Origin of the sequence: Algoriphagus sp. PAP.12, assembly GCF_026652115.1 — a bacterium.
Lineage (GTDB): Bacteria > Bacteroidota > Bacteroidia > Cytophagales > Cyclobacteriaceae > Algoriphagus.
Window position 1 is genome coordinate 173,015 of record NZ_JAPPSQ010000007.1, and the last position, 57,671, is coordinate 230,685.

General features: G+C 36.4%; 47 protein-coding genes (1 of these 47 cut by a window edge). All 47 read left to right on the forward strand.

Annotated features, from left to right (window positions below; translation table 11 throughout):
* The first annotated feature begins 39 nt into the window (after positions 1–39).
* Positions 40–558, forward strand: coding sequence for an ArsR family transcriptional regulator (locus O0V13_RS10780; RefSeq protein ID WP_268034973.1), 519 nt, complete (start codon positions 40–42; stop codon positions 556–558).
* Between the two features lie 179 nt (positions 559–737).
* Positions 738–3,308, forward strand: a complete 2,571-nt coding sequence (locus O0V13_RS10785; RefSeq protein ID WP_268035025.1) for a polysaccharide biosynthesis/export family protein — start codon at positions 738–740, stop codon at positions 3,306–3,308.
* An 18-nt stretch (positions 3,309–3,326) separates the two neighbouring features.
* On the forward strand, positions 3,327–4,646 hold the full coding sequence (locus tag O0V13_RS10790) for a UDP-glucose dehydrogenase family protein (RefSeq protein ID WP_268034974.1): 1,320 nt from the start codon (positions 3,327–3,329) through the stop codon (positions 4,644–4,646).
* Between the two features lie 294 nt (positions 4,647–4,940).
* Positions 4,941–6,047 carry a UDP-N-acetylglucosamine 4,6-dehydratase gene (locus O0V13_RS10795; protein ID WP_268034975.1) on the forward strand — a complete coding sequence of 369 codons (1,107 nt, stop codon included), beginning with the start codon at positions 4,941–4,943 and terminating at the stop codon, positions 6,045–6,047.
* Positions 6,048–6,049: 2 nt separating this feature from the next.
* On the forward strand, positions 6,050–7,216 hold the full coding sequence (locus O0V13_RS10800; RefSeq protein WP_268034976.1) for a LegC family aminotransferase: 1,167 nt from the start codon (positions 6,050–6,052) through the stop codon (positions 7,214–7,216).
* Positions 7,217–7,247: 31 nt separating this feature from the next.
* Positions 7,248–8,273 (forward strand): N-acetylneuraminate synthase, encoded by a 1,026-nt coding sequence (gene neuB, locus O0V13_RS10805; protein WP_268034977.1) that lies wholly within the window; start codon positions 7,248–7,250, stop codon positions 8,271–8,273.
* Positions 8,270–9,394, forward strand: coding sequence for a UDP-N-acetylglucosamine 2-epimerase (gene neuC / locus O0V13_RS10810; protein WP_268034978.1), 1,125 nt, complete (start codon positions 8,270–8,272; stop codon positions 9,392–9,394). The genes neuB and neuC (O0V13_RS10810) overlap by 4 nt, the downstream gene beginning before the upstream one ends.
* Positions 9,378–10,424, forward strand: coding sequence for a nucleotidyltransferase family protein (locus tag O0V13_RS10815; protein ID WP_268034979.1), 1,047 nt, complete (start codon positions 9,378–9,380; stop codon positions 10,422–10,424). The genes neuC (O0V13_RS10810) and O0V13_RS10815 overlap by 17 nt, the downstream gene beginning before the upstream one ends.
* Positions 10,421–11,119 carry an acylneuraminate cytidylyltransferase family protein gene (locus O0V13_RS10820; protein WP_268034980.1) on the forward strand — a complete coding sequence of 233 codons (699 nt, stop codon included), beginning with the start codon at positions 10,421–10,423 and terminating at the stop codon, positions 11,117–11,119. Before O0V13_RS10815 ends, O0V13_RS10820 begins: the two co-directional genes overlap by 4 nt.
* A complete protein-coding gene (locus O0V13_RS10825; RefSeq protein WP_268034981.1) occupies positions 11,116–11,640 on the forward strand; it encodes an acyltransferase in 525 nt (174 codons plus the stop codon). The genes O0V13_RS10820 and O0V13_RS10825 overlap by 4 nt, the downstream gene beginning before the upstream one ends.
* A gap of 23 nt (positions 11,641–11,663) precedes the next feature.
* A complete protein-coding gene (locus tag O0V13_RS10830) occupies positions 11,664–13,070 on the forward strand; it encodes a lipopolysaccharide biosynthesis protein (protein ID WP_268034982.1) in 1,407 nt (468 codons plus the stop codon).
* A gap of 650 nt (positions 13,071–13,720) precedes the next feature.
* The gene (locus O0V13_RS10835; protein ID WP_268034983.1) at positions 13,721–14,476 is read left to right on the forward strand and encodes a hypothetical protein; all 756 of its coding nucleotides are present in this window, start codon (positions 13,721–13,723) and stop codon (positions 14,474–14,476) included.
* 22 nt (positions 14,477–14,498) lie between these two features.
* Positions 14,499–15,119: a DapH/DapD/GlmU-related protein gene (locus tag O0V13_RS10840; protein ID WP_268034984.1), complete on the forward strand. Its 621-nt coding sequence runs from the start codon at positions 14,499–14,501 to the stop codon at positions 15,117–15,119.
* A 36-nt stretch (positions 15,120–15,155) separates the two neighbouring features.
* Entirely contained in the window at positions 15,156–16,022 is an 867-nt protein-coding gene (locus O0V13_RS10845; RefSeq protein ID WP_268034985.1) for a glycosyltransferase, read from the forward strand.
* A gap of 22 nt (positions 16,023–16,044) precedes the next feature.
* Positions 16,045–17,139 carry a hypothetical protein gene (locus tag O0V13_RS10850; protein ID WP_268034986.1) on the forward strand — a complete coding sequence of 365 codons (1,095 nt, stop codon included), beginning with the start codon at positions 16,045–16,047 and terminating at the stop codon, positions 17,137–17,139.
* Positions 17,084–18,100: a glycosyltransferase family 2 protein gene (locus O0V13_RS10855; RefSeq protein ID WP_268034987.1), complete on the forward strand. Its 1,017-nt coding sequence runs from the start codon at positions 17,084–17,086 to the stop codon at positions 18,098–18,100. The genes O0V13_RS10850 and O0V13_RS10855 overlap by 56 nt, the downstream gene beginning before the upstream one ends.
* Positions 18,101–18,102: 2 nt before the next feature.
* Positions 18,103–19,305 carry a hypothetical protein gene (locus tag O0V13_RS10860; protein WP_268034988.1) on the forward strand — a complete coding sequence of 401 codons (1,203 nt, stop codon included), beginning with the start codon at positions 18,103–18,105 and terminating at the stop codon, positions 19,303–19,305.
* Positions 19,287–20,051, forward strand: coding sequence for a glycosyltransferase family 2 protein (locus tag O0V13_RS10865; RefSeq protein ID WP_268034989.1), 765 nt, complete (start codon positions 19,287–19,289; stop codon positions 20,049–20,051). Before O0V13_RS10860 ends, O0V13_RS10865 begins: the two co-directional genes overlap by 19 nt.
* A complete protein-coding gene (locus tag O0V13_RS10870) occupies positions 20,051–20,806 on the forward strand; it encodes a glycosyltransferase family 2 protein (protein WP_268034990.1) in 756 nt (251 codons plus the stop codon). The genes O0V13_RS10865 and O0V13_RS10870 overlap by 1 nt, the downstream gene beginning before the upstream one ends.
* Before the next feature lie 6 nt (positions 20,807–20,812).
* Complete coding sequence (locus O0V13_RS10875) at positions 20,813–21,667, forward strand: glycosyltransferase family 2 protein (RefSeq protein ID WP_268034991.1); 855 nt, start codon at positions 20,813–20,815, stop codon at positions 21,665–21,667.
* Positions 21,664–23,364: a capsule assembly Wzi family protein gene (locus O0V13_RS10880; RefSeq protein ID WP_268034992.1), complete on the forward strand. Its 1,701-nt coding sequence runs from the start codon at positions 21,664–21,666 to the stop codon at positions 23,362–23,364. The genes O0V13_RS10875 and O0V13_RS10880 overlap by 4 nt, the downstream gene beginning before the upstream one ends.
* Positions 23,365–23,615: 251 nt before the next feature.
* Positions 23,616–24,917 (forward strand): nucleotide sugar dehydrogenase, encoded by a 1,302-nt coding sequence (locus O0V13_RS10885; RefSeq protein ID WP_268034993.1) that lies wholly within the window; start codon positions 23,616–23,618, stop codon positions 24,915–24,917.
* A gap of 88 nt (positions 24,918–25,005) precedes the next feature.
* Positions 25,006–25,830, forward strand: coding sequence for a polysaccharide biosynthesis/export family protein (locus O0V13_RS10890; RefSeq protein WP_268034994.1), 825 nt, complete (start codon positions 25,006–25,008; stop codon positions 25,828–25,830).
* Between the two features lie 9 nt (positions 25,831–25,839).
* Positions 25,840–28,200: a GumC family protein gene (locus O0V13_RS10895; RefSeq protein ID WP_268034995.1), complete on the forward strand. Its 2,361-nt coding sequence runs from the start codon at positions 25,840–25,842 to the stop codon at positions 28,198–28,200.
* A 23-nt stretch (positions 28,201–28,223) separates the two neighbouring features.
* Entirely contained in the window at positions 28,224–30,020 is a 1,797-nt protein-coding gene (locus O0V13_RS10900; protein ID WP_268034996.1) for an ABC transporter ATP-binding protein, read from the forward strand.
* 21 nt (positions 30,021–30,041) lie between these two features.
* Entirely contained in the window at positions 30,042–31,154 is a 1,113-nt protein-coding gene (locus tag O0V13_RS10905) for a DegT/DnrJ/EryC1/StrS family aminotransferase (protein ID WP_268034997.1), read from the forward strand.
* Between the two features lie 3 nt (positions 31,155–31,157).
* Positions 31,158–32,039, forward strand: a complete 882-nt coding sequence (locus O0V13_RS10910; RefSeq protein ID WP_268034998.1) for a glycosyltransferase family 2 protein — start codon at positions 31,158–31,160, stop codon at positions 32,037–32,039.
* 3 nt (positions 32,040–32,042) lie between these two features.
* Positions 32,043–33,233 carry a glycosyltransferase family 4 protein gene (locus O0V13_RS10915; RefSeq protein WP_268034999.1) on the forward strand — a complete coding sequence of 397 codons (1,191 nt, stop codon included), beginning with the start codon at positions 32,043–32,045 and terminating at the stop codon, positions 33,231–33,233.
* 59 nt (positions 33,234–33,292) lie between these two features.
* Positions 33,293–34,717: a hypothetical protein gene (locus O0V13_RS10920; RefSeq protein WP_268035000.1), complete on the forward strand. Its 1,425-nt coding sequence runs from the start codon at positions 33,293–33,295 to the stop codon at positions 34,715–34,717.
* 14 nt (positions 34,718–34,731) lie between these two features.
* Entirely contained in the window at positions 34,732–35,877 is a 1,146-nt protein-coding gene (locus O0V13_RS10925; protein WP_268035001.1) for a glycosyltransferase family 4 protein, read from the forward strand.
* A complete protein-coding gene (locus tag O0V13_RS10930; protein ID WP_268035002.1) occupies positions 35,874–37,004 on the forward strand; it encodes a glycosyltransferase in 1,131 nt (376 codons plus the stop codon). The genes O0V13_RS10925 and O0V13_RS10930 overlap by 4 nt, the downstream gene beginning before the upstream one ends.
* On the forward strand, positions 36,997–37,698 hold the full coding sequence (locus O0V13_RS10935) for a class I SAM-dependent methyltransferase (RefSeq protein ID WP_268035003.1): 702 nt from the start codon (positions 36,997–36,999) through the stop codon (positions 37,696–37,698). Before O0V13_RS10930 ends, O0V13_RS10935 begins: the two co-directional genes overlap by 8 nt.
* Positions 37,695–38,822, forward strand: a complete 1,128-nt coding sequence (locus O0V13_RS10940; RefSeq protein ID WP_268035004.1) for a glycosyltransferase — start codon at positions 37,695–37,697, stop codon at positions 38,820–38,822. Before O0V13_RS10935 ends, O0V13_RS10940 begins: the two co-directional genes overlap by 4 nt.
* Entirely contained in the window at positions 38,819–40,234 is a 1,416-nt protein-coding gene (locus tag O0V13_RS10945) for a hypothetical protein (protein WP_268035005.1), read from the forward strand. Before O0V13_RS10940 ends, O0V13_RS10945 begins: the two co-directional genes overlap by 4 nt.
* Position 40,235: 1 nt before the next feature.
* The gene (locus O0V13_RS10950) at positions 40,236–41,549 is read left to right on the forward strand and encodes a phenylacetate--CoA ligase family protein (RefSeq protein ID WP_268035006.1); all 1,314 of its coding nucleotides are present in this window, start codon (positions 40,236–40,238) and stop codon (positions 41,547–41,549) included.
* A gap of 5 nt (positions 41,550–41,554) precedes the next feature.
* Positions 41,555–42,751 carry a glycosyltransferase family 4 protein gene (locus tag O0V13_RS10955; RefSeq protein ID WP_268035007.1) on the forward strand — a complete coding sequence of 399 codons (1,197 nt, stop codon included), beginning with the start codon at positions 41,555–41,557 and terminating at the stop codon, positions 42,749–42,751.
* Positions 42,748–43,782 (forward strand): glycosyltransferase family 4 protein, encoded by a 1,035-nt coding sequence (locus tag O0V13_RS10960; protein ID WP_268035008.1) that lies wholly within the window; start codon positions 42,748–42,750, stop codon positions 43,780–43,782. Before O0V13_RS10955 ends, O0V13_RS10960 begins: the two co-directional genes overlap by 4 nt.
* A gap of 10 nt (positions 43,783–43,792) precedes the next feature.
* Positions 43,793–45,652: an asparagine synthase (glutamine-hydrolyzing) gene (asnB, locus tag O0V13_RS10965; protein WP_268035009.1), complete on the forward strand. Its 1,860-nt coding sequence runs from the start codon at positions 43,793–43,795 to the stop codon at positions 45,650–45,652.
* 14 nt (positions 45,653–45,666) lie between these two features.
* On the forward strand, positions 45,667–46,077 hold the full coding sequence (locus tag O0V13_RS10970; protein WP_268035010.1) for a sugar 3,4-ketoisomerase: 411 nt from the start codon (positions 45,667–45,669) through the stop codon (positions 46,075–46,077).
* Positions 46,070–46,501, forward strand: a complete 432-nt coding sequence (locus tag O0V13_RS10975) for a sugar 3,4-ketoisomerase (RefSeq protein ID WP_268035011.1) — start codon at positions 46,070–46,072, stop codon at positions 46,499–46,501. Before O0V13_RS10970 ends, O0V13_RS10975 begins: the two co-directional genes overlap by 8 nt.
* Positions 46,482–46,946 carry an acyltransferase gene (locus O0V13_RS10980; RefSeq protein ID WP_268035012.1) on the forward strand — a complete coding sequence of 155 codons (465 nt, stop codon included), beginning with the start codon at positions 46,482–46,484 and terminating at the stop codon, positions 46,944–46,946. Before O0V13_RS10975 ends, O0V13_RS10980 begins: the two co-directional genes overlap by 20 nt.
* Before the next feature lie 49 nt (positions 46,947–46,995).
* On the forward strand, positions 46,996–48,000 hold the full coding sequence (locus O0V13_RS10985) for a glycosyltransferase family A protein (protein ID WP_268035013.1): 1,005 nt from the start codon (positions 46,996–46,998) through the stop codon (positions 47,998–48,000).
* A gap of 252 nt (positions 48,001–48,252) precedes the next feature.
* On the forward strand, positions 48,253–54,459 hold the full coding sequence (locus O0V13_RS10990; protein ID WP_268035014.1) for a PKD domain-containing protein: 6,207 nt from the start codon (positions 48,253–48,255) through the stop codon (positions 54,457–54,459).
* Positions 54,460–55,458: an N-acetylneuraminate synthase family protein gene (locus tag O0V13_RS10995; protein WP_268035015.1), complete on the forward strand. Its 999-nt coding sequence runs from the start codon at positions 54,460–54,462 to the stop codon at positions 55,456–55,458.
* Positions 55,455–56,612 (forward strand): UDP-N-acetylglucosamine 2-epimerase, encoded by a 1,158-nt coding sequence (gene neuC, locus O0V13_RS11000; RefSeq protein ID WP_268035016.1) that lies wholly within the window; start codon positions 55,455–55,457, stop codon positions 56,610–56,612. Before O0V13_RS10995 ends, neuC (O0V13_RS11000) begins: the two co-directional genes overlap by 4 nt.
* Positions 56,612–57,313 carry an acylneuraminate cytidylyltransferase family protein gene (locus tag O0V13_RS11005; RefSeq protein ID WP_268035026.1) on the forward strand — a complete coding sequence of 234 codons (702 nt, stop codon included), beginning with the start codon at positions 56,612–56,614 and terminating at the stop codon, positions 57,311–57,313. The genes neuC (O0V13_RS11000) and O0V13_RS11005 overlap by 1 nt, the downstream gene beginning before the upstream one ends.
* 3 nt (positions 57,314–57,316) lie before the next feature.
* Positions 57,317–57,671, forward strand: partial view of an asparagine synthase (glutamine-hydrolyzing) gene (gene asnB, locus O0V13_RS11010; protein ID WP_268035017.1) — the beginning only. 1,337 nt of this gene lie beyond the right edge of the window; only the first 355 of its 1,692 coding nucleotides appear in the window; its start codon is at positions 57,317–57,319; its stop codon lies beyond the right edge, outside the window.

Sequence of the window (57,671 nt, forward strand, 5' to 3'; positions counted from 1 at the left end):
AATGAGTACCTTTGTTACTCACTTATTCAGTGTTTTTTAATGTTAGAATCGTTAATCACCTCTAAGACTCGATTGAGGCTTCTTGTGAAGTTTTTTGTCAATGACAGAAATCAAAGTCATTTGAGGGGACTGGCAGATGAATTTGGTGAATCCACCAATGCTATTCGAAAGGAGCTGAATAATTTGACACAGGCAGGGATATTGCTGAAACATTCAGAGAAGAATAAAATTTCCTATCAGGCCAACACCCAACACCCTTTCTATATAAACATTAGAGATATTATTCGAAAATATTTAGGTCTAGACATGTTGCTAGAACAGATTTTGGAACGTATGGGTGAAGTTGGTCAAGTTGTACTGGTAGGAGATATTTCGAAAGGAATTGATTCTGGTAAAATTGATGTGGTCGTGACAGGTGAAAACTTGAACAAGGATTATATCAATTCACTGACAAAAAGAATAGAGGAGATGATTGAAAGAAAGGTTGTTTTTATGCTTAAAAATGACCGGTATGAAAGCAATGGTCTCGTGCTATTTGATACAAAAATAGGAGCTTAAAAAGCTTCAATATATTAATTGCCCTCTAAGCACAAATGTGACTGAAAGGGCGAAGCTGTACCCAATTACGAATTATGTGTAAAATGTTCGAAATTGAATTATCATCAAACCAACAGGATTTGAAAAGCACATTGAAAAATAACTTAGCTTTTGGATTCAAGAGTCTTTTGGGGATTCTTATGGCATTTTTGGTAGCTTTCCAAGTAGAAGCCCAGAGTCTGTCAGACATTCAAAACATCAAAGTTGATAACCTATCTGATGCTCAAATAGAACAGTTGATCAAAAGAGCGGAAGCTAGTGGGCTTACCACCAATCAGCTAGTTGGAATGGCAAGAGAAAGAGGGATGCCTGCAACTGAAGCAATGAAGTTAAGTCAAAGGATTTCTCAATTGCAATCAGCTGTTAGTCCAGCGGGAACTGGGATGGAAAACTTAGGTGGAAGAACATTGGTTGGAGATCAAGGGGTAGATATGTTCGATTCTCTTCGAAGATCTGATCCATATTATGATCTTACTCCAACCCAAAAAAAGATTTTCGGTTACAAACTTTTTCATAATAGGAATTTGGATTTTAGTCCTAGTTTAAATCTACCTACTCCTCTTTCCTATGTGATTGGTACAGGAGATCAATTATTGATTGATGTTTATGGGGCATCTCAACAATCATTAGATTTGACAGTAACTCCCGAAGGTAGAGTGTTATTGCCAAATATAGGTCCCGTTCAAGTAGGAGGATCTACTATTGAAGCAGCAAGCTCAAGAATAAAAACTAGTTTAGGAAGAATCTACTCTGGACTTTTGGGGTCCAATCCCAATACCTTTATTCAAATTCGCTTAGGAAATATAAGATCTATCAAAGTTTCGATGGTCGGTGAATTAACCAAACCGGGAACTTACACTTTACCTTCCTTTGCCTCAGTTTTTAATGCGCTATATGCTGCCGGAGGTCCTAATGAAAACGGAGCTTTTAGAAACATTCAGGTTTACAGGAACTCAAAGCTTGTAGCCACTGTGGATATTTATGAATTTTTATCAAAGGGTGACCAAAACGCCAATATAATCCTTCAAGATAATGACGTAGTAATAGTACCACCCTTACAGGCCAGAGTGGAAGTGATAGGTCCAGTTAGGCGTGAAGGGTTATTCGAGGTGAAGCCAGCTGAAACCCTAAATGATCTTTACATTTATACAGGAGGTTTTCAGAGTTTAGCTTACAAGGATAGAGTTACTGTCAGAAGGATTGAAAACAATCAAAGAAAAGTTTTTGATGTTCCTCAATCTGAATTTGGAACATTCCAGCCGAAAGATGGAGATGAGATTTTGATTGGAGAGGCATTAGAACGATTTACCAATCGAGTTCAAATTACAGGTTCGGTATATAGGCCTGGAGAATTTGCGTTAGAATCCGACGGTTTGACAGTGAAGCAACTAGTTGAGAAAGCGGAAGGCGTAAGACCTGAGGCATTTACTACGCGAGCTACCTTGTATCGTACAAGTGATGATTTGACTTTAGCTGCAGTACCATTAGATCTAAAAGGGATTTTGGATGGGTCAAGTTCTGACGTTTCCCTCAAGAATGAAGATTTACTTTTTATTCCTAGTAGGTATGACATTCAAGAAGAATATTATGTGAAGGTCTCAGGGGAGGTAAATTTCCCTGGGACTTATCCATATGCATCTGAAATGACAGTTGGAGATTTGGTTTTACGTGCAGGAGGCTTTTTGGAATCAGCCAGCAATTCATCCATTGAAATAGCAAGAAGAGTGAGGGATGTTAGCTCAGGTAAGATTGCTGATGTAATCAGTCTGTCGATAGATGCTGATATGAGACTCTCAAATGAAGAGGCAAATACCCCTTTGAGTCCATTCGACCATATTTTTATTAGAAGGCGTCCAGGATTTGAACAAGAGCAGTTGGTGACGGTCAAAGGTGAGGTGAAATTCCCTGGTAATTATGCAATCACATCTGCAAATGAGCGAATATCTGATGTTGTCAAAAGGTCAGGAGGGCTTTCCCAGTTTGCTTATCCAAAAGGAGCAAGTTTGATCAGACGGACAATTTATTTTGAAGGGCCTACTGAGGAGGAGATTAGAGAAGAAAGACTAAAAGAACTTCGGGACAATTTAGATCCTATTAAAAATAGGAACACCAATGAAGCTGAACAAATTTTATTCGAAAGAATAGAGAGGAAATTAGAACAGATAGAAGAGGTAAAAGCGCAAGAAAAAAGAAATAAATTCCAAGATAAAATATTTGAAGTTTCCAATCCTCTGGATAGTCTTTCAATAGATTCGACATTGAACGCTTCAAGGTATAAAGAGGAGGATTTAGTAGGGATTGACTTGGAGTATATAATGCAAAATCCAGGGTCAGACGCTGATTTAATTTTGTTTGAAGGAGACGTTTTGCAAATTCCAAAACAATTACAGACTGTAAGGATGGTTGGCGAAGTACTATTGCCAACTACCACGAGATTTGAAAAAAATCAGCAACTTAAATACTATATTTCAAAAGCTGGGGGTTTTACCGAAAATGCAAGGAAATCTAAGGCTTTTGTAATATATGCCAACGGTGATGCAGCCCAGACCAAGAGTTTTTTGGGACTGAAAAATTATCCTAAGTTGGAGCCAGGGGCTGAAATCGTTGTTCCCAAAAAGCCTAATAGGACTAGAATGAGTGCTGCAGGATGGATAGGCATAGCATCCAGCTTGGCGACTTTGGGAATCCTGGTAGAAAGAATAATAAATTAACTATTCACTAATTACTATATGAAAATTGCAGTTGTAGGTACTGGTTATGTAGGGCTTGTATCAGGCGCTTGTTTTGCTGACGTAGGAATTGAAGTTACCTGCGTAGATATCGATCAAAAAAAGATTGAAAAGCTTAAAAATGGCATCATGCCTATTTATGAGCCCGGTTTGGAAGAAATTGTAACTCGTAATTATAAAAGCGGAAGATTACATTTCAGTACGGATCTGGGTGAAGCAATCCAGGGGGCTGAAGTAGCTTTTATCGCAGTAGGAACACCTCCAGGCGAAGATGGTTCTGCTGATTTGAAATATGTACTAGCTGTTGCTGATGAAATCGGTCGAAAAATGACAGATTACATCGTAGTGGCCACTAAAAGTACTGTACCTGTGACCACAGGTGAAAAAGTTAGATCTGCTATTAAATCTGCTTTGGATAAAAGAGGTTCTGATTTGCCTTTTGCAGTCGCATCAAATCCAGAGTTTTTGAAAGAAGGTGCTGCTGTAGAAGATTTTTTGAAGCCGGATAGAATTGTAATTGGAGTGGATGATGAAAGAGCTGAAAAAATCATGCAGCGCTTGTATAAGCCATTCCAGTTAAGCGGGGAGCGCATCATTTACATGGATATCCCATCGGCAGAAATGACTAAGTATGCTGCAAATGCGATGTTAGCAACAAAGATTTCATTCATGAATGATATTGCTAATCTTTGCGAAAAAGTAGGCGCCAACGCAAACATGGTTAGAAAAGGAATCGGATCTGATCCAAGAATTGGGAATAAGTTCATTTATCCAGGTGTTGGATACGGTGGTTCCTGCTTTCCAAAGGATGTAAAAGCTATTATTCGGACAGGTAGAGAATATGGCCATGAGCTTCGTGTATTACAATCTGTAGAGGATGTCAATGAAGATCAAAAGCATGTATTGGCTAACAAAGTAAAATCCCATTTTGGAGAGGATCTTTCAGGGATGACATTTGCGATGTGGGGATTGAGCTTTAAGCCCAATACAGATGATATGAGAGAAGCTCCTGCCGCTGTAATCATTGATGAATTGAGAGCTGCTGGTGCAACTGTAAAAGCATATGATCCAGTTGCTATGGAAGAAGCAAAAGAGCATTACATCTTTGATAAGGTGACTTATTGCAAAGATGCTTATGATGCTCTTGTTGATGCAGATGCTTTGTTACTAGTAACAGAGTGGTCAGAATTTAGAATTCCTAGCTGGGAAGTAGTTTCCAAGTTGTTGAAGAATAAAGTGATTTTTGATGGTAGAAATATCTATGACAAAAATTACCTTGGCACTCTAGGATACACGCATTACGGTATCGGGTCGAAGTAATTATAAAATATGAGCCCCCTGATTTTTAGTTAGGGGGTTTATTTTGTTTTAAGATTTAATTCTTTCTCAATTTTTTAAAGAAATGATTTCTAAAGTGGTTTGGGAAAAATAAATTTTAGTAAAGAAAATTTTCCAATACCATTTTGAAAAAATCAATTTGATCGCTAATCAAAATCAAAGAATAATTCCCTTTATTTAATGAATTACTTACACCTTATCGGTCGAAATAAACCTCTGTTTTCAAAAGAAATAAAAACTTTTGAATCCGATTTTTCTGATATAATTTCAGGATCTATGTTTTTAGTTCTTGGGGGAGCTGGATCTATTGGTCAGGCTGTAACTAAAGAAATTTTTAAACGAAACCCAAAGAAACTTCATGTAGTCGATATTAGTGAGAACAATCTAGTGGAGTTAGTGAGAGATGTTAGAAGTTCTTTTGGCTATATCGATGGTGATTTTAAAACCTTTGCATTGGATATTGGTTCTAAGCAATATGATGCCTTCTGGAATTCTGATGGTAATTATGATTTCGTACTCAATCTATCCGCTCTGAAACATGTAAGAAGTGAAAAGGATCCATTCACATTAATGAGGATGGTAGAAGTTAATATTTTAAATACCTTAAAGACCGTTCGACAAGCAAAAGCAAAAGGAATAAATAAATATTTCTGCGTCTCTACCGACAAAGCAGCAAACCCTGTTAATATGATGGGGGCTTCTAAACGTATCATGGAATTATTTTTAATGCGGGAGAGTGATGATATTTCTATCTCCATGGCTAGGTTTGCAAATGTTGCGTTTTCAGATGGGTCTCTTTTGCATGGATTCAATCAGAGAATTCAGAAGAAGCAACCAATAGTAGCGCCCAATGATATTAAGCGGTATTTTGTTACTCCTCAGGAATCTGGCGAACTTTGTCTTATGTCTTGTCTCCTTGGTGAAAACAAGGATATTTTTTTTCCAAAATTAAGTGAAGAGCTACATTTAATTACTTTTTCGGAGATAGCCGAAAATTACTTAAAGGCATTAGATTATACTCCTTTTATCTGTGATTCTGAAGAGCAGGCTCGTCAGTTTTTTAATGGAGAAAATCAAATGCCACAAGGTGAATTGAATTATTGGCCGTGTTTTTTTTCACAAAGCGATACCACTGGGGAAAAGGATTTTGAAGAGTTCTTTATGGATGGTGAGACCTTGGACTTGGATAGGTTTGAGAATTTGGGAATTGTTAAAAGCAGTTTGTCTTTTGAAGGACAAAAGTTGGATGAATTTCTATCCCGAGTTGGAGAATTGATGGAAAAGCAACAATGGACTAAAATTGACCTAGTAGAGATTTTTCATCACATTTTACCGAGCTTTCAACACATGGAAACTGGCAAATATTTAGATGCTAAAATGTGAATATGGATTTCAAAGAAACTATTCAGTTCATTCAGGAAAAATTCAAATCCAAAGATTTTATCCCACTTCATAACCCCATTTTCGAAGGAAATGAGCGTAAATACGTGATGGATACCTTGGATTCAACTTTTGTTTCCTCAGTCGGAAGATATGTGGATAGGGCAGAAGAAATGATTTCACAAATTAGTCAAACTCAACGAGCAATAGCTGTTGTAAATGGGACTGCAGGGATCCAAGTGGCTTTACGTTTGGTAGGAGTCAATCCCGGAGATGAAGTACTTACGCAGGCATTGACTTTTGTAGCTACTGCTAACGCTATCCAATACAACGGAGCGCAACCGGTATTCCTGGACGTCGATTATGATACGATGGGGCTTTCTCCCAGGGCAGTTTCAGAGTTTTTAGAGGAATTTGGTGAAAGAAGGGAAACAGGAACTTTCAATAGGAAAACAGGGAAAAGAATAGCTGCATGCATTCCGATGCATACGTTTGGATTTCCTGTTCATTTGGATGAACTAATGAAGCTGTGTCGGGATTGGAATATTCCATTGATAGAAGATGCAGCGGAATCTCTGGGAAGTGAATATAGGGGGAAACCAACCGGTTCATTTGGGAAGGTTGGTGTATTTTCCTTTAATGGAAACAAAATAGTGACCTCTGGAGGCGGTGGGATGATTGTGACCCAAGAGGAAGAAATCGGGATTTTGGGTAAGCATTTAACCACTACTGCCAAGGTTCCTCATGCCTATGAATATTTTCATGACCAGATGGGGTATAATTTTAGGATGCCTAATTTAAATGCAGCATTACTTTGTGCTCAATTGGAGCAGTTGAGTTATTTTTTAGATAGAAAGAGAAGATTGGCAGCCGAATACAGCACTTTTTTCGAAAGTCAAGGAATTATTTTCCGGAAGGAACTGGAAAACACCAAAGCAAATTATTGGCTAATGTGTGTTGAGTTGGGAAGCCTTGAGGATCGCAATTTCTTTTTGGAGAAGACTAATGGGAAGAAAGTAATGACAAGACCAATTTGGCAATTGATGTATAGATTGCCTATGTATGACCATTGTCAGAGAGATGCCCAAACCAATGCTGAGTTTTTAGAACAAAGAATTGTAAATATTCCTAGTAGTGTTACTCAGGAATATCAATTAGTGAATAGTAAATAGGAGTCTACAAATCTTTCTTAGGAAAAATGGAATGACAAATAGAAAAGTCTTAATAATTGCAGAAGCAGGTGTGAATCACAATGGTGATTTGGCAATAGCTAAAAGACTGATTGATGCAGCTGTGGATGCAGGAGTTGATTTGGTAAAGTTTCAAACCTTTAAAGCTGAGGATTTAGTCTCTAAAGAGGCAAAACAAGCAGAATATCAAAAGAAAAATATAGATGATGGCTCGGATTCACAATACGAAATGCTCAAAAGACTTGAGCTGTCAGAAGAGGGACATTTGGAATTAATCCGATATTGTGAGGCAAAGAATATTGAGTTTTTTTCGACTGCATTTGATGTCAAAGGCCTAGAATATCTGAATTCTCTTGGATTTCCAAGATTTAAAGTGCCCAGTGGGGAAATTACGAATTACCCTTATCTCAAAAAGCTTTCAGAATATGGTAAACCAGTCATCTTATCTACGGGAATGGCAAATTTAGCAGAGATTAAGGAAGCATTATCAGTATTAGAGCAAGGGATTTTAAAAGAAAATATTACTGTGCTCCATTGTAATACAGAATATCCTACACCAATGGAGGATGTCAATCTTAGGGCTATGAATACAATTGCTGCTGAGTGTAAGGTGGCGGTGGGATATTCGGACCATACTTTAGGTATAGAGGTTCCAATTGCTGCAGTAGCGATGGGCGCTGTAGTTATAGAAAAGCATTTCACACTTGACCGATCTTTGCATGGACCAGACCATGCAGCCTCCTTGGAGCCAAATGAATTGAAAGCGATGGTTCAAGGAATAAGAAATATCGAAAAAGCAATTTCTGGTGATGGAATAAAGGCACCAAGTCATAGTGAGTTGAAAAATAAAATCGTTGCAAGAAAAAGCCTTCATTTAATAAAGGATCTTATCTCTGGACATAAATTAATGGAAGGAGATTTAGTGACTTTGAGACCTGGAGATGGGGTTTCACCCATGGAGATCAATCAAGTTATAGGAAGGAGATTAAATAGAAATCTAGCTAAAGGAACTAAACTAATAAAAGAATATTTAAAGTGATTAGAGTAGGTGTATTGACAAGTTCTCGAGCGGATTACGGAATATACCTTCCATTATTAAAGACTTTGAGGAAGGATGATGAATTCGAGCTTAAGATTATAGTTTTTGGTACACATTTATCCAAAATCCATGGATATACGCTCAATGAAATAATTGAAGATGGTTTTAGTCCTTTCAGTCTTGTAGAATCCATGTTAATTGGAGATAGTCCTAATGCAATAGCAACAGGTTATGCCCTAACTGCTTTGAAATTTGCTGATTTTTGGAAGGAAAATCAGAAAGAATTTGACCTGGTTTTTTCTTTGGGAGATCGTTTTGAAATGGCCGCAGCAGTGGCAGCATCTCTACCATATCAATTGAAAATTGCACACCTCCATGGAGGAGAAACGACCTTGGGTGCGATAGATAATGTTTATAGGCATTCTATATCCCTTTCAAGTTATTTTCATTTTGTCTCTACAGAGGTATTCAAAAGCAGACTCATTCAATTGTTGGAGATTGATGAACCAAAAATCTATAATATTGGCTCATTAAGTTTAGAAAATATGTCAAATATGGCCTTTCTTTCTATTTCTGATTTTAAGGAGAAATGGGGGATTGACTTGAGTTTGGAAACTATTTTAGTAACAATTCATCCGGAAACAGTTGACTTTGAAATGAATGCTAGTTTTAGCAAACAAGTAGCAATTGCATTAGAATATTTAGCGTCGGAATTTCAAATTGTAATTACCATGCCAAATGCCGACACTTCTGGTATGATTTTCCGCAGTACTTTTGAAATGTTAGCTAAAAAATATTCCAGAATTAAAATTGTTGAAAATTTTGGAACACAATCCTACTTTACTTGTATGAGGTATTCTAAGTTGATTATTGGAAATTCTTCAAGTGGGATCATAGAAGCAGCTACTTTTAATAAATATGTTTTGAATTTAGGAGAAAGGCAAAAAGGAAGATTAGCTGGGGATAATGTGATTCATTTACCTTTTGAGTCAAAAAGAATCATTGATTTAGCGAAATACTATTCGAAAAAAGAATTTCAAGGTCCTAATATTTATTTTCAACCTAGTCCTTCTGAAAAAATTTCAAGAGTAATTAAAGCTTACTATGCAAACTTTTCATAGACATATTTTAAATATTGATTCTACAGTCAAAGAAGCTCTTCAACAATTGGATACCTTGGCTTCTGATGCAATTTTATTTTTAGTTGATCAAGAAAATAAACTATTCGGATCATTGACAGATGGAGATTTAAGAAGAGGATTCATCAAAGGATTAGATTTTGAAACTCACCTTTCGAAATTTATCCAAACCAACCCCAAATATATCCAACAGGGCAAATATGACCTAAAAGAAATTATTGAACTGAGAAAAAGACATTTTTCTATTTTTCCTGTTGTAAACCATCAATTACAAATTATCAATGTGGTCAATTTTAAACAGCAAAAGTCTTATTTGCCAATTGATACCTTGATTATGGCTGGTGGTAGAGGTGAGAGGTTGAAGCCATTAACGGATCATACTCCAAAACCTTTGTTGAAAATAGGTGAAAAACCGATCGTTGAGCATAATATTGATAGATTGATTTCCTACGGTGTGGATGATATATGGTTGTCAGTTAGGTATTTGGGAGATCAATTGGTTGAGCATTTTGGAGACGGTTCTCAAAAAGGAGTTCGGATCAAATATGTCTGGGAAGAAGAACCTTTAGGAACGGCCGGAGCATTGGGCTTGGTAGACGACTTCGTACATGATCACATTTTGATGATGAATTCGGACTTATTGACAAATATAGATTTCGAGGATTTCTATATGTTTTTTCAAAAAGAAGAAGCAGATTTTGCTGTTGCGTGTATTCCATTTCAAGTCAATGTTCCATATGCGGTAATGGACACTGAAAACAAAAGAGTGACGGGATTGAAAGAAAAGCCCACCTATACGCATTATTCCAATGGAGGGATTTATTTGATGAAAAAGGAAATCATCGATTATTTCCCAAAAGAGAAGTATTTCAATGCAACCGATTTGATGGAATTGCTTATTTCCCAAGGAAAAAAAGTTGTGGCTTATCCACTTGTTGGCTATTGGTTGGATATCGGAAAGCACGAGGATTATAATAAAGCCCAACAAGATTTTCACCAGATTAAATTTTGAAACCCTTAGTAGTAATTCCAGCAAGAGGGGGCTCGAAAGGGGTTCCTCGGAAAAATATTAAACTTCTAGGAAAGAAACCTTTGATTCAATATACCATTGAAGCCGCTAGAGAGGTATTTCCCGATTCAGTCATTTGTGTATCCACAGATGATATAGAAATTAAAGAAGTTGTGGAATCTATTGGTTTAAAAGTTCCTTTTCTTCGATCTTCAGAATTGGCTACTGACACTTCAGGAACCCATGAGGTATTGATAGATGCACTTGATTTTTATGAGAAATCAGGATACTGTCCTGATAGTTTGATTCTTTTGCAACCAACCTCTCCGTTTAGAACTGAATTTCATATAAAGGAAGCGTTAGCGCTATTTGATGATACATGTGACATGCTGGTCTCGGTCAAAGAAACCAAATCCAACCCTTATTATATTTTAAGAGAAGAAAATGAAAATGGTTGGCTTGTCAAATCCAAAGAGGGGGATTTTATCAGAAGACAAGATTGTCCCAAAGTATATGAATTGAATGGGGCTATTTACATCATACAAGTAAATGCTTTAAAATCTAAAGCAATACAAGATTTTGAAAAAGTAAGAAAGTTTGAAATGGATGAATGGAGTTCCCTAGATATCGATGATTTGATGGATTTTGCAATTGCTGAATACATTCTTAGCCAAAAATTGAATTCACTCAATTTATGAATGTCTTTAAGTATTTAAGACACCATTATCGAGCATACAAAAAGAGATCTAGGATCAAGCATCATACTGTCCATGCAAAAAAAACACTGGGAGGATTTGGAGAGCCATTGACAGTCAATCACCAATGTATCTTTAATGATCAAGTCTTTCTTGGTAAGAATTGCCACTTTAATGGGATTGAGATACCAAAAGGAGGGATAATACGGATTGGTGATAACTTCCATTCTGGAAAATCCTGTATGATATTATCTAAGTACCATAATTATGAAGGTTCCAAAATCCCCTATGATAATACCTATATCGTAAAGGATGTGACTATTGAGGATAATGTATGGTTAGGAAATAATGTGATTGTTTTGGGAGGAGTGACTATCGGTGAAGGAGCAATTATTCAAGCCGGTTCGGTGGTGGTTAGTGATATTCCAGCGTGTTCCATAGCAGGTGGAAATCCTGCCAAAGTTTTTAAAGAGCGGGATAAAGAACACTACTTTAAACTAAAAAGTGAAGGGAAGTTTCATTGATCATTTCCCAGAAGTAGGAGTTTATGTTTAAAAAATTATTCAGCCATACACTTATTTATGGCCTTGCTCCCCAAATACCGAAAGTAGCTCAGCTTTTCATTCTGCCTATTATCACTCAGGACTTGACAGAGTTGGATTTTGGGGTAGCAGGTATCATGACAGCCTATACAAGTAGTATTGCAGTTTTGGCTTTTTTGGGGCTACGAGTCATTTTGGTCAATTCCTTTTATAAATCACCTTCTCAATATAAGTGGGCCTGGAGGCAAATTTATGGATTCCTTACCTTGTGGAATCTTGTCTATGCCCTCCTTTTAGGCTTGCTGATTTATTGGGTAGTACCAGAAATAGCCTATGAAAACCGATTGTTAATCATGGCTCTTAATGTTGCACCATTGGTTCTTTTTGGTCCTGTAGGAAATATTGGGACGACCTATTACCAATTGAAGCAAAAGCCTTTGGCAATTGGAATGAGGACAATGATTTTTGGTGTCTTGACGGTAATTTTGAACCTCTATTTTATATCCTATTTGAAACTTGGTTATATGGGTTGGTTTTGGTCCAATTTTATTGCTACTATTTTATCCAATGCTTCTTACTATTATCCAGTAAATTTCATTTTTGGTTTAGTTCCAATTTTCAATTTTAAATGGAGACTCATAAAGAACTCATTGAAAGTGAGTTTACCGACAGTCCCCCACTATTATTCCACTTATCTTTTGAATTCTTCGGACAAGATGGTAATGGATATGGTGGGAGTGGGAGTAGATAAAATAGGGAAGTACAATGCTGCTTATACTGTAGGGAATATTTTTCAACAATTGGGTGTCGCCGCAGGATTTGCAGTTGCACCTATGATGACCAAGAAGTTCAGAGAGGGAAACGATAAGGCAGCAAGAGATCTTATCTTCGGTTTGCAGTTTGGGTTTCTGGTTATGACCTTTTTGATGAGTATATGGTTGAAAGAACTTTTTGCTTTCTTGCTAAGAAGTCCGGGTTTGGCAGAGATGTACTCTTTAGGTGTAGTAATTGTTATGAGTTATAATTATCGACCGATGTATATGGGGTCGGTCAATAAGTTGTTTTTTGTTGAGAAAACTAATATTGTCTGGAAAGTTACTTTTGTAGCTGGCCTAATGAATGTTATTCTAAACTTGGTATTTATCCCCAGTTTTGGTTTTGAAATGGCTGCTTATACTACCTTTGTATCATTGATGTTTATGGGGTATATCGGTTATTTTATCCCGTCAATCAAGAAGGTGAATCTTGTAAATTATCATCCCTTAAAATGGCTGTTTTTGACCTTGTTTTTGACCTTAGCGGCTTTTTATTTGGCTGATTTGCCATTGGGTTTGAAGTTGATTGTTACTGGTGGGGTACTGATAATTACACTCATGTCGGGATTATTCTTTAAAAGAAAACTGACCAAATGAACTTTAATGAAAGGAAAGAAATAATTCAGTTTTTTAATAAGATTGAAGCTGATTTTGAAACCGAATCCTGGATTTATAGAGATGTAAAAGTTTGGCCAATTCTCAAAACTTACTTTTTCTTGAAAATCTTTTGGAACAGCCAAATACAATCTCATCACAGGATTCAAAGAAAGGGTATAAGGCAATCATTTAAATCTTTTGTAAAAAGAAAAATCATAGGTCTAACTATCGATAAACTGGAGTTGGATCAAATTGAATTTCTTTTTTTTAGTGGAGGGAATTTTAGGGAAACAATTCAGGAAAGCTCTTTAAATAAATTTTATGATCCGATTGGAAATTACCTCGAAGAGAACCAAAAGAGTTTCAAATTTTTTGAATATGGACATATTTCTAACCATAATACTTATAAAGAAAGAGGGATAAATATTCAATATCTCTATTCATATTTTGAAGGAGAATCTCGGCAAGAAAATATTGATTTTTCCAAGTGGAATGGGTTTGTTGAATTCGAAGATTTTGTTTCAACCAAGCTTAGTTGTACTAAAAACAGCCTTAAATTGGAGGTTTTGGAAACCCTAAAAAAGGTAAATGTTTGGTCCATGTGTTTTGAATGGATATTAAGTAAAACAAAACCGAAAAAAATATTTCTGTTGTCCTATTATAATCTTCCTTGCTTTGGATTGTTGATTGCTGCCAAAAAGCGAGGGATATCATGTATCGATATTCAACACGGAACTCAAGGAAATATGCATCCGGCCTATTCAGGATTTAAGCAAAATTATTCCTTGTTGCCAGATGTTTTTTGGCTGTGGGATCAAAAAACGGAGTCTCAACTAATCGAGAATTTCAAATTTTCCAATTTTAAAACACTTGTTGGTGGCAATCCTTGGCATTACTATTTAAGTAATCTGGTACAAAAACTGAGCAAAACTAAAGCTTCTATACTTTATACATTACAACCTATACACCCTTTAATAGATGACTATGTTTTGGAGGTAATGGAAGAAACCAAAGAAGAATTTGATTGGTTGGTAAGATTACACCCGAGGATAAATACCGAACAGGTTCATCAGCTCATAAGTGAATTGAAATTACTTGGAATCTATAATGAGAATTTATGGAAATTGGCGAATGAAAGCCCATTACCATCTCTTTTGAAAGATGTTGATCTCCACATTTCTAAATTTTCTGGCTGTATTTCCGAGGCAGCGGATCTTGGTACCTTTAGTATTATTCTTGAAAAAAATGGTGAGATCGCTTATAGGCATTTAATAGAAAGTGAAATTGCAGCAGGCGGGATTGATTCAGATTCAAGAAGGTTATTGAGTGCAATTCAGGAAAATATTGGAAAAAGAAAGCAAGTGGAGTCAATCGATTTGAAGACTGTATTGGATAATTTTTGTTGATCAAATATATCCCTTAGAAAACATGATTTTAGTAGCCGGAGCAGGAGGACATGGATTGGAGTTATTTGACGAATTGATTTCTTTGCATTCCGAAAAATTGAAAGAAAGCTTGTTTTGTTATGATCAAGACCGAGACAAAACGTTATTTAAGGATTCAGTTAAGGTGCTTCATACCCAAGAGGAAATAAAAGGTGTTATTACTTCAGGTTTTCAGTTCTGTTTAGGAATTGGAAGCTCAACCCTTAGAAAAAAAATCTATTCTGAATTGGTGAGTTTGGGCGGAATGTTTCTTCCAATCCAATCAAGAAGCTCAATTATCAGTAATTCTTCCTATGGAGAATTTGATACCATGAGTCAGGCTTTTATAGGCCCAGAGGTGAAAATCGGACTAGGTTCATTGATTAATGTGGGGGCCAAAGTTCATCATGAATGTAGTCTAGGTGAATTCGTTGAGGTAGGGCCAGGGGCATTAGTCCTTGGAAATGTTTCGATTGGTGAGCTTACTCAAATAGGAGCTGGTGCTGTGGTTCTTCCCGGTATTAAGATTGGAAGAAATTGTAAAATCGGTGCCGGATCTGTGGTCACAAAAGATATTCCTGATGGTGTTGTTGCATATGGAGTTCCTTGCAGAATTAAAGATTAATGAGGTATTCTGCACTTTACGAAAGATTACAATAGAGTGTTAAAAGTATCGGTCATTATTCCTACCTATCGGAGTTGGGATTATTTGTCAAAGTGTTTGGAAGCATTGGATATGCAAAGCCTTCCAAAGGAGGAGTTTGAGATTTTAGTGATTAATAATGATCCAAGTGATACGAAACCAGAAGACATACTACTACCAAATAATGCCAAACTATATTTTGAAAAAGATCCGGGTTCTTATTGTGCCAGGAATTTAGGTGTTGAGCTGGCTCAGAGCGAAATTTTCGCTTTTACGGATGCGGATTGTATTCCAGATCCACAATGGTTAGAAAATGGCTTAAGATATTTGAAAAATGGAGCAGACCTAGTTGGAGGTAGAGTAGAATTTTTTAAAGAAAAAGGAGGAGATGAGTTGACTTATTTGTTTGAAAAAACATTCAATTTTAAGCAAAAAAGGAATGTTGAGGAGAGAGGACAAAGTATTACTGCTAATCTGTTTTGTAAAAGAGCAGTAGCAGAAGTGATCGGACCATTTAAAACAAAGCTACTTTCAGGTGGAGATTTTGAATGGACAAGTAGGGCTACTTCTTCTGGTTTTAATATAGTATATGGAAATGATACTTTGGTATTACATCCAGCAAGAAAGAAATTCAGTTCCTTGATTTCAAAAAAGAAGCGGACATCTGGTGGGATGTATTATCGTTTTTTTAAAGATTTTGGAAATTTTGAAAAGCTTAAATTCACATTAAATATCTTGAGGCCCAGAGTTTCTCTTCTTTTGAGAAAAGACATCCCATTGAAAGAAAGAATTAAATTGTTTTTTGCTGTTTGGTATTTGGAATGGATTGGAATAAAAGAGATGTATTTGCTAGCACATCAAGGAAAAGCTGCCCAAAGACATTAATAAGGAGTATCTTTTAAAGAATATGAAGAAAAACACCATAGATATTTTAGAATCGGGTGAATTTACATTAATGAATCTAATTCGTCTATTTAAGGAAAAGATCCAACTGCTGATTATAACGATGGCTTGTTTGGCAGGAATTGGTATTTTGATTTATGCGACAACTCCTGATTCTTATCAAATTCATACAGTTTTGTTGATTGAATCCCAAGAAAGTTCTGGCAGTGCAGGTGGATTGGGTTCCTTGGCTCAGCTCTCTGGTATTAGTCTGGGAGGTGGTGGTGCAGAAGCCGCATTTTTGGATCCAGCGCTTTATCCTGTAATCGTACAGAGTAAGCCATTTTTAGAAGAATTGATGAAAACACAGGTCAAATCTGAACTTTATGCAGATTCTGTTTCGATATTCAAATACATGGTTGAAACGAAGCCGGAAAATTCACTTTCAAAATTTTTGAAGAGCCCTACTTCGATTTATAAAAGTCCAATAGCTGTTAATTCAAATCAATATGACTCTCTTCAATCTCCAGAAAGAGAGCGATTTGCTCCTTTGGAAATGTATGCAATGGGACAAATTGCCAAACGGATTTCTGTTTCTCCAGAAGGCTCTCTTTTGAATTTGGATACAGAAATGCCAGAGGCTGATTTGTCTTTCCAGTTTTCTAAAAAAGTAAAAAATTTGATTGAAAAATATTCTAGTCGTTATGTCCTTGAAAAACAATCCAATCAAGTGAATTACCTTGAAGGGCAATATTTGGTGGCTGAGAAGAACTATAAAGAGGCTCAAAACACCTTGACCAAATATCGAGAGAGAAATCAAGGCATTACATTGGAAAGTCTAAAAGCTATAGAACAAAATTTGAATGCAGAGTATAGCTTGAAATTTGAATTGTTCAGGACCATATCGCAAGAATTAGAATTGGCTAAAGTGAAACTTAATAGCCTTAAACCAATTTTTTCCCAGATAGAACCACCCTATGTCCCAAATAAACCGACATCACCTAGATTGCCTATGACATTGGCCTTTTCACTTGTCTTGGGATTTTTTCTAGGCTTGGCTGTGATTGCCGCCTCTTATATTCTCCTATACTTCAAAATTCAACAAAGCGATTCCAACTGAGGTCAGAATTTCTGTTGTAATACCTTGTTTCAACAATTCTGCGCATTTAGAAGAAACTTTAGAGTCTCTTATAAATCAGGAATTAAAGGAGTGGGAATGCGTTATCGTTGATGATGGATCTACTGATAATTCGACTCAAATAGTTTCTAAATTTGAGGATAAGGACAAAAGGTTTAAATTATTTCATAGGCCAAGTTCTTATTTGAAAGGAGCAAATTCCTGTAGAAACTATGGGGCTGAGTTGGCGAAGGGAGATTTTCTTCTGTTTCTGGATGCAGATGATTTGTTATCTCAAAATTGTCTCGATTATCGATTATCCAAATTGAATTCAGAATTGGATTTGGCCATTTTCCACACAGGTAATTTTTTGGAAAAAACAGAAGATTCTACACCGTTTTCGAATTTGTTAAGCTCCTCTAATTCAGTTGACGAATACCTAGATTTGTTCCTGGATTATCAGATTCCTTGGCATACAAGTAGTGGGCTTTGGAGGAAAGAATTTTTTAATAAAATCAATGGATTTGATACTGACCTTCAAAGGTTTCAAGATGTGGATTTACACGTTCGAGCTTTGAATTCGAAGGAGGTAAGAATATGGGTGGATGAGAAAGTTGACTTTACTTCCTTCTATAGGAAGTCTACATTTCATACCCAAATTAGTTTGGAAAAAAGACGGTTTGTCTTAGACCAAGGAATTCTATTTCTCCATAAACTGAAACATGAGGGAGTACTTTTAAAAACCTTCGGATTGTTATTGTATTTGATGTTTAGATTCGAAGAAGTATTGAATAGCAGTGATTTGAAAGTTCTCCAAAGCCTTTTTAAGGAAAAAACAGAAAGGCTTCCGATTGAGGCGAAGATGATGTTTTTATTAGAAGGGAAATATCTTAAATCCTCAAGTCGGATTAGAAAAGTATTGTCTTTTGGGATTTATAAACTTTATAGAAGAAAGAGAAATTAGGTTTGAAGGCATATTACGCAAATATTGATTTTCAGGACGTAATAAGTCTGCCATTTTATTTTTTAATGGTTTACCTGATTCTGATAGGATTTTCCAAATTGATTTTATTAAAAGACAATAGATACTTGAATGTCCATTTTTTCGCTTTACTTCTTTTCTATCTTTTGATTGGCTTGATTGATTTTAAAATCAAACTCATACCATACTTTCCCGATACAAACTTGTTTACGAGGATATTAGAGACCGGAGTGACTCCAGATAATCAATCAATAGGAGTAAAGGTGGGGTATAAATTATTGGCAATTCCCATTTACTGGGCTTCACTGAAATCTATTTTTAATTACTTCTTATTCAATATTATGTTTTTCCAGATGGGATTGATATTGATAGCTGGTGCTTTTAATAAATTCTATGAAATAACTGATGTTTGGGTTCAGCGCTTTTTCCTCATTTTGTCGGCCTTTATGCCCTCGATTATTATTTATTCCTTTACACCACTTCGTGAAAGTTATTTTGTTTTGGCCCTGGGATTGTTTTTTTATGGAATGTCCCGTAAGAATCTTCTCAATGTATTTTTGATTTTAGGAGTGATTCTTGCCGCTATCCTTAGAATTCAGTTAGTACTTTACTTTTTCATAGTACTTGGAGCACGTTATTTCTTTAATTTAAAATGGAGTAAATCGGCAATAATTTCGACGATTGTAATACTCATTCCCGTTTTTTTCTTGGGACTTAATTTTTTGTCCCAAAGTATTTTAAGAATTTCTATATCTCCCGAAAGCCTATCTTTATTCAGAAATGTCCAAAGACTAAACTATTTCGAATCTGGAGTGACATATCCTGAGGTTAACTGGACCAGTTGGTTGGATTTATTTTTGGATTTTCCAGGCTTGTTTTTCCAGTTTTTATTGGCCCCATTTCCAGTATTGATTTTTATTCCGTTCTGGACCAAGATTGCCTATTTCGCAGATGGTCTGTTCACGCTATTTATTTTATTCCTTGGTGTGGTTTTATGGAAGCCAGCTAAATCAAAAAGTTTATGGCTTCTTTTCGCACTAATATACATTGGAATGTCCTGTTTTTTTGAGTTTCACCTACTGGGAGCGGTAAGACATAGATTACCTTCTACTTTGTTGATTATGGGGATTGTTTCATATGGGCTTTCAATTAACATTTCTAAATTCAGATGGTTTTTCAGATTTTAATCTCCACTCTAAATCCAAAAAGCAATGATTTTGAAGGATTGCCTGCTCCTGCATTGGTGATTTCACAAAATTCAATCGGTGAGGAAGTTCAAAGTGAAAACCTTACTTTTTTGTCTTTTAATGAAAGAGGACTTTCCAAAAGCCGAAACAGAGCTATAAAAAATTCAAATGCAAATTTTGCATTGATTTCTGATGAGGATGTGAAATTTGTAGATGATGTCGAAGAGAAAGTCATCAATGCATTTCAAAACTATCCAGATGCAGATATTTTAACTTTTAAGATTGAAACCCCGGAGGGTGAATGCTACAAAAACTCCTACTCGGAAGAGTCATTTGAACATACGAGGAGTAGCATCTATCGCGTGTCATCCGTTGAGATAGCGATCAAGGTTACATCCATTAAAAAAAAAGGAATAATGTTCGATGAAAGGTTTGGCTTGGGTGCAAAATACCCAAGTGGAGAGGAAGTGATATTTTTAAATGATGCACTTAATGCCGGTTTAAAGGTTCGATATGTGCCAGAAACGATAGTTTTTCATCCTCGTGAAAGCTCAGGCAAAGTTTTGGATAAAAATTTTTATAGAAGTAAGGGAGCTGTTGTGAAAAGATTGTATGGATTTTCTCCAAGTCTCACATTGGGGATATTATTTCTAGGAAAGCAATTTGTCAAGAAAGGCAAAATGCTTTCTTTTGTCAGTGCAATTAAAGAGGCAAGTTTAGGTTATTTTTCAATCCATAGACACTAATGTTGGTATCTATTATTACCCCTGTTCATAACGCTTATGACCATATTGAGGAAACTATTGATTCCGTGTTGGCTCAGACTTTTTCTGATTGGGAATTAATTCTAGTGGATGATAAATCTTCTGATGATGGATTAGAAATTTTGAAAAAATATGAAAACAAAGATTCGAGAATTAAATTATTAAAAAACCCTCATAATCAAGGTGCAGCAATTACTAGAAATAAGGGAATAGAGCTTGCAAAAGGTAGGTATATAGCTTTTTTAGATTCAGATGACTTATGGAAACCTACTAAGCTAGAAAAGCAACTTGAATTCATTAAGAAAAATGAATATGCGTTTACCTATACAGCTTATGAGAAGCTTAAGGGTAACAAAATAGTAGGTATCCAAGAGGTTGGAGAGAAAGTAAGCCATAATGAATTATTAAAAACTTGTTCAATAGGATGTCTTACGGTAATGTATGATACTCACTTGTTGGGTAAAATGTACATGCCAATTATTTCTAGAAGACAAGATTTTGCATTGTGGTTAAAAATATTAAAAGAGATTCCTTTTGCTTATGGTTTGAATGAGCCACTTTCGATTTATAGACTAAGGCAGGACTCCATTTCAGGTAATAAACTTAAAGCAGCCAAATATCAGTGGAGAGTTTATAGAGAATTTGAAAATTTGAATTTTTTTGAAGCAGGATATTATTTTATCCATTATTCATTTTTTGGAGTTTTGAAAACTTACTTTCACAAAAGAAAGAAGTAATCCAAATTGATATCAATCGTTATCCCGGTTTATAAAGATTGGACTAGGCTGAAAAAGTGCTTAGAAACAATTTCCATCCAGCGTGATTTTCATTCTCAGCTTGAAGTGCTGGTGGTTAATAATCTGCCAGAGGATCCATTACCAGAATTTCCTGACTATGGGTTCTATTTATCTATTTTGACTGAAAAAAAGCCTGGTTCTTATGCAGCTAGAAACAAAGCATTGGAGCATGCTTGCGGAACCTGGGTTCTATTTACTGATTCTGATTGTATCCCAGATTTACTATGGTTAAAAAGAGCAGATTTTCTGACTCATTCTGGGATAGCGGAGTTGTATGCGGGAAATATTCTCGTTAAAAGTATTTCTAACTCAAGATTTTCAAAATTTGATCAGGCCTTTGCGTTTCCAAATAAAAAATATGTTGAAAAAGAGAGTTTTGGAGTCACTGCAAATCTCCTTGTAAAAAAGGAAGTTTTTGAAAAAGTAGGTCAATTCAATTCGCAATTGATGACTGGAGGCGACTCTGAATTTTGCAACCGAGCTGTCAGGGGTGGGTTTAGAATTGTTTATGATGAAAATTTGAAAGTGGAACATCCAGCAAGAGAAAGTTGGAATCAATTAAAAACAAAAGCTGTAAGGTTTGGAGGAAGACTTCCTTCAGGTTCAGGAAAAGGGTTGATATTTTTGAAATTAATTGGAAAGTTTCGGGTCAGAGTGGATGATATCCAGCAAATTTCTGGTTTGGAAAATGTTACAATCGGACAAAAGCTTGATTTTATGTGGATTAAACAGCAACTCCGCTGGGTAGAAGCTGTAGAATCAATGAAAGTATTCTTTGGAAAATCTGCTGGCAGGCTATGATGAGAACGTTTTTAGTTTTCACATATTTAACCTTTCTGAATTGTGGTTTTGTTCTTGCTCAAAACCTTAATGCCGGTATTCCCATCTTCGAGGAAGCTGTGCGAAGAGGGCAGGTGTTAGGTGAGGTTTCAAACAGTTACTCTTTCCAAATTCGACCGATCCGGCTTTTTCCTAAGGATACTAGTCATACCTTTAGTTCCATTGAGAACTTTTATTCTAAAGAAATTAGTGGGAAGAATTCGCTGAGAAAAATTCGTTTTTCGTCACTTCCATTGGTGATGTCAAATGCTATCAACACAAAAAGGCCTTATGGATGGGGAAACAAAGGATTGCTTCCCAATGTTGGTTTTCAAACCTATATTTCCACAGGATTTTTTGCCAAATTTCATTTTTTAGAGGTACAATTTCAACCAGAATATGTATATGTTCAAAACTTGCCTTTTCAAGGGTTTGGCGAAGAATACCCTCGAGGGGTGGTAAGTGCACGGTTTTTTTATTGGAATAATGGGGATAATCCTGAGAGATTTGGGGATGATCCAATTTCAAGATTTTGGTGGGGACAATCTTCGGCAATGCTTGTTTTTGGTCCCATCTCGGCGGGTATTTCAACTGAAAATATTTGGTGGGGACCTGGTCAGTTTAATTCTTTAACATTTAGTGCCAATGCAGAGGGGTTTCCTCATTTAACTTTGAAAACCAATAGACCTATTAGAACCCCGATTGGGAAGTTTGAGGCTCAAATCCTATCGGGTAAATTGGAGAATTCTCTATTAGCACCAACCCAAAATGAAATTCAGAATGATAGATACTTTCGAAAATTCGATGGAGATTGGAGGTATTTAAATGGAATTCATATCAGCTATAACCCGGTTTTTCTTCCAAATTTGTTTGTAGGATTTAACAGAACTTTTCAGCAATACAATAAATACCGGGAGAAGACATTTAATGGTTATTTTCCAATTTTTGAAGTTTTCCAAAAGGAAACTTTATTCCAAAATGGAAATTCGGTGGCCTATGATAGTCGTGGCCAGGATCAGCAGGTTTCAATGTCATTTAGATATTTAATTCCAAAAGCCAAGATGGAAGTTTATGGTGAAATGGGAAGAAGAGATCATGCTTTTAACTGGAGGGATTTTTTCCTAAATCCAGAGCATGCTAGGGCCTATCTGGTTGGTATTCAAAAATTATTTTCTCTTCCAAGTGAAGGAGAGTTCATTCAAATTCGTGGAGAAATTACTCATCAGCAAGAATCCATAAATAGGTATGTTCGATATCCAGGGTTGATAGGGAATCAAACCTGGCATACTCATGGATTGGCAAGGGGATTTGTAAATAGAGGAGAAGCCTTGGGTGTGGGAGCAGGTGTAGGTTCTAATGTTCAAACTCTTGAACTTTCGAAAGTAAGGGGTTTAAATAAAAGGGGCATTTTATTGGAAAGGCTCGCCAATAATCAAGATTTTTATTCCCGTGCGTTTGGTCAAAATCCTGAAAGGAATCCCTGGATAGATTTAAGTATTGGAATTCTTTGGGACGAACAATGGAATAGAGTGATATTAAGTGGAAAACTTCAATTTATTAAAGCTTTCAACTATCAATGGCAGGTTGAGCCAGAAAGTAGACCTGACTTTCCAGTTGGGAGCAATGTAGGGTCTATTTACTCTCAATTGAACCTAGTGTATAGATTTAATAAACAATAGATTTTTCCAAGATTTTTTTTCATTCAATTTCTGTTAGTTTTGCTATCACAATGTCAAGTGAGTAATTTTAGTACTCACTTTTTATCATTAAAAAAAATTAAAAATGAGCATTTTAAAGGGGTTTGGGAGGTTTTCTCAAATTTCCTCAATTTTCATTTTTAGAATTTCAAAATAAAAACAAGAGCTAAGTCCCTGGGACTGAAGGGGCGAAGCTGTAGTCAGTATTCATTGACATAGAATTTCAAATAGGTATGTTAAAACCATTAGAAGAAGTTAAAATCGCTGTAATAGGTCTAGGCTATGTTGGTCTTCCATTGGCCGTAGAATTCGGAAAGAAATTTCCCGTTGTAGGTTTTGACATTGACCAAAAGAGAGTTAATGATCTAAAGAAGGGACAAGACTTTACCTTAGAAGTAGAAGATGACTTGTTGGCCTCAGTCTTGGTAAGTGATTTTACAGGGAATAATAATGGATTATTACCTTCTTTTGAATCTGCGGATTTGAAGGATTGTAATGTCTATATAGTTACGGTACCTACCCCAACGGATAAGCATAATAGGCCTGTTTTGACTCCGATGTTGAAAGCGTCAGAGAATATTGCTCAATTTTTGGAAAAAGGGAATGTAGTAATTTATGAATCCACTGTTTATCCTGGAGTGACTGAAGATGAATGTGTACCAGTATTGGAAAATATATCCGGTTTGAAATTCAATGTGGATTTTTATGCAGGGTATTCTCCGGAGAGAATTAACCCAGGAGATAAGGAGCATACTGTTTCTAAAATTTTGAAAGTGACTTCCGGGAGTACTCCTGAGGTAGCAGAATATGTAGATCGGCTCTATCAAACTGTAATTACCGCAGGTACTCACAAAGCATCTTCGATTAAAGTTGCTGAAGCGGCCAAAGTGATAGAAAACTCACAAAGGGATATCAATATTGCTTTTGTAAATGAGCTTTCGAAGATTTTTAATCTCCTAGGGATTGACACCCATGAAGTATTGGAGGCCGCAGGGACAAAGTGGAATTTCCTGAAATTCAAACCTGGATTGGTTGGTGGACATTGTATTGGAGTTGATCCTTTTTATTTAGCCCAAAAAGCTCAAGAAGTAGGATATCATCCAGAAATAATTCTTGCTGGTCGTCGATTAAATGATAGCATGGGTAAACATGTAGCCACCGAGGTGATCAAATTGATGATGAGAAAAGACCTCAAAGTCATCGATTCCAAAGTGTTGATTTTGGGATTTACCTTCAAGGAAGACTGCCCAGATGTCAGAAATACCAGGGTGATAGATATTTACCAAGAGTTGAGATCATTTGACATGGAAGTGGACATCTATGATCCTTGGGCAAATCCTACTGAGGTAAAACATGAATACGGTATTGAAATTCTTTCTGGTCAAAATGCCCCCGATTTAAATGCTTATTCTGCTGTAATCCTAGCAGTTTCTCATAAAGAGTTCCTTACTTTACCGATTTCAAAATCTGACAAACAAGTTGTTTTTGACGTGAAAGCAATTTTACCAAAAGAAAATGTTGACTCACGTCTATAACATCCTAAAAAATAAAAACATTCGAAAGTCTGATTAATTCTTATTTTTGAAGCTTAATTAAAACTCTCTTAATTCAATTCATTATTTAATGAAAAAATTCCTAAAGCTTTCATCCCTTTCCCTTGGGTTTGTTTGGTTACTTTTTTCCTGTGTTTCAAACGAAAAGTTGATTTACATGCAACAATTGGAAGAAAGTACAGGTCCATTGATTGAATCCAGTCAAAAATATCCTTATCAAACAGAAGAGTATCTACTTCAGGTCAATGATATCGTAGAAGTGAATATTAAAACTACGGATGAAAGGCTGAATTTAGTTTTTAGTGCTGCCAACAACGACACTCAAAATCAAGCAATGATGGGGGGAAATCAAGGGTCAGGTGACGCATTCTTTATGAATGGGTATACTCTTGATGATGAAGGAATGGTTGAGATTCCATTGATTGGGAAAGTGAAATTCGTAGGATTAACAACAGAAGAAGCGAAAAAAGTTGTCGAAAAAGAGGTTTCAAAGATTATTAATCCGGGGGAATTTTTTATTCGAGTGAGATTGGGTGGTATACGATTCAGTGCTCTGGGTGAATTTAATCAATCTGGAAAATATACGATTTTGCAAAATAGAGTGACAATTTTGGAGGCAATTGCCTATGCTGGAGATTTAAGTAGAGTAGCAAAAAGAGATGAAGTTTATTTGGTTAGACAATATCCTGATGGATCTCAAATCCATAAAATCAACTTGTTGGATCGTGAATTATTGGGTTCTGAATATTATTTCTTGAAACCAAATGATATGATCTATGCCGAACCTATGAAAGTTAGAGAAATTGGTGCAGGTAACAATTTAGTTGAAACTTTGACTCTTCTAACGACATCCATAACTGCTGTTGCTCTAATACTTACTTTGATAAAAAACTAAGATTGATTTATGAATTTTGATCAAGAGGAAAATGATTTTTTCCATGATGAGGAAAGCAGCTTTGACTTAAAGGCTCTTTTTCCTAAAATTTTAAAGATTTGGCCTTTTATTTTGGGAAGTTTAATAATAGCTCTTTCTGGGGCCTATTATTTTACGAATACATCAATCCCGACTTATTTGGTGTCAAGTAAGTTCTTTATCAAAGAGCAAGACAATGCACTTTCACTTTTTGATAATCCGGCCCTGGGTAATAACCAAGGAATTGGTATTACTAATGAAATTATTATTCTTAAATCAAGGCCAATTGCAGATGCAACATTAAGTCAATTGAAATTTGATGTTGAATACTTTGAAGAGAGAGGTTTTATTCTTCAAGAGATTTTCAGAAAGACGCCAATTGTTGTAGAGGTTGATTGGGAATATCCTCAATTGATTAATGGAGTAGTGGAGGTCAAATGGGAAAATCCAAACGAATATTCGTTTGTTTTTGAGGAAGAAGGGTTTACGCAATTTTTTCCTGACGGAAGTGTCACTCCGGGAGCTCCAAAAGTAGAAGGGACTTATAAATTTAATGAGTGGGTGGAAACTCCACAATTCAAGATTAAAATTAATAAAACCTCAAATCAAGATGCCGGTTCAGCATTTTATAAGGTTCGAGAGCGAAATTATCTGATTAATCACTTTTCAAGTAAGTTAGTAGTAGATCTTGAAGAAAAGAACTCCTCAATTTTGAACTTGAGTATGGCTGTTCCTAATGTTGAAAAAGGACAGACTTACTTAAATATGTTGATGGAGACATATCTTGAACTGGAGCTTCAAGAGAAGAATGAAATTGCTAATAGAACTATTGATTTTATTGATAAGCAGGTGGCTGGAGTTGCTGATTCACTTTCTTTATTTGAAAGCAAGCTTCAGAACTTTCGATCTTCAAACAGGATTTATAACCTCAATAATGAAAGTAATACGGTTTATAGCAGATTAACCAATATCGAAACGGAACTGGCAAATGCTAAACTTAAAAGCAGTTATTATGAGACCTTAAGGGAATATCTTGTAAGAGAGGATTATACGGAGATCGTAGTTCCTTCGGGTTTAGGTATTGATGACCCTTATCTCAATGGGTTGATTGAGAATTTACTATCGGTTCAAGTTGACAGATCAAGATTAATGGCTACCCAGACTGAACTTTCTCCTGCAGTCCGCGAAGCCAATAAAAAGTTGGATGATTTGAATAAGTCTATCCGTGAGATTCTTGAAAATGTAGATCGGAACAATGAGCTAATAATAGCTGACTTGGAGAATAGGAAAGTTGAAATTGAGTCTTCCTTTAGAAACCTTCCTCAAGCTGAGCAGAATTTAATAGCATTGCAGCGTCAAGCTGATTTGTCTGAAAGCATTTATAACTTCCTTAGTGAAAAAAGAGCTGAATCTGCTATTACAAAAGCCTCGAATAGACCAAACAATAAAATCATTGAATTCGCCAAACAAATTGGAGGTTTGATTTCTCCTAAACCCCAAAGGAATTATTTGATAGCATTGTTTTTAGGATTAATTATCCCTCTACTATATGTGATTTTTAGAGAAGTTTTCAGAGTTAGAATTGAGGATATTAATTACCTGGAAAAGAAATTGAAGATTCCGGTTATTACCTCAATCCTAAAAAATAAGGAGGAAAATAATTTGGTTGTGTTTAACAATGGGAAATCTGGAATAGCTGAATCTTTTAGATCCCTAAGAGCAAATATCAGATACCTAATGGAGAAGGATAAGCAAGTTACTATAATGCTTACCTCCACCATTTCAAGTGAGGGCAAAACTTTTTGTGCAATGAATCTTGCATCGGTTTATTCTTTAACTGGAAAGAAGACAGTTTTGGTAGGATGTGATATGAGAAAACCAAAAATCTCCGATGATTTTGGTTTAAAAAATGATATTGGTCTTTCAACTGTATTGAGTAATCAAGTTGATAATTGGCAAGCAGCAGTTCAAAAGACAGAATTTGAAAATTTGGATGTGATGGTCTCGGGTCCAATCCCTCCAAATCCCGCCGAACTTTTGTCTGGACTTAATTTTGAAAAATTAGTGAATCAATTGAAAAATGAATACGATGTAATCATTTTGGATACTCCACCAATAGGTTTGGTAAGTGAGACAATTGAATTATTGAATTTCGTCGATTTGACTTTGTTTGTTTTTAGACAAAATTACAGTCAGAGAGACTTCATCAATGCTTTGAATGGTCTTAAAACTGCAAAAGGGATCAAAAATATGTACGCATTATTCAATGGTGCAGAAGGAAAAGGAGTAACCTATGGATATGGCTATAGCTATGGATATGGTTACGGTTATTACAGTGATGATAAAAAATAAAATAGCAAGGCTGAACTTCGCTAATGAATCGGGTTGCTAAATATTTCCGTCATTTCTCGTTTTTCTATTCTTACCTAGGCAATAGAATATTTCTTTTAATTGCGCTAAGTTTGCTAGGTGGATTTTTGGATGGATTTGGTTTGGCCCTCTTTATTCCACTAATCCAAGTTGCAGGAAAGGCTCAGATAGATAAAGCCGAAGCAGCCCAATCTCTAGGTTCCTTAGATTTCTTGCTTGACTTTATTACTTGGAGTGGATTGGAGCTGTCAGCCGTTGTTATTCTTGTATTTCTTTTGGTCATCTTTGTACTGAAGGGAATCTTTAAATATCTGGAAAGTCATTATAAGGTGATAGTTCAGATGTTTTTTGTGAGAAAGATTCGTTATCAGATGGTTGATAGTCTAGGGGGGATGGAGTACAAAAAGTTTCTTGGGCTGGATGCTGGAAGAGTTCAGAATACGCTTTCCGGAGAAATCTATAAGATAGTCTCTGCCTATGTCGCCTACTTCAATACCTTGCAATCCTTTGTACTGTTGATGGTCTATGTGGTTTTGGCCTTGCTTGCTAATTTCCAATTTGCATTGGTAGTCAGTGTCGGTGGTTATTTGACCAATTTTATTTTTAAAATAATTTTCAAATACACCGAATCAGCTTCTTTAAATAATAGTAAGCTAAGCCATAAGTATCAATCTTCCTTGATCCAGGCAGTTCATAATTTTAAATACCTCAAAGCCACCAATTATTTCCAAAAGTATAAGCTCAAACTCAAATCCTATGTGGATCAAATTGAGTTGGAGCAAAAGAAAATCGGAATTTTCAATGCCATTCTGATGGCCGCAAGAGAACCTTTGGTGATTGCGATTGTGGTGGGTGCGATTTTGGTCCAGATTAAACTTTTGGACGGAAATATTGCCGCTATTTTCTTGAGTTTGATGTTCTTCTACCGGGCATTAAACTTCATCATGCTTGTCCAGACTAACTGGCAGGCATTTACAAGTAATCTTGGAGGACTACATGTGGGGATGGAATTATTGAAGGATTTGGATGATGGGAAAGAGGAGGATTCCTCCGAGCTCCAGGTAGATCATATTAAGAGCTTAAACATAGTGAATGTAGGATTTTCCTATAACTCTACTAAAAAAGTTTTATCTAACATTAATCTGAAAATTCAAGATAATAGATCTTACGCTTTTGTAGGAAAAAGTGGAAGTGGAAAAACTACTTTGACAAATCTCATTGTTGGCTTGGTGCATCCGACCGAAGGAGATTTTTATTTGAATGGAGAGACATTAAGGTCCTTTAATTTAGCTAGTTACAGGTCCAAAATTGGCTATATAACTCAGGAACCTGTCATTTTTAATGACACAATTTTTAATAATATTACATTTTGGTCCGAAAAAACCGAAGCTAATTATTCCAAATTTCTTCACGCAGTAAAATTGGCTCACCTTACTGAATTGGTAGAAAGCTTATCTGAAAAAGAAGATACAATATTAGGTGATAGTGGGTCTCTTATTTCTGGTGGCCAAAAGCAAAGAATTTCAATAGCGAGAGAATTGTTTAAAGATGCTGAGCTTTTAATTTTTGATGAAGCGACCTCAGCATTGGATAGTGAAACAGAACAAATGATTCAACAGAATATCGATTCACTAAAAGGGACCTGCAATATAGTCTTGGTTGCACATAGACTTAGTACGGTAAAAAATGCCGATGAAATATTGCTTATGAAAGATGGTGAAGTAGAATGTAGGGGAAGTTTCAATCACCTAATCGAAATCAGTCCTGCATTTAAGTCAATGGTAGAACTTCAGGAATTTTAAGTTAGATTTTAAAGTATACTCATGGTCAAGTTCCTCGATCTTCTAAAAATTAATCTAGCTCATGAAGAAGAGCTAAGTGAAGCTTTAAATCAGGTCCTTTTAAATGGATGGTATATCCGAGGTAAGTTTCACAACGATTTTGAAACTGCATTCGCTAATTATTGCGGAACTTCTAGATGTGTTGGTGTAGCCAATGGTTTAGATGCATTGATCCTGATATTCAAAGGATATAAACAGCTTGGGCAGTTAAAAGACGGAGATGAAGTCATTGTTCAGGCAAATACCTATATCGCATCCATTATATCTATTACTGAATCTGGATTAGTACCTGTATTTGTAGAGCCAGACGAAAAGACTTATAATCTGAGTGTGGAAAAGGTGAAGCAGGCAATCACACCTAGAACTAAAGCAATTCTTGCTGTTCACTTATATGGTCAACTTAGTCCAATGGAGGAGTTGATGAATTTGGCTTTAGAAAAAAATCTGCTTCTGGTAGAGGATTGTGCTCAGTCTCATGGAGCTGTGGATACGAGGGGATTGAAGGCTGGCAATCTTTCCCATGCGGCAGGTTTTTCGTTTTATCCGGGAAAAAATTTGGGTGCACTAGGAGATGCAGGTGCTGTCACCACTTCTGATGAGGCCCTTGCCGATACCATCAGGACCATGGGAAATTATGGTAGTCAGAAGAAATATTTTAATGAGTTGAAAGGCGTTAATTCACGTTTAGATGAAATACAGGCGGCCGTTTTATTGGTCAAATTGAAATACATCGATCAAGAAAATGAAACCCGCAGAAAGATTGCAAAAAAATATTTACAAGAAATAAAGAATCCGTATTTAAGCCTGCCTACTGTATCCAAATCTTCCTTGGATCATGTATTCCATGTTTTTGTACTGAGATGCCAACATAGAGATAAGTTTATTGAATACGCTGATGCAAATGGAGTTCAAACACTTATTCACTATCCGATTCCATTTCATAAACAAAAGGCGTATCATGAATATTCCAATTTGAGTCTGCCCATCACGGAGTTGATTCATGAACAAATTGTGTCTATTCCCATTAGTCCTGTGATGGAAGAAAATGAAGTGAATAAGGTGATACAGGTATTAAATCAATTCAAGCCAGATTAAAAAATGGTTCAAAGTTTTCCTTTAGTAACGATTATTGCTATTTCTTATAATCATGAAGAATTTTTAGAGGAAACGCTTGAAAGCATTAAGAACCAAACTTATGGAAATATCGAATTAATTATTCTTGATGCATTTTCAAAAGATCAGAGTGTATCAAAAATCAATTCTTGGCTTCAACGTAATCCAGAAGTGGAAGCCAAAACAATTTTTCAGGCTGAAACCAAGAAAATCACAGCTAATGCAAATGAAGCTTTGGAATTGGCTACAGGTGAGTTTTACCAAATTCTGAGTTGTGATGATGTATTGCTTTCTGACAAGATTGAAAGTCAAGTTAAAGTATTTCAAGATTCAGATGAAAATCTCGGTGTAGTTTATTGTGATGCTTCAAAAATAGATCAGGAAAGCAATGAAATTGATCAGCCAACATTTTTTGCAGAAAGGAATTGGAAATCTGAATCACAACTTCCATCAGGTATGATTTTTCCATTATTGTTGACAGATTATTTCATTACCGCCCCCTCTGTTTTAGTAAGAAAAAGTATGGCTATGGAGGTGGGTGGATACAATTCAGAAGTAATGATGGAGGATTTGGATCTGTTTTTGAAAATGGCCCAAAAATTCTCATTTAAAGGCTTATTCCAAATTGGTGTAAAATACAGAATTTTGGAAACTTCCCTTTTAAGATCAACAGATCCATTCAATAGGCAGTCAAACAGGTTGAAAATTTATGCCTCTTACTTAGGGCAAAAGGGTGAGTGGGATAGATTTATTACTCATCAGTTTCTTTTAGCTTATCAAGGAAAATCTACTTTCTATAAGTTGGTTTTTTCGATTTATGCTGGCCTTCAGAAGTTTCTTAGAACGAAATTCAAAAAACATTATTAATCCATGGAACCGAAAATAAAAGTATTGTTTATCCTTCCTGAGATTTTGGGGCCTGGAGGGCAAGAGCTTGAGAATATTGGTTTTGCGAAAAGTCTTACTTCTGATTCTAGGTTCGAAGTAGAAATTCTGAATTTTTTTAATGCGATGTCTATTAGTGAGTTTGATAAACTTCACCAGTCGACATGGTCTTTTTTAAGTTTAAAGCAAGTTTTTCTAAGTAAGCAATTCCTAAAAATATTTGTAAAATCCAAATATAAATTGAATCAAAGTCTGGCAAATTGTTTTCGGAATTTTCCTCAATTATTTGATTCGTGGTTTCAAGAAAAAATCAAAAATGTAGATATCTGCTTTACAGGAATTAGCCCGACACATTTGCTGGAGCATTTATTGCAACTTTGTGATGAAATGCAAGTCCCATTTGCTTATCATGAGACTTCAATATTTCATCAAAAAAACCATTCATTTTATTCTCAACTTGAAAAGAAGGGGACATTTTTGATCTCGGCCCAGGAAAAAGAAGAGTATCTAAAAAAATACTATCCTGACGCATCCTATTGTACAATCAGGCAGTGGATTTATTTAGGTCAAACTGATTTCCTCTTGATCCCCTCCAAACAACCTGAAAAAGTAAGATTTGGATCTGTCGGGAGAGTTGATGAAGGGAAGAATTTTTTGAAAATATTAGAAGCTATTTCAATTCTGAATCAAAAAGGATTTCCTGTTGAGTTTGTTTTATTTGGGGATGGTCCAGACCTATCGAACCTTCAAAACTTTGTAGAAGAAAATGGTTTAGAGGATACTGTTACTTTAAAAGGTGCAATTCCATTTGACAAAAGAGCAACCTCCTTTGAAAATTTTGATGTATTTATTCTAACATCAAATTTTGAAGGTGGGCCGCTGGTGATTTTGGAAGCCATGGCCGCATCTAAACCTATTATTTCTACTCTTGTAGGAGATGTTCCCAATCGTGTATTGGATGGATTAAATGGTTATACTTTGCCTGTTTCTTGTACTGCTGAGGAAATTTGCTTGAGAATGGAAAATTATATTTTAAATAAAGTAAAAGTAAAGGAGCATGGAATGAAGAGCAGAGAACTTTTCCTGGAAAAATTTGTCAATCATACCAATGAAGAGGTTTTTAAAGAAAGCCTTATGAAAGTTCTTGGAAGAAAGAAGCATGTTGAATTTTCGTAACTATGACTTTTATGAAGAATAGTTCGATTCAACAAACCTTGACGTAAATTAAAGTTCTAGTGGGTAAAAAAATCCTATTTATTATTCCTGATGGAATAGGTATCAGAAACTACCTGTATTCAGATTTATTTTCTAAGCTGCATGAGGAAGGAGTTCAGATCTATTTACTTCATAATCTAGAAAGTAGAATTATTGATTATGTCAAAGAGGAGAAAAATATACCTTTTGGAGAGGAACCATTGAGGAAAGTAAGGGAGACGCGGTTTCAGCAATTTTTAAGGGAAACCTCTACCTATGGACGATTAAAATATAATGCGGATTTAAAACAAAATCCCACGATCTTGACCAATTGGTTCAAAATCAAAAACAACCCCATCAAGAGGGCATTTCAAAAAATCACAGAAATTGCTGGTAATACAATCAGTTCCTACGAGGGAATTAAATACCTAGAAGAAACTAACCGTTTGAAATGGAAGAGGAATCCGGCTTTTGATGGATTTAAGTCTGACCTTTCAAGGATTCAACCTGATTTTATTTTTATAACTCATCAACGGGTTTCAAATCTAGAACCATTGTGCCTTGCAGCATCAGATTTGAATATTCCAACTCTCACTGCAATTTTCAGTTGGGATAACCTACCGAAAGCAAGACTTCCGCTTCGGACAGATTGGTATGCAGTCTGGTCAGATTATATGAAGGTAGAAATGTCAGATTATTATCCAGAGATTCCTCAAAATAAGGTAGTGGTAGTTGGAACTCCTCAATTTGATTTCCACTTTAATAAAGATTTAATACAGTCCAGGGAAGAGTTTGCCAATGAATTTGGTTTGGATGTGTCAAAAAAATGGGTTTTGTTTTCAGGTGATGATGAATTGACATCTCCCCATGACCCTGCTTATTTGGAAGATGTGGCACATGCATTGGAAGATAATTCAGATGTTACAATTCTTTTTCGCCAAGTTCCTGTTTGTACCGTAGCGCGATATCAAAAGATACTAGATCAGTTTGACAATATTGTGCATATTCCGCCGAAATGGAAAAAGGGAGAGCACTGGATGAGCTTTTACCCATTATTTGATGACGTCAAATTGTTGATGAATCTTTGTTTTCATTGTGAGTTTTCTGTGAATATAGGTTCAACCATTGGATTGGATTTCTCCTACTTTGAGAAACCAACGGTGTTTTTGGCTTACGATGCCATCCATGATGGAGAATGGACTACAGATACTGTATATCAATTCCAACATTTCAAATCCTTTATGGGAATGGATGCTGTAGTATTTGCCAAAGAGAAAACTCAATTAAAACAATTACTAGAACAATTACTCCAAAAACCAGAGGATTTTGCAACCCAAAAAGGCAAATGGAGAGATAAAATAGCTTCGAATCGACCTGACAATCTTTCATCTACTCAGATCTCCAAACTTCTAATCACTCTTCTAGAAAATGAATCGATTTTTCGAGAGACTGAATTGATTAATTAATAAAATAAGATTTAATGCATATCTGTTTTTTGACGAGTGAATATCCCAAACCTGGACATCCTCATGGAGGGGTGGGAACTTTCCTACAAATTTTAGCAAGGAACTTAGTGAAACATCAAATCAGAGTTTCCATCGTTGGGCTAAACTTTACAGATGAATATGAGGAGGCAATGGATCAAGGAGTCCATGTTTTTCGGTTAAAACCAAGAAAACTGAAACCTTTTACCTGGTATCTGACCTTTGATTCTGTCAATTCCAAGATTAAAGAAATTCACCAAAAGACACCTATTAATATTGTTGAATCCACTGAATTAGGGTTGGCATTTATCAAAAAAATACCTGGAATAAAATATCTAATCCGGATGAACGGTGGACATCATTTTTTTGCAGAATCAGAAAATAGAGGAATAGATCCTTGGAAGGGCTTTCAAGAAAAGAGATCATTTAAAAAGGCAGATTTGGTTTTTGGTGTAAGCGAATATGTGATTAATCATACCTTAAAATATTTGGATTTTTCATCCAAAAAAGGTCCTGTTATTTTCAATCCTGCTAATCTTGAAAATTTTTATAAAGCAGATCCATCAAGGCTTGTAAAGGGAAGAATATTTTTTGCCGGAACTGTTTGTGAAAAAAAGGGAGTTAGGCAGCTTATTTTGGCATTTCCAAAAATCAAAAAAGAGTTTCCAGAAAGTGAACTATATATCGCTGGTAGAGATTGGTTCTTCAAAGATGGTAAGTCTTATATTGAATACCTGAAAAGTTCACAAATAGATGAATCAGTAAGAGATTCTATTAAATTTCTTGGACCTGTAGCAAACCATGAGCTGCCAAAATATATAGAAGAAGCTGAAATATGCGCCTATCCATCCCACATGGAAGCTATGCCTTTAGCTTGGATTGAAGTTTTAAGCATGGGAAAGGCATTTTTGGGTTCTTCTTTGGGACCTGGACCAGAGGTGATCCAAGATCATGTAAATGGACGTGTCTGTAATGCCAAAGATGAGGAGGACGTAGCAAAAGTGTTATTGGAAATGCTTTCTGACAAAGAGAGTAATTTGAAAATGGCTGAGCAAGCTAGAAAAGATGTTTTTGAAAGGTTTGCTATCGATAAATTGGTATTAAAAAATATTGAACTGTTTAATAAAGTTAGCTCGAAGTGAATTTTTTGATTCTTACCCATGTGCACCATATTGAAAAGGATGGGAAGTATTTTGCATATGGGCCCTATGTCAGGGAAATGAACATATGGATCAAACATTTTGATTCTGTGACAATCATAGCACCACTTTCAAAAGATAGAGAAACAAACCCAATTGAAATACATTATGATCATGATCAAATTAACTTTGTTTCGGTTGGTGAAATCAACCTGACCACATGGAGAGGAAGAATCAATACCATTTTATCCATGCCAGAAATTATTTATAATGTCATGGTAGGTATGAAAAATTCTGATCATATTCATTTGAGATGCCCTGGCAATATGGGATTGGTTGGTGCATATCTTCAATATTTTTTTCCAAATAAGAAAAAAACAGCCAAGTATGCTGGAAATTGGGATCCTCAGAGTGAGCAACCAGGAACTTATAAACTCCAGCAGAAATTGATTTCAAATCCTTCATTTTCAAAAAACATGAAGGTTTTAGTTTATGGGAATTGGCCTAATCTCACAGGTAATTTGCTGCCATTTTTCACTTTTTCATATTCCCAGAATGAAAGCCAAGAAGATCATAGAACTCAGGTTACTAAATCGGCCAAAATCAAGCTTCTTTTTGTTGGAGCCCTTGTCTCAGGTAAGAATCCAATGTTGGCATTAAAAGTCGCACATTTGTTGAAGCAAAATAATTTTTCTTTTGAATTTTTCTTTTGTGGTGAAGGTGACCAAATGGATCAAATGGTGAAATTCATCAATGATAATAACCTGTCTAAGGAAGTTTTTTTGATGGGTAATATGACAAGTGATGACCTAAAAGAAATGTATAAGAAATCTCATTTTTTAGTGTTTCTTTCGGATAGTGAAGGATGGCCCAAAGTTGTGGCTGAATCCATGTATTTTGGTTGTCTTCCAATTACAACTCCGGTATCTTGTGTGCCATATATGCTAGGTGATGGGGCTAGAGGAGACTTGGTAAACAAAAATCCTGAAGAGGTATTGGATAGGATCACTTATTATATGGAGAACCCAGAACACTTTGAAAAAAAATCCTTTAAATCAAAAGAATGGGCTAAAGATTTTACGAAGGAATCCTTTGAAAATGAAATTTTGAAGTTAATAAAGAATGTATAAAGAGGGTACTTATTTTTCTGATAACCAAAGACACCTGGAAGATTCAGAGTTCAAAGTAAAAGCTATTTTTAGGTTATTGAGTCCTTTTTTAAGAAGACAGGAGTATTCAATAAAATCTTATTCGGATGTGGGTTGTGGAGCAGGAGGGGTTTTGCTTGGACTTTCAAAAAAATTATGTGAATCTGGTGTAAAATTAGAATGTGTATCAGGGTATGATGTTTCTCCACATGTTATTCAATTACAAGCAGATGGTGTAAGTTTTATTCATGGAGATTTCGTTGAAATTGGAAAGGATTCAGATTTGATTACATTAACAGACGTCTTTGAACACGTGCCTGACCCTGTTAATTTCATTAAAAATGTATCCCAAAAAGGTAATATTTTGGCATTTCATATACCATTGGATGATTGCCTTAGTGTGAATATTAGGAATCTCCAAAGGGAAAAAATTCAAAACCCTGGACATTTGACATTTCTAGACTTGACTTCTGCTTTGAATATGATAACAGCAGCCGGGTTGCAGATTTTGGATTATGATTTTTCCCTTGAAACAATAAGTGCTCCTTCTAATAATTACACGCTTCTTCAAAAACTTTTCTTTCCATTAAAAAGAGTTTTGGTAGCTTTGAATCCTTGGATATATTCTAAAATATTTGGTTTTAGCCTTGTGGTGATTGCCAAAGTAAATAAATGAAAAGAGAATCCCATAATAGCCCTAAGATTTATCAAATGGTAGATTCCCTGAGTTTGGGGGGGACTGAAAGAATGTCTGTGAATATTGCAAATTGTTTATCTGAACAAGGGATTGAAAGTGGCTTGATAGTGACTCGAGAATCTGGAGGTTTGGAAAGATATTTATCTCCATTAGTTGATAAGAGTATTTTCAACAAAAAAGGGAAATTAGATGTATTAAGTTTTTTTCAAATCCTAAAATTATTGAGATCTAAGGCCCCAGATGTACTACATGCACATCAAACTTCCATTTTTTGGGCTGTTTTATTGAAGAAATTTATGCCCAATACAAAGTTGATTTGGCATGATCATTTTGGTATGAGTGAGGAGTTGGATAAATATCCACGAAAAGAAATGGATTTGGTAATGCCATTCATCGATTCAATTGTTACAGTAAATAAGAAAATAGAAAAGTATTGGAAGAAAAGATATCCAAATAAAAAAAAGGATATAGTCTACATCGAGAATTTTTCAGGGAAATTAAATTCTGTTCCACATAGAAAAATTGATGGAGTTTTTAAGATCATTCATATAGCAAATTTTAGAAGGCAAAAAGACCAAATCACCCTTTTAAACGCTTTGGTGGGGTTAAAAGAAATCATAGGCGAATATAAGGTCTATTTTCTAGGCGAATATGTGGAATTGGACTGGTTCAAAAGTGTTGAAGATGAAATAGCAAGACTTGGCCTTCAAAATAATGTTGAAATAGTTGGGCCGGTTGAAAATATAGCTCCGTATATAGAATTGGCTCATATAGGAGTTTTGAGTTCGATATCGGAAGGTTTGCCAGTAACTTTACTTGAATACGGAATGGGTGCTTTACCTACCATCGCTACTGATGTGGGGCAGTGTGGTGATGTATTAGGTGACGGGAAATTTGGAGAATTGGTCTCACCTGAATCTCCCAAAGAACTACAGGATTCAATTGTTAAAATTTTTAATAATTATCCTGAAGCTATAGAAGTAGGTGTGAAATTTCAGTTGCATACCGAACATAATTATGGATCAGTGAATTTCCTGAAAAAATACCTCCCATTGTCTTTGCCAGATTTTCAACCTAGCAAAATCAGCTTGTCTAAAGCATGATAAAAAGCATCATTTCTTCTCAAACCCGTTTTTTTTGGGTGATGTTCCACGTAATTCTAGGGATTATTTCTTCAATAACTCCTTTTGTATTAATCGCTTGGTTTTATGTAGTTTTTGTATCCTCATTTTTTGCAGTTGTCAGAACAAAGTCTTTTTACTTGTTTTCTGTTTTTATTGCCTACATGACTTCTTTTGAGCTTTTGGCCAGAATGTCTCAAACTTCTCCATTTATACCTTATGAATTAGGTAAATATTTACTGTTTTTAATGCTTTGTATTGGGGTATATAAATTTAAATCAAAGAGTCATTTAGGATTGATTATGTTAGTCCTTTTGTTACCAGCAGCATTTTTTGATAAGTCTGGAGAAGTAACAAGAGGAAACTTAGTCTTCAATCTGCTTGGTCCAGTAAATGTGGCTATGGCTGTTTGGTTTTTTTATGGGAAATCATTAAGAAAGGTGCAACTAATTAGATTGTTAAGAATTAGTATTCTTCCATTAGTTGCAATTTTAAGTTCCTTGATTTTCAAAACTCCATCCTATAATGAACTGGAATTTACTTTAGGGGCAAATTTTGCTACTAGTGGAGGAGCAGGGTCTAATCAAGTTTCTACTGTTATGGGACTGGGGATGTTTCTTTCTTTTATTTTCCTGATAAATAAATGGAACCTAACAGGCTATAGGATTACTGATTTTATTTTATTTTTCTTATTTGGGTTTCAAGGTCTATTGACCTTTTCTCGGGGTGGGATTCTTGGAGGTGTTTTGGGTATAATGGTAGTGATTTACTTTATTATCAAAACTCCAAAAAGTGTTAAGAATAAGTTTAGGCTTCCACAAATTGGGAAAGCATTTTTATTATCGATATTTCTTATTGTTTTAACATTTCAGGTGGCGGATAGCCTAACGGGAGGCTTACTTGGATTGAGATATCTTGGAGAAACAGAAGGTACTTTGGCGGGAACTAAAGAAAAATCAATCAATTCAATTACGACTGGTAGATATGAGATTTTCTTAGAAGATCTGGATTTATGGCAAGAGTCATTAATTCTAGGGGTAGGTGTTGGTGCATCCTCATTCATGAGAGACATTAGTTATTTTTACCTGTCTCACGTAGAAATGAGTCGATTAATATCTGAGCATGGAGCTCTCGGACTTATATACTTTATACTACTTCTATATATGGGGCTGTTGATCCTTTTGAGAAAACAGACTCCAATGGAAAAAGGAATCATGGTGGCTTTTTACCTAGTAGCACTTTATACCACATTTCATGCAGCTATGAGAACATATCTTACCCCATTGTTCATTGGGTTAAGTTTGATCTATATCGTTCCTTCAAAATCCAAAAAGAAAGCCAACAAGGTGAGTGCCCTAGAATCTGAACAAGTAAAAGAAACGATTCCTGCATAAAATGATCAGCGTAGTCGAGCTTCTAAAATTCCGAAAATATCCTATTGAATCTGCTCAAAAGGAATTGGAAAGAATCCAGTCTTTTTCACTAGATCAATTTGAAAGTTGGAAAGAAAAGAAAAAGTGGGAGACTGTCAGATTTCATTTTGAAAATAATCCAACCTATCAAAAAATAGTAGGTAAATATCTTCCAGGTCGATGGGAAGATCTTCCAATTATTAGAAAAAAGGATATCCAAGGTGATTTTAAGGAGATAGTCAGTCATGGATTTGATAAATCTAATCTTCATTTTGGAAGTACTTCTGGATCTTCAGGAATTCCCCTCAAATTTGCCAAAGATAAGTTTTGCCATAGCATGACTTGGGCTTTAATTCTGGATAGGTATAAAAAGGTTAATCTTGCTCCAAGTGATTTACAAGCTAGATTTTATGGGATTCCTCTTGGATTTCCTTCCTATCAAAAAGAGCGTATTAAGGACAAATTCATGAATCGATACAGGTTTGTTGTATTTGATTTGTCTGATGAAAGCTTGGATCGTTTTTTAGAGACATTTAAAAAGAAGAAATTCATATATGTCTACGGGTATACAAATACCCAATTGTTTTTTGCTAAGTATTTGGAGAGGAAAAATATAGTTTTAAAAGATGTGTGTCCTTCGCTGAAAGGTGGTATTGTCACAGGTGAACAATGCTCAGAAGAAAATAGAGCTATCCTAGAAAAGCAATTTGGAATACCTATGTTCAATGAATATGGGGCTTCAGAGGTTGAATTTTTGGCAATGTCTGATTTGACTGGAAAAAGGTGGTTATCCTCAGAAACTGTAGTTTCAGAAGTTTTAGATTCTAACAATTTATCGGTTCAAGAGGGCGGAAGTGGAAGTCTAGTTTTTACTAATATGTTCAACAAAGCAATGCCTTTTATACGGTATGAGGTGGGAGATATTGGTGCAATTTCACAGGTGAAGGATTCTATTCAAGAGGAACTACTAGAATTGAATGGAAGACTTAATCAATTAGTGCTTCTCCCTTCCGGCAAAAAAGCAGCAGGTTTTTCCCTTTATTATATTTCAAAATACCTCATGGCGAATCTTAAAGGTCTTCAAGAGTATCAAGTGAGACAATTAGAGCTAGATACTTTTGAGTTGGACCTGGTAATTGATGGGCCATTGGCACCCAATGCGAATCAGGTTGTTCAAGAAGCTTTTGACAAATACCTGGAAAAAGGCTTAAAAATAAAAGTCAGCAAATTGGACCAAATAGATCGAGAAAAATCAGGGAAATTAAAGCATTTTATTTCTCATTTGAGGAAAGATTAAAAACTATGAAAATCCTTTATTTCTACCAATATTTTACCACAGCCAATGGCTCTTATGGAACAAGAGTCCATGAATTTACCAAAGAATGGGTTAAAGAGGGGCATGAAGTCACCGTTGTTACCAGTGTTTATTCAAAGTCTGATATTACCGCTAAAGGCTTTATTGATATTAAATATTACGAAGGTGTTAAGGTGATCATTATTAATGTGAAAATTGATAACCGGCAATCTTTTTTTAAAAGGATTTTTTCATTCTTGGCATATTCTATCATCTCATGTTGGTATGCTTTAACCTACCCTTGCAAAGTAGTGATTGCCTCCAGTGGTCCAATTACAGTGGGAATGCCAGGGTTATTAGCTAAATACCTAAGAGGTAAAAAGTTAGTCTTAGAAGTAAGAGACTTGTGGCCTGATGGAGCCATAGATTTAGGGATTATCAAAAACCCTTTGCTAAAGAAAGTTTCCTTGGCATTTGAAAAACTATGTTATAAATCATCCAGCCTGATTGTTGCACTATCAGAAGGGATGAAAGAGGAAGTCTTGGCAAAATCTCCAAAGTCAAACGTGATCTCTGTGACAAATGCTTCTAACATCAAATTGTTTTCTACACCAGTTCCTTTTCCTGAGAATGTTCCTGTTGAGCCTTTCAAATATGCTATCTACACAGGAAACATTGGTGAAGTAAATAATTCTCTGTGGCTTTTGGAAGCCGCAAGGATACTTCAGCAACGTGACGAGAAAGACTTAAAAATCCTGATGATTGGTGAAGGACAACAAAGAGAACAGATTGATCATGCTATTGAGGATGAAAAATTGACCACATTAGTTAGACTGGGATTGATGCCAAAATACAAATTGGTCCCCCTCATTCAGCACGCTATTGTATCCTTAGTTCCGTTAAAAGGAACCAAAATATTGGACACTTCCTCTCCTAATAAATTTTTTGAATCACTTTCGGCAGGAATCCCGGTTGTTCAAAACACCCAGGGTTGGATGAAAGACTTCTTGGAAAGAAATAGGATTGGTTATACACTTTCTCCCAATGATCCACAGCAATTGGCGGATCTTCTGGTCTATTTGAAAGATAATTCATATGAATTAAAAGAAATGGGAACATTGGCAAAGGAGATTGCTAAGAAAGAATTTGATGCAGAATTTTTAGCTCGGAAAATGCTAAATGGAATTACCCAGATTTATTCATGAGGATTTTATTTTTAGGGGAAACCTACCGAGCTGACGCCCAAAGTTGGATCAGGGGTGTAGAAGAAAATTTCAATCAAAAATTGGAAACTATGGAGCTTCCACGAGGGGATTCCAGAATTTTAAGGTTTTTGTCTTCTATAATTTTTTTTGGAAAAATTTTAGGCACCCACTTTTCAAAATCCTATGACCTTGTTTTGGCAGAGAGAGCCACTAGTTACGGTTTCTTTTCATTGTTTGTTAATGGAAAGAAAAAAGTGGTCGCACAACAGGGAATCACAGATGTTTATCCAGAACATGGGTTTTCCAAATTTTATAAATCCATTCTTCAAAGGGCAGTTTACAAAAGGGTTGATTTGATCCATGCCTGGGGAAATGTAATGACTTATGCCATGTTGGAATCCGGAGCCAAGCCATCCAAAATAATGGTGATGCCAAAGGGGATAGATACGAATAAATACAAAGCTCCAAACAAAAAGGCATTGCCTCCCTCATTTATTGTAACCCGATCCCTGTATGATTTATATAGACATATTGATATAGTGGAAGCTGTCAAAATACTTAAGGATCGTGGCCTTGAAATTAAAGTCATTTTTATTGGAGTAGGTCCAGAAAGACCAACAATTGAATCGAAAATCAAACAATATAAGCTTGAGAAAAACATCTTGTTAAAAGGGTATGTTCCCAATGATGAATTACCCGATTTGATGGACAGTTGCCGATATTATATCGCTGTACCTACAACAGAAGGTGTTTCGAGCTCTTTGTTTGAAGCAATGGCGGCGGGATGCTATCCAATAGTAACAGATTTGCCAGCAAATCAAGATTTTATAAAAAATAAAGAAAATGGGTTGTTAATTCCGATTTGCAATCCCCGGAAATTGGCAGAAGCGATATTGTGGGTGTTGGAAGAAAATGAAAAAGTAACCACCGCTATCTCTAAAAATCGAAATTTCATAGAGAAATCTGTCGATTTTTATACCAATATGAGAATTATCTCAGATCGATATAAGAAATTATTACAACTCAATTAATAAGTAGCTCATGTGCGGAATTGTAGGCTTTTGGAATAAAGAATTGCCGGCTGATGAATCAAGACTTTTTGCAATGAGAGAGTCTCTTCAGCATAGAGGTCCTGATGCTGGAGCTCAATGGACTAATGGTAAGATTGGTTTGGGGCATAGGAGGTTGTCTATCTTAGATTTGAGTGAAGGTGCCAATCAGCCATTTGAATCGCCATGTGGGAATTATATGATGGTTTTCAATGGTGAGATTTTTAATTATAAGACTTTTTACGCAGAGTTAGAACAAAAGGGTTATAGCTTTAAGACAACATCTGATACTGAGGTCTTGCTTTTTCTATTAATGGAATATGGTGAGGCAGTATTGGAGCGATTAAATGGTTTTTTTGCAATCGCATTTTTCAATAAAAGAGAACAGGAATTATTATTGGTGAGGGATAGGTTTGGTGTTAAACCACTTTTCTATTCCAATACAGATCAAGGGTTTTATTTTGGAAGTGAAGTGAAGGCTCTTTGGGCTGGAGATGTTCCAAAAGAAATCTTAGAATCCAATTTGGATGAGTTGTTTCTTTATCGATTTACATCTGGGGAAAATACGGTATTCAAGAATATATACAGAATCCTTCCGGGGTATTATTTGAAGTTGAAAGATTCTGCAAGAGATGTCAAGTCTACCAGATGGTTCCATTTAGGTGAATCCATTGCGAATCAGCCAAAAATAAAAGATGCCTATGGTTGGTTTGAAGAAGCTTTCAATGAAAGCATTCGCTACAGAATGATTTCAGATGTTCCCGTTGGGACATTATTAAGTGGTGGTTTGGATAGTAGTAGTACTCTTTATAGTCAATACAGTCAAGGGTTTCAAGAATTGAGTTCTTGGAATGTTTCATTCAGCGATAAAATCCACGATGAATCCCATTTGGCAAGGCAATTAAGTGAAGAAGTCGGTGCATCCTTTAATAGTTTTGAGTTTGCTAATGAAGATTTGGTAAACTTTACAGCTCAAGCAATAGACCACCATGATGAGCCCATTATGCATTTTTCGGATGGGCATTTGCTTGGAATTTCTCAAAAAGCGAGAGAAAAAGTAAAGGTTTTATTGTCCGGTGAAGGAGCAGATGAGATTTTGGGTGGTTATGTTAGATACAAAGTTCATGACAATGAATTGCGCTATAATCTTCTAAACATGATCAGGTATATCCCCGAAAAATGGCTTAAAAATGATCGCCTTAGAAAAATGAAGCGATATTTGGGCATGGGGAATAGGGAGGCTGAAATCATGATGAACTCCAATGAATTGTATGTAGCAGATTTGAAAAGGTTAGGGGTATTATCCTCCAATTTATTGCCAGAGTTTAGGGTTGGGATTCTCGAGGAAGCAAAAAAAGTCTATCCTAAGAACAGACTGAGACAACTTTTGTACTTGGAGCAGCACACCCATCTTTATACACTTAACGATCGAAATGACCGGACCACAATGGGTAGTTCGATTGAATGTCGTGATCCTTTCCTTGATCCTAATCTGGTGATTGGTGTAGGTAGTCTAGATGACCGATACTTTCATATCAAAGGAAAAGGAAAAGACCTGCTGATGAACAGTATTGGAAAAAAATTACCACCATATATCACATCCCACCGAAAAGTGGGAATGTCTGTTCCATGGGATACATTGATTCTCGAAAACCCCTATCTTAGAGATATTCTTGAAAACTTACCAAACTCCCCTTTGTTTGCATATAAGCCTTATTGCTACTTGGATGTAAAAGGGATTGTAAGTGATTTTAAGAAAAATCCGAAACTGCATTACCCGACCATCAGGCAAATTTTCTTTACTGCAATGTGGTATCAAATAAAGTTTGAACAGAAAGAGATAGCTGTTTAATAGTAAACAATTGAATGATGAATCTTGGTAATACTACTCAACTGCCAAAAATATTTGACCCAAGAGGAAATTTGACATTTTTACAATTTCCTGATCAAATTCCATTCGAAATTAAAAGGGTCTTTTGGACCTATGATGTTCCAGGAGGCGAAATTAGAGGAGGACATGCTTTTCACGAACAGCAGGAGTTAATCATTGCTCTTAGTGGCTCTTTTGATGTGATTATTACGGGAAAAGATGGACAAAAAATGAGGACCTCTCTCAATAGATCCTATGAAGCTTTGTTGTTGCCAAAGTTGACATGGAGACACCTTGAGAATTTTTCTACCAATTCTGTGGCATTGCATATTACGGATACTGAATATAGTGCTGATGACTATATTCGGGATTTTGAATTTTATAAAACTTTGAAAATCAGTGACTAGAACGATTTGGGATTGCAATTTGGTATACCTGCCCAAATTGGGGGATAGAGTGGGGCACATCACTCCCGTTACCAATTTGAAAGAATTGCCTTTTGAAACCAAAAGGGTTTTTTATTTATATGATATTCCTGGTGGAGAAAGTAGGGGGGCTCATGCCCATTATGAGTGCCATCAATTTTTGGTAGCGGTCAGTGGTGCGTTCGAAGTATTATTGGATGATGGTAATTCCAAAAGACAGGTGTTGTTAAATAGACCAGATTTAGGGCTTTGGGTTCCCCCAGGAATATGGGCGTCGGAAATTAATTTTTCTTCAGGTGCTGTATGTTTGGTTTTAGCCAGTGAAAAGTATAATGAGAAGGATTATATCAGAGACTATAACGAATATTTAAAATTTATTAGAGGAGATGATTCATCCATTGGCTGATGTTCAGACCGAAAAAATCGGTCAAGACACTAGGATTTGGCAATATGCGGTAGTCCTACAAGGTGCTGTAATTGGTTCTGATTGTAATGTAAACTGCCATACGTTTATCGAAAATGATGTAATCATAGGTGATAGAGTTACTGTCAAGTCTGGGGTTTATTTATGGGATGGTTTGACGGTAGAAGACGACGTTTTTATCGGCCCAAATGTGACATTTACAAATGATAAATATCCAAGGTCAAAGCAATATCCTGAAGAATTTCAAAGAACTGTAATCAAAAAAGGAGCTTCAATAGGTGCAGCATCAGTGATTTTGGGAGGATGCATTATCGGTGAAAATTCTATGATTGCTGCAGGATCCTTGATCACCAAAGATGTCCCGGCAAATGCCTTGGTTATGGGAAGACCTGCTCAAATAGTTAGGTATTTGGAGGAGAAAAAATAAAAGAGGCTAGGTTAAACTTTAATTTGGTCCAGAAAGAACGAATTTATTAATGAGAACCGGAATAAACCCTGCAAAATTAGATTCCAAAATTTCGCAGAAGTTTCATCACAGGATTATTATTCCTGTTTATATACCTGAATTCACAGGGTATTTTGAAAATCTGTTGGAGGTATATAATCTATGTATTCAATCTGCGAGTCTTACCCAGCATGGGCGATCGGCTATCACGGTAATAGACAATGGTTCCTGTGAAAAAGTAAAAAAATGGTTGAGAGATCTTCTAGATCAAGGAGTGATTGAGACATTGATAACACATGAAGAAAATGTAGGAAAGATCGATGCAATTTTGGGAGCTGCTAGGGGAAGCCGAGAGCCTTTGATCACCTTGTCTGATAGTGATATTCTTTTTAAAAATGGTTGGCAGGAAGAAGTGGAGGAGATTTTTACTAACTATTCCAAAGCTGGATCTGTGGCACCTTTTCCAATTGCACGTCATATGTATTATCATTCTTCTTCAGCTCAAAAAGCTGTGATCAAGGGAGAAATGAATTTTGAATTTCAAAAGACCGAAGAGGACGATCTTATCGAAGAAGTTTACAATTCCTATGGATGGAATTATAAGAGTGAATATGATGGACTTCTGCCGACAGTATTATGCAATGGAAAAAAGGCCGTATTGGGAAGTGGGCATCAGGTTTTTACGATCCGCAGAGAATTATTCTTTCAAATGCCAATAGAGCCAAGTTTTATCAAAATTGGATCCGGCTCCGAATTAAACTGGATAGATAGACCGATAAATGAAAACGGTGCTTGGAGATTAAGTACATTCAATACTCTTGTTCACCATATGGGAAATCAATTGACTCCCGAGAACAAAGAAGTTTTCCAAAAAATTGAAAAAAGCCAGGCTTTACCAGAACTTTTAAATATTCCATTACTGAAGCAGAAAAGCTATAACAGGACAGAGCATAGGATATTTGCCAAATTATTTAAACTAAAATTTGATGACCGACCACCAGCTCCAGAATTGACTGTTCAATTCAAAAGTCTGTAATTATCATGGGAAAAATCCAGTTCTGTAACTTATATATTTTCAAAGGATAAAGCTGGAAATAAGACTATTTTTTGAATTGAATTAAATGAAAGAAAGCGTAAAACCTTTCTTTTTTTGTTTAAGAATTAAATCGCATAGTTTTTGCAATCATTATTTAAATAACTTTCAAGATTAGATATAAAGTGAATTCGTTGCATGAATATTTGATTTTTCAGACCTTTAATCGTCTATTTCATAAGTAAAAAAACGTAAATGGTAAGATTTCTACAGCTTGGAGCTAAAACCAAAAAAGTAGATGCCTCGGCATATTACGTTCGACTACTGATTGGACTGTTTTTTGGAATAATTCAACTTCTTTCGAATCAGGTGACCGCCCAAGTTGCGATTCCTATTCCGAGAGAAGGATTTCCCTATTGTCAGCCATTTACGGGAAATGGACCTTTTGATTACACCATATTGGGTGGTGAAATTAGAATTCCTGGAAGCCAAGGATTGCCAGAAAATCCAACGCCAAATGAAATTCTTCAACCGTTTTCAGCTAATCCTACAGGCTCATCACTACAATTGACTCCCTATGAATATTGGCATTCAGGCTATGCCATTGTGGATATTCCTTTTTCATCACAATTTGGTATCAAAACTTCCTTTGAATATTTTTCATATGGACCTATTGACCAGCGATTTAATGCTGATGGGATCAGTTTTTTTATGTTTGATGCAGATCAACCTTTAAGTTTAGGTTATTTGGGAGGTTCATTGGCATATGCCCCATCAATTGATACTAGTGATGGTTCGATTTTGCAACCCGGAATTTCCGGTGGATATGTTGGAATTGGGTTTGATGAATGGGGGAATTTCGGAGTTGGAACAGCAGGAGAACCAATTGCAAATTGGGATCCGCGGATTGAAAATAGCATCACTGTTAGGGGACCTCAGAGTTTGGATTATGATGTTTATGAAAGATATGTCACGAAACCAATAACGGTTTCGAACAATCCCTATCTGCCTCCACCGCCTTTGGACTTGGATCCAACAAAGTGGTTTACAATTGACCATACAGGAACTACAAGACCAGATAATTGCAATACTCCAGGTTATCGAAAAGTATTTATTGAATTAATTCCAAGTGGATCAGGATACCAAATCAAAATTGACATGTTAGTCAATACTACCCTAAATGGGTTGCAATTGGTCTCATTTCCTTTGATAAATTACCCTTTTCCTGCACCAGAAAGGTTGAAAATCGGGTTTGCTGGAAGTACAGGTTATGGTAGAAATAATCATGAAATCAGAAATGTAAAAGTAAACGTTTCCAGCATTGATGCTCTCCTTCTTCCCTTGGTTTCTGACCAAGATAAAGTGGTTTGTACAGGAGAGGATTTAGAGTTCGAATTTCCAGTTGAGCTTCAAACTGGCGATGATGCATTTATCACATGTATCCAATTGTTTCAAAATTCCCCAGGAGCTCCAGACAATACCTTTCCAAATGAGCCACAGGATTGTTCTTTTGATTTATCAAACTGTTCAAGAGAGTGTAATTTAAATGAACCTGTTCCAGTTTTTGATGGAAATGGAAAATTATTAGGGACTTTCTATGCAGATCTAGAACCCCTTGATACAGAGAATTTTGAAGAATTAAGAAATAAAGCAACTATTAGATTTGAGCCGGCTCCAGATTTTGTAGGTGAAGCTACTGTTTATTACAATGTAACAGATAACTATGGCCTTACCTCACAGCCTGGTCAGATTACGGTTGTGGCCAACCCATATCCCGAAAAAATACAGGATGCCAGCATAGAAAATCCATCCTGCGATGGTCAGCAAGATGGTAGAATCTATGATCTAATTGTAGGAGATTTGGTCAATGGCTTTGAATATGAATGGTTCTATAAAGGTAATTCAATAGGTCAAAGTGGGGCTACAGTGAGTCCTCTGGTTAACGGAGAAGCTACATTTGAGTTAATAGGAGTCAATCTAGGCACTTATACCTTGCAGGTTTGGAACCCTTCTGATACCCAAAATGGTGGCTGTTATGAAGAAGTGGAGGTCGTTGTAGATCAAGAAAATGGAACTCCTGTCGAATTGGAAGTGCCAGATAAAACTATCTGCGAGGGTGAAGATGTTTCATTTTTACCACTTATTGATGCTTCGAATAATCCCAATAATGTACAAGCGAGTTTTTTATGGTATCAAAATGCAGATAGGACTGGAGGTGCACTAGTAAATAATTCCACTGTTACGATTGGTGGAAATCCGGTCGAAGTTTCAATATCTTCAAGTGGAGAACTTACCCTGTCTGGTCTCAAAAATACCGGTGGTGCAACTTCTTACAGTTTTTATGTTGAGGCAGCTAGTCAATCTCAATCTGGCGGAAACTTCTGTCCTTATATCAACGATGTTTTGACAGTAGCCACAGTCGTGGTTAATCCACCATTGGGATTTACTGTTTCTCATACGGATGATTGGTGTTCACAGGGAGTTGGGGAAATAGTTGGAACCATTTCAGGAGCAAATGATATCACTTATTTCCTTTTAGATGCAACTGATGCTGAAATAGCCTCAAATACTTCTGGAGTATTTTCAGGTTTAACCGTCGGTGATTATCAGATATATGGAGTTTCTGCAGTACTCGGTTGTAGTTCCCCTGTTGAAGAAATAACAGTTGAAGGGCCGCAAGAAGTAATCTCAATTACTCCTAATTCAGTGGTCAACGCCTTTTGCGAGCTTCCTAATGGTCAAATTGAATTCTCGATAACAGGAGGAAATTTACCTTATCAAAGTGTTGAAATAAATGGAGCGGATACACCAGTTACTTCAGATGGAAATTATATTGTCTCAGGTTTAGAAGCTGCTACCTATACGATCCTAGCAACGGATGCAAGAGGTTGTGAAACTAGTATTTCAATAGAGGTTCCTGGTGATACTCCTTCTAATTTCACTACCCTTGGTTCAGAGGTTTGTGAAGGCCAAACAGGAACCGCCGAGATTGCTACTCAAGACCCTTCATCAGGAACGCCTATTTTTCAATGGTATTATCAAGATGATGCAGGAGCCTATCAATTGATTAGTGATGGTCAAACTATTGGAAATGTTAGCTATCAAATCAGTCCGACACATCAACTTTCTGTCACTGGACTTTCAGCCAATTCTGATCCTTATATTTACTATTTATTGGTGTCGGGAGATAGGATTTGTGATCAGGGATATATTCCCACCGAAATAAAAATCACTCCTGGACCCGAGATGGGAGCCCCTATAGTGACTGAAGCTTGTTTTGGGGAATCTAACGGCTCAATTCAGGCCCAAATTCCAGGGAATAATTATGCTGATTTTGAATTTAGCATTACTGGAGGAAACGGAGTATTTGTTGATTATTCCAAAAATGATGGTTTGTTTGAAAACCTTCCGGCTGGAAACTATGAATTAAGCATTCGAAGCGCTTTGGGGTGTGTTACTACTTTGGAAGATGTAAAGGTTCTTGAGCCAAACGAGGCGATCAATTTGACAGGATTCAGTATTGAAAGAGCCTCCTGCGATTTGCCAAATGGAAATATCAAAGACATCCAGATTTCTGGTGGATGGGGTAATTATTCTGTGGAATGGAGAAAAGGAGCAATTGATGGTGAAATTCTATCTGGAAATGCCACCGGGATCAGTGATTTATTTCCAGATACCTATTATCTAATAGTGACTGATGATAAGGGCTGTTTGGCAACATTTGATTTTGAAGTAGGTGAACTTTCTGATCCAGTCTATGAAATTGTTCCTCCGATAGATGTTTGTTTGGGAGAGCAGGTTGAAATTAGACCTATTCATTTGGCTCCTGATCCTAATTTACCTCCTGCAGCATTTACTGAGGTTTATTGGTATAAAAATTCAGGTCAGAGCGGATTAATTTCCAATGGACCTGATTCATCCATGCCAGAGGTTATTTATACCATTGATGATTCAGATTGGTTAAATCCACTTCTTCAAATAGATGGTTTGCCAGCCGGCACTTATACTTATTTCTTCTTTGTAGAATGTACCAAACAAGAAATCGAGGTAGAGATTAATGTATTTGCTACCCCAGAGATTGAATTGGAAACAAGTTTAGTCTCTTGTTTTGGAGGAATGGACGGAAAAGTAAGCGTTCTCTCGGGTTCTTTAGATGAATATATGTATAGTGTAGATTCAGGTACTCCTGTTTCTCTGAATGAATTTGAGGCGATGACATTTGCAGCAGGTAATTACGATTTGGAAGTTATCACACCTGCAGGATGCCCTCAGGTTTTAACATTTACTATAGAGGGTCCTGAATCGGAATTGGCGGTAAGTCCACTAGCTGGAATCGATCCAGGCTGTGGAGCATTGAATGGAAAATTGGAAGGTACTGTATCTGGAGGTTGGGCGCCTTATACAATCCAGGTGATTAAAGATGGTGCACTACTTCAAACCATTGATAATTCTGATGGTAAATTATCCCTGAACGGACTTGCTTCTGGGGTTTACTCTCTTGCAATTGAGGATGCACAAGGATGTCAGATTGTCTCAGAAGAAATTGAACTGATTGATGGACCATCTCAGGTTTTGGTGGAAGATCTTCAGATATGCGAAGGTCAATCCTTGGTGTTTGTTCCATCCATAGACCCTGCTGCTCCAAATGCTACTTTTGAGTGGTATTTTGACATTGCAACCACCCAGCCAATAGCCTCAAATTCAGCTCCTAATACGAATGGAGTAACCTATGAAATAAATTCTCAAACAGGTGAATTGACTGTCTCTGGCCTTCCAGAATCTTCTACACCATATAGCTATTATGTAACTGCTGTAGGTGATGACGTTTGCCCAGGTTTTATAGCCGAAGCGAAGGGGATGGTTTATGGGACTCCATCTGCAACTTATACCAAGATTGATGAAGTTTGTTTTGAGGACGGAGGAACTATTGAAGTGACTGCAACGGGTGGTTCTGGTAATTATACATTTATCTTGGATGGTCAAATCTCTCAAGACAACGGTTTGTTTGAAAATGTGCCGAAAGGGATTCATTCAGTGACTATTCAGACTCCTGAAACTTGTGAAGTTCAATTGGACAACATTGAGATTTTTGGTCCAGATTCCCCTCTTCAAGGAGAAATTACTGATATCTTAAGCCCAACCTGTGAAATGGCAAATGGGGCTGTTAGTTTATCAATCAGTGGAGGAGTTCCTGGGTATGCAGTGGAAGTATTTAAGGATGGTGTCAGTCAAGGGATAGAAACGGTAGACCCAGATGGAAATGTAGTTGTTTCAGGAATTGGTCAAGGAGAATATGTTTTTGAAATAATTGATGATTTGGGATGTAGAATTCCATTATCGGAACCCCTTAATTTGGTAGAAGTACCAACGGAGATAAGTGTGGATGATCAATTGATTTGTGAAGGAGAGGATGCAAATTTGACTCCGTCTGTTCCAAGTAATGTCAATTCTCCATTATTTACATGGTATTTTGATGAAGATTTGAATAGCCCGATTCAAAGCGGAACAAACAATGGAATAACTTATAGTATCAGTTCTTCAGGGGAATTGACTGTTTCAGGTTTACCTTCCTCAGAACAACCTTATGAATATTACGTGATGGTCGAAGGTGTAGGAATTTGTGGGGTAACTCCAGAGTTAGTCCAAGTCACAGTAGCACCATATCCAAACCTAAGGGTGTCTAACCCATCTATCGTGTGTGATCCAGAAGGCACAGTAGACTTAACAAACTATATTGAAGGATATAATCCTGAAGTTTATGATTATGATATTGTTAGCCCTACTGGAAATGCTTTATTAGGAAATGACTTGAATGCGGTCGATGAGTCAGGAAATTATATTGTAAGTACTTCCAGAAAAGGGACTGAATGTTGGACAGCACCTCAAAGGATTCTAGTGAGAATTGCAAGTGAAAAACTAGTGTCGGATTTTGAATACCACGCTGATCAAGGTGGAGGAGTCATCATATCAAATGGTGATATTCAAATTTTGGAAAATGTTGAATTCCAAGATTTGTCTACTGGTGATGTTTTGATTTGGGAGTGGGATTTTGGGGATGGACAAACTAGCAATGAACAGAATCCAATTCATATTTATAAGGATAAAGGACTTTATACAGTTACTTTAACCACCACTGATAGTATTGGTTGCCAGAGTGTTTATACTATTCAGGTTGAAGCCAAAGATGATTTTTTATTGATGGTGCCAAATGCATTTACTCCTGATGGAAACAAGAATCAGTATTTCAGACCAGAACATAGAGGGATAGTAGGAATTGATTTTTATGTGTTCAATACCTGGGGAGAATTGATTTATCATACTGATCAATTAGAAGATTTGGGATGGGATGGTACTCTTAATGGGAAACAGGCACCAAATGGAAATTATGTTTATAAAATCACTTATGAGACTAGATCAGGAAATAAACTTGATAAGTCAGGAGTGTTTGTTTTAATTCGTTAGATGATTATTGCTGAAATAGGACAAGCCCATGATGGAAGCTTGGGGAATGCACATGCATTCATTGATGCACTTGCTACGACTGGAGTAGATGCAATCAAATTTCAAACTCATATTGCAGAGGCTGAATCTTCACAATTCGAGCCTTTTAGAGTTAAATTTTCGAAACAAGATTCCACTCGTTATGATTATTGGAAACGAATGGAGTTCAGTGCTGATCAATGGATAGGGATTAAAGAACATTGTGATGCGGTGGGGTTGGAATTTATTTCTTCTCCATTTAGTAATGCTGCCGTGGATTTGTTGGAAAATCTAGGGGTTTCACAGTATAAAATTGGTTCTGGAGAAGTTGGTAATTTTTTGATGTTGGAAAAAATTGCCAAAACCGGAAAACCTATTATCCTAAGCTCTGGAATGAGTTCATTTGAAGAACTGGATCATACTTTTGAATTTTTGAAGCCATTTGGAAACTCTCTAAGCATCCTTCAATGTACGACTGCCTACCCTACTCAACCTGCTCAATGGGGTTTGAATGTCATGGATGAGCTGAAAAATAGATATCAGGTGCCGGTTGGGTTTTCAGACCACAGTGGAGATATTTTTGCCTGCTTGGCTGCTGCAAGTTTGGGAGCTGAGATTTTCGAATTCCATGTAGTCTTTGATAAGCGACAGTTTGGACCTGATAGTCCTGCTAGTATTTCGATAGATCAGACATCTCTCCTTTGTAAGGGGATCAGAGATATTCAATTGGCTTTGCAAAGCCCTATCCGAAAATCTGATAATGAAAAATATTCAGAACTGAAGGTGATGTTTGGCAAATCTTTGTCTGTAAACAAAGTTCTTCCAGCGGGTCACATTCTGGAATTGAGTGATTTAGAGGCAAAAAAACCAGGAGATAAAGGAATTCCAGCCAAGGATTATCAACAAGTTGTTGGGAAAAAATTAATAAAAGGTCTTGACAAGTGGGATTTTTTGAATGTTGAAGACCTAGAAAAATTATGACAAAAAGAAAAATATGCGTGGTTATTACTGCTCGCCCTTCTTATTCCAGGATAAAGACTGCGCTAAAAGCTATTGATGACCACCCCGAATTAGAATTGCAATTGGTCGTTGCGGCTTCGGCTTTATTGGATCGATATGGCAATGCAGTCAATAATATTGAAAAAGACGGATTTGAAATCACTGCAAAAGTATTCAATGTCCTAGAAGGTGAGAATCTTACAGCAGCTGCTAAAACTACCGGTATCGGTATTTTGGAGCTTTCTACGGTATTCAATAATCTGAATCCTGATATTGTGGTGACAGTTGCTGACCGATTTGAAACCATGGCAACTGCAATTTCGGCTAGTTATATGAATATTCCTCTGGCTCACATTCAAGGAGGGGAGGTTACCGGAAACATTGATGAAAAAGTCCGGCATGCAATAACCAAGCTATCAGATTTTCATTTTGTAGCTTCCGAAGATGCCCACCAACGAGTGATCCGATTAGGGGAGAATTCCGAATTTGTTTTTAATACGGGTTGTCCAAGTATTGATTTGGCAGATGAAGTCAGTCAAGACCCAGTTTTGGATTTTGATCCTATCAAAAAATATGGAGGGGTAGGTAGTGAGCCAAATCTTGAAAATGGATATTGGGTAGTAATGCAGCACCCAGTTACTACAGAAGTTGGTAATTCCCGGTTTCACATAGAAGAAACTTTGCATGCTATGTACGGCATCGATGAACCGGTATTTTGGTTTTGGCCTAATGTAGATGCAGGAGCCGATGGTACAAGTACCGGTATTCGTTCTTTTCGCGAAACTCATAAACTGGACAATTTCCATTTTTTCAAGAACATGGAGCCTCAAGATTTTCTTAAACTATTGGCAAACAGTAAAGGCCTGATAGGAAACAGCTCTGTAGGAATTAGGGAATGTGCCTATTTAGGTGTTCCTGTAGTCAATATAGGTTCTAGACAAAATAGCAGGCAGAGGGGGAATAATGTCATTGATGTTGACTATTCCCGTGAAGAAATTACCTCTGCTTTAAAAACGATTTCAAATTCAAAAAGACCACTACCATCTATGATATATGGAAGCGGAGATGCAGGACAGAAAATAGCTGATCATTTAAGCAAAGTCCCATTGATTTTTCATAAGACCATTACTTTTTGATGAAGATTTTAGGACTGATTCCAGCAAGAGGTGGTTCAAAGGGAGTTCCAGGCAAAAATATAAAGTCCTTAGGTGGTAAGCCGCTATTGGCCTATACTGCGGAGACTGCACTTGGGTCAAAATATATCGCTAAAACAATTTTAAGTACGGACGATTCCGATATCGCTTCGACTGGAAAAATGCTTGGTCTGGAAGTTCCATTTATGAGACCAGCCGAGCTGGCTATGGACCAAACACCTACTTTGCCTGTAATCATCCATGCGCTTGAATACTATCGAGAAATGGGTGAGGACTTTGATGCAGTATGTTTACTTCAGGCTACCTCACCATTCCGAGCCTCAGGGATCTTGGATATGGCGATTGAGAAATTTAAGAATTCTAAGGCTGATTCTTTGGTTTCGGTCTTGGAGGTTCCAGACCATTATAATCCTCATTGGACATTTTTTGAAGAGGGGAGTGGCTATTTGCAAATTGCAACTGGAGAAAAAGAATTAATCACAAGAAGACAGGCTTTGCCAAAAGCATATTTCAGAGATGGGAGTATTTATTTGACGAAGGCATCTGTGATTTTAAATGGTTCATTATACGGGGAGAAAATGTCATTCCTAAAAAATGATCCTGCTTTTTATATTAATATTGATACCCAGGAAGATTGGATAAAAGCTGAAAATTGGCTCAGGGAAAATCAGGATAAATTATAAGATATGTGCGGAATAGCCGGGATGGTTGGCTCGAGAAGTCAAAAGTCTGTTGTTGGTGAAATGTGTGAGTCCTTTGCTCATAGAGGCCCGGACAATACAGGGCTTTGGGAGGATTCTAATTATTGTGTTTTAGGTCACAAGCGTTTGAGCATAATTGATCTTTCCTCAGATGGAAATCAACCTTTTCTATCCAGAAGTGGTAGGTATTCTTTGGTTTTCAATGGGGAAATTTACAACTATATCGAGTTAAAAAAGGAGTTGGGAGGAATGCCTTTCCGCTCTGATTCTGACACAGAAGTACTTTTATATTCTTTTGAAAAAAATGGTCAAGATTTCCTTCAGGATCTAAATGGGATGT

Bases quoted from the DNA above. Each gene is read 5' to 3' on its own strand.
- O0V13_RS10780 (WP_268034973.1), top strand. From the start codon at position 40: ATGTTAGAATCGTTAATCACCTCTAAGACTCGATTGAGGCTTCTTGTG.
- O0V13_RS10785 (WP_268035025.1), top strand. From the start codon at position 738: ATGGCATTTTTGGTAGCTTTCCAAGTAGAAGCCCAGAGTCTGTCAGAC.
- O0V13_RS10790 (WP_268034974.1), top strand. From the start codon at position 3,327: ATGAAAATTGCAGTTGTAGGTACTGGTTATGTAGGGCTTGTATCAGGC.
- O0V13_RS10795 (WP_268034975.1), top strand. From the start codon at position 4,941: ATGTTTTTAGTTCTTGGGGGAGCTGGATCTATTGGTCAGGCTGTAACT.
- O0V13_RS10800 (WP_268034976.1), top strand. From the start codon at position 6,050: ATGGATTTCAAAGAAACTATTCAGTTCATTCAGGAAAAATTCAAATCC.
- neuB (WP_268034977.1), top strand. From the start codon at position 7,248: ATGACAAATAGAAAAGTCTTAATAATTGCAGAAGCAGGTGTGAATCAC.
- O0V13_RS10815 (WP_268034979.1), top strand. From the start codon at position 9,378: ATGCAAACTTTTCATAGACATATTTTAAATATTGATTCTACAGTCAAA.
- O0V13_RS10825 (WP_268034981.1), top strand. From the start codon at position 11,116: ATGAATGTCTTTAAGTATTTAAGACACCATTATCGAGCATACAAAAAG.
- O0V13_RS10830 (WP_268034982.1), top strand. From the start codon at position 11,664: ATGTTTAAAAAATTATTCAGCCATACACTTATTTATGGCCTTGCTCCC.
- O0V13_RS10840 (WP_268034984.1), top strand. From the start codon at position 14,499: ATGATTTTAGTAGCCGGAGCAGGAGGACATGGATTGGAGTTATTTGAC.
- O0V13_RS10850 (WP_268034986.1), top strand. From the start codon at position 16,045: ATGAAGAAAAACACCATAGATATTTTAGAATCGGGTGAATTTACATTA.
- O0V13_RS10865 (WP_268034989.1), top strand. From the start codon at position 19,287: ATGGTTTTTCAGATTTTAATCTCCACTCTAAATCCAAAAAGCAATGAT.
- O0V13_RS10870 (WP_268034990.1), top strand. From the start codon at position 20,051: ATGTTGGTATCTATTATTACCCCTGTTCATAACGCTTATGACCATATT.
- O0V13_RS10880 (WP_268034992.1), top strand. From the start codon at position 21,664: ATGATGAGAACGTTTTTAGTTTTCACATATTTAACCTTTCTGAATTGT.
- O0V13_RS10885 (WP_268034993.1), top strand. From the start codon at position 23,616: ATGTTAAAACCATTAGAAGAAGTTAAAATCGCTGTAATAGGTCTAGGC.
- O0V13_RS10890 (WP_268034994.1), top strand. From the start codon at position 25,006: ATGAAAAAATTCCTAAAGCTTTCATCCCTTTCCCTTGGGTTTGTTTGG.
- O0V13_RS10895 (WP_268034995.1), top strand. From the start codon at position 25,840: ATGAATTTTGATCAAGAGGAAAATGATTTTTTCCATGATGAGGAAAGC.
- O0V13_RS10900 (WP_268034996.1), top strand. From the start codon at position 28,224: ATGAATCGGGTTGCTAAATATTTCCGTCATTTCTCGTTTTTCTATTCT.
- O0V13_RS10905 (WP_268034997.1), top strand. From the start codon at position 30,042: ATGGTCAAGTTCCTCGATCTTCTAAAAATTAATCTAGCTCATGAAGAA.
- O0V13_RS10910 (WP_268034998.1), top strand. From the start codon at position 31,158: ATGGTTCAAAGTTTTCCTTTAGTAACGATTATTGCTATTTCTTATAAT.
- O0V13_RS10915 (WP_268034999.1), top strand. From the start codon at position 32,043: ATGGAACCGAAAATAAAAGTATTGTTTATCCTTCCTGAGATTTTGGGG.
- O0V13_RS10925 (WP_268035001.1), top strand. From the start codon at position 34,732: ATGCATATCTGTTTTTTGACGAGTGAATATCCCAAACCTGGACATCCT.
- O0V13_RS10935 (WP_268035003.1), top strand. From the start codon at position 36,997: ATGTATAAAGAGGGTACTTATTTTTCTGATAACCAAAGACACCTGGAA.
- O0V13_RS10940 (WP_268035004.1), top strand. From the start codon at position 37,695: ATGAAAAGAGAATCCCATAATAGCCCTAAGATTTATCAAATGGTAGAT.
- O0V13_RS10945 (WP_268035005.1), top strand. From the start codon at position 38,819: ATGATAAAAAGCATCATTTCTTCTCAAACCCGTTTTTTTTGGGTGATG.
- O0V13_RS10950 (WP_268035006.1), top strand. From the start codon at position 40,236: ATGATCAGCGTAGTCGAGCTTCTAAAATTCCGAAAATATCCTATTGAA.
- O0V13_RS10955 (WP_268035007.1), top strand. From the start codon at position 41,555: ATGAAAATCCTTTATTTCTACCAATATTTTACCACAGCCAATGGCTCT.
- O0V13_RS10960 (WP_268035008.1), top strand. From the start codon at position 42,748: ATGAGGATTTTATTTTTAGGGGAAACCTACCGAGCTGACGCCCAAAGT.
- asnB (WP_268035009.1), top strand. From the start codon at position 43,793: ATGTGCGGAATTGTAGGCTTTTGGAATAAAGAATTGCCGGCTGATGAA.
- O0V13_RS10970 (WP_268035010.1), top strand. From the start codon at position 45,667: ATGATGAATCTTGGTAATACTACTCAACTGCCAAAAATATTTGACCCA.
- O0V13_RS10980 (WP_268035012.1), top strand. From the start codon at position 46,482: ATGATTCATCCATTGGCTGATGTTCAGACCGAAAAAATCGGTCAAGAC.
- O0V13_RS10985 (WP_268035013.1), top strand. From the start codon at position 46,996: ATGAGAACCGGAATAAACCCTGCAAAATTAGATTCCAAAATTTCGCAG.
- O0V13_RS10990 (WP_268035014.1), top strand. From the start codon at position 48,253: ATGGTAAGATTTCTACAGCTTGGAGCTAAAACCAAAAAAGTAGATGCC.
- O0V13_RS10995 (WP_268035015.1), top strand. From the start codon at position 54,460: ATGATTATTGCTGAAATAGGACAAGCCCATGATGGAAGCTTGGGGAAT.
- neuC (WP_268035016.1), top strand. From the start codon at position 55,455: ATGACAAAAAGAAAAATATGCGTGGTTATTACTGCTCGCCCTTCTTAT.
- O0V13_RS11005 (WP_268035026.1), top strand. From the start codon at position 56,612: ATGAAGATTTTAGGACTGATTCCAGCAAGAGGTGGTTCAAAGGGAGTT.